The sequence below is a fragment of the Nocardia sp. NPDC056064 genome (assembly GCF_042266925.1).
Lineage (GTDB): Bacteria > Actinomycetota > Actinomycetes > Mycobacteriales > Mycobacteriaceae > Nocardia.
Genome location: NZ_JBHJWO010000001.1, coordinates 668035 through 725705, shown reverse-complemented (window position 1 = coordinate 725705; position 57671 = coordinate 668035). Strand labels below are relative to the sequence as shown.

Annotated in this window: 45 protein-coding genes and 1 riboswitch (2 of these 46 only partly in view); of the genes, 21 read left to right on the top strand and 24 right to left on the bottom strand. The window is 68.9% G+C overall.

Annotation, left to right across the window (positions count from 1 at the left end):
• Together ACFC06_RS03270 and ACFC06_RS03265 are read left to right on the top strand one after the other, a co-directional pair.
• Positions 1–248 carry the 3' portion of a family 1 glycosylhydrolase gene (locus tag ACFC06_RS03270; protein ID WP_375927362.1) on the top strand. It extends 1075 nt beyond the left edge of the window, so only the last 248 of its 1323 coding nucleotides appear in the window; its start codon lies beyond the left edge, outside the window; the stop codon is at positions 246–248.
• Positions 249–295: 47 nt separating this feature from the next.
• Positions 296–1018: a TetR/AcrR family transcriptional regulator gene (locus ACFC06_RS03265; RefSeq protein ID WP_375927360.1), complete on the top strand. Its 723-nt coding sequence runs from the start codon at positions 296–298 to the stop codon at positions 1016–1018.
• A gap of 7 nt (positions 1019–1025) precedes the next feature.
• On the opposite strand, the gene ACFC06_RS03260 is transcribed toward ACFC06_RS03265, so the two are convergent.
• The 4 genes from ACFC06_RS03260 to ACFC06_RS03245 all read right to left on the bottom strand — a co-directional run bounded on the left by ACFC06_RS03260 (position 1026) and on the right by ACFC06_RS03245 (position 4331).
• Complete coding sequence (locus ACFC06_RS03260; RefSeq protein WP_375927358.1) at positions 1026–2024, bottom strand: diiron oxygenase; 999 nt, start codon at positions 2022–2024, stop codon at positions 1026–1028.
• Between the two features lie 129 nt (positions 2025–2153).
• On the bottom strand, positions 2154–2747 hold the full coding sequence (locus ACFC06_RS03255) for a hypothetical protein (protein ID WP_375927356.1): 594 nt from the start codon (positions 2745–2747) through the stop codon (positions 2154–2156).
• 113 nt (positions 2748–2860) lie between these two features.
• Entirely contained in the window at positions 2861–3598 is a 738-nt protein-coding gene (locus tag ACFC06_RS03250; RefSeq protein WP_375927354.1) for a TetR/AcrR family transcriptional regulator, read from the bottom strand.
• Between the two features lie 10 nt (positions 3599–3608).
• On the bottom strand, positions 3609–4331 hold the full coding sequence (locus ACFC06_RS03245; protein ID WP_375927352.1) for a MerR family transcriptional regulator: 723 nt from the start codon (positions 4329–4331) through the stop codon (positions 3609–3611).
• 98 nt (positions 4332–4429) lie between these two features.
• On the opposite strand from ACFC06_RS03245, the gene ACFC06_RS03240 reads away from it, so the two are divergent.
• Both ACFC06_RS03240 and ACFC06_RS03235 read left to right on the top strand, forming a co-directional pair.
• The gene (locus ACFC06_RS03240; protein ID WP_375927350.1) at positions 4430–6157 is read left to right on the top strand and encodes a GMC oxidoreductase; all 1728 of its coding nucleotides are present in this window, start codon (positions 4430–4432) and stop codon (positions 6155–6157) included.
• Positions 6158–6302: 145 nt separating this feature from the next.
• Positions 6303–7067, top strand: a complete 765-nt coding sequence (locus ACFC06_RS03235) for a hypothetical protein (RefSeq protein ID WP_375927348.1) — start codon at positions 6303–6305, stop codon at positions 7065–7067.
• A gap of 85 nt (positions 7068–7152) precedes the next feature.
• Here the strand turns inward: ACFC06_RS03235 and ACFC06_RS03230 are convergent, their stop codons facing one another.
• A complete protein-coding gene (locus ACFC06_RS03230) occupies positions 7153–9234 on the bottom strand; it encodes an MMPL family transporter (RefSeq protein ID WP_375935170.1) in 2082 nt (693 codons plus the stop codon).
• 92 nt (positions 9235–9326) lie between these two features.
• Here ACFC06_RS03230 and ACFC06_RS03225 point away from each other — a divergent pair, with 92 nt between their 5' ends.
• On the top strand, positions 9327–9833 hold the full coding sequence (locus tag ACFC06_RS03225; protein WP_375927346.1) for a MarR family winged helix-turn-helix transcriptional regulator: 507 nt from the start codon (positions 9327–9329) through the stop codon (positions 9831–9833).
• A 7-nt stretch (positions 9834–9840) separates the two neighbouring features.
• Here ACFC06_RS03225 and ACFC06_RS03220 read toward each other — a convergent pair whose 3' ends face one another.
• Positions 9841–11226 (bottom strand): hypothetical protein, encoded by a 1386-nt coding sequence (locus ACFC06_RS03220; RefSeq protein ID WP_375927344.1) that lies wholly within the window; start codon positions 11224–11226, stop codon positions 9841–9843.
• Between the two features lie 105 nt (positions 11227–11331).
• A complete protein-coding gene (locus tag ACFC06_RS03215) occupies positions 11332–12252 on the bottom strand; it encodes an IclR family transcriptional regulator (RefSeq protein WP_375927342.1) in 921 nt (306 codons plus the stop codon).
• A gap of 86 nt (positions 12253–12338) precedes the next feature.
• Between ACFC06_RS03215 and cysD the strand changes: the two genes are divergently transcribed.
• From cysD to ACFC06_RS03190, 5 genes are read left to right on the top strand one after another with little or no spacing between them, the layout of a single operon-like run.
• Positions 12339–13244 carry a sulfate adenylyltransferase subunit CysD gene (gene cysD / locus ACFC06_RS03210; protein ID WP_375927340.1) on the top strand — a complete coding sequence of 302 codons (906 nt, stop codon included), beginning with the start codon at positions 12339–12341 and terminating at the stop codon, positions 13242–13244.
• Entirely contained in the window at positions 13244–15097 is a 1854-nt protein-coding gene (cysC, locus tag ACFC06_RS03205) for an adenylyl-sulfate kinase (protein ID WP_375927338.1), read from the top strand. Before cysD ends, cysC begins: the two co-directional genes overlap by 1 nt.
• Positions 15094–16311 carry a hypothetical protein gene (locus ACFC06_RS03200; protein ID WP_375927336.1) on the top strand — a complete coding sequence of 406 codons (1218 nt, stop codon included), beginning with the start codon at positions 15094–15096 and terminating at the stop codon, positions 16309–16311. Before cysC ends, ACFC06_RS03200 begins: the two co-directional genes overlap by 4 nt.
• Positions 16308–17093 (top strand): SDR family oxidoreductase, encoded by a 786-nt coding sequence (locus tag ACFC06_RS03195; RefSeq protein WP_375927334.1) that lies wholly within the window; start codon positions 16308–16310, stop codon positions 17091–17093. Before ACFC06_RS03200 ends, ACFC06_RS03195 begins: the two co-directional genes overlap by 4 nt.
• A gap of 11 nt (positions 17094–17104) precedes the next feature.
• On the top strand, positions 17105–18238 hold the full coding sequence (locus ACFC06_RS03190) for a sulfotransferase (RefSeq protein WP_375927332.1): 1134 nt from the start codon (positions 17105–17107) through the stop codon (positions 18236–18238).
• Between the two features lies 1 nt (position 18239).
• On the opposite strand, the gene ACFC06_RS03185 is transcribed toward ACFC06_RS03190, so the two are convergent.
• The gene (locus ACFC06_RS03185) at positions 18240–19136 is read right to left on the bottom strand and encodes an alpha/beta fold hydrolase (protein WP_375927330.1); all 897 of its coding nucleotides are present in this window, start codon (positions 19134–19136) and stop codon (positions 18240–18242) included.
• An 82-nt stretch (positions 19137–19218) separates the two neighbouring features.
• Here ACFC06_RS03185 and ACFC06_RS03180 point away from each other — a divergent pair, with 82 nt between their 5' ends.
• Positions 19219–19848 (top strand): winged helix-turn-helix transcriptional regulator, encoded by a 630-nt coding sequence (locus ACFC06_RS03180; protein ID WP_375935167.1) that lies wholly within the window; start codon positions 19219–19221, stop codon positions 19846–19848.
• Positions 19849–19859: 11 nt separating this feature from the next.
• Here the strand turns inward: ACFC06_RS03180 and ACFC06_RS03175 are convergent, their stop codons facing one another.
• The 8 genes from ACFC06_RS03175 to ACFC06_RS03140 all read right to left on the bottom strand — a co-directional run bounded on the left by ACFC06_RS03175 (position 19860) and on the right by ACFC06_RS03140 (position 28430).
• A complete protein-coding gene (locus ACFC06_RS03175; RefSeq protein WP_375927329.1) occupies positions 19860–20441 on the bottom strand; it encodes a hypothetical protein in 582 nt (193 codons plus the stop codon).
• A gap of 54 nt (positions 20442–20495) precedes the next feature.
• Complete coding sequence (locus ACFC06_RS03170) at positions 20496–22280, bottom strand: TerD family protein (RefSeq protein ID WP_375927327.1); 1785 nt, start codon at positions 22278–22280, stop codon at positions 20496–20498.
• A 71-nt stretch (positions 22281–22351) separates the two neighbouring features.
• A complete protein-coding gene (locus ACFC06_RS03165; RefSeq protein ID WP_375927325.1) occupies positions 22352–22972 on the bottom strand; it encodes a (2Fe-2S) ferredoxin domain-containing protein in 621 nt (206 codons plus the stop codon).
• A complete protein-coding gene (locus ACFC06_RS03160; RefSeq protein WP_375927324.1) occupies positions 22969–23757 on the bottom strand; it encodes an ABC transporter ATP-binding protein in 789 nt (262 codons plus the stop codon). Before ACFC06_RS03160 ends, ACFC06_RS03165 begins: the two co-directional genes overlap by 4 nt.
• Positions 23754–24821 carry a FecCD family ABC transporter permease gene (locus ACFC06_RS03155; protein WP_375927322.1) on the bottom strand — a complete coding sequence of 356 codons (1068 nt, stop codon included), beginning with the start codon at positions 24819–24821 and terminating at the stop codon, positions 23754–23756. The genes ACFC06_RS03160 and ACFC06_RS03155 overlap by 4 nt, the downstream gene beginning before the upstream one ends.
• Positions 24818–25816, bottom strand: coding sequence for a FecCD family ABC transporter permease (locus ACFC06_RS03150; RefSeq protein ID WP_375927320.1), 999 nt, complete (start codon positions 25814–25816; stop codon positions 24818–24820). The genes ACFC06_RS03155 and ACFC06_RS03150 overlap by 4 nt, the downstream gene beginning before the upstream one ends.
• A complete protein-coding gene (locus ACFC06_RS03145) occupies positions 25813–26850 on the bottom strand; it encodes an ABC transporter substrate-binding protein (RefSeq protein ID WP_375927318.1) in 1038 nt (345 codons plus the stop codon). Before ACFC06_RS03145 ends, ACFC06_RS03150 begins: the two co-directional genes overlap by 4 nt.
• Before the next feature lie 28 nt (positions 26851–26878).
• Positions 26879–27089, bottom strand: a riboswitch (cobalamin riboswitch).
• A 27-nt stretch (positions 27090–27116) separates the two neighbouring features.
• On the bottom strand, positions 27117–28430 hold the full coding sequence (locus ACFC06_RS03140) for a TerD family protein (protein WP_375927317.1): 1314 nt from the start codon (positions 28428–28430) through the stop codon (positions 27117–27119).
• Positions 28431–28657: 227 nt separating this feature from the next.
• Between ACFC06_RS03140 and ACFC06_RS03135 the strand changes: the two genes are divergently transcribed.
• Entirely contained in the window at positions 28658–29533 is an 876-nt protein-coding gene (locus ACFC06_RS03135) for a glucosyl-3-phosphoglycerate synthase (protein WP_375927315.1), read from the top strand.
• Positions 29534–29593: 60 nt separating this feature from the next.
• Here the strand turns inward: ACFC06_RS03135 and ACFC06_RS03130 are convergent, their stop codons facing one another.
• The 5 genes from ACFC06_RS03130 to ACFC06_RS03110 all read right to left on the bottom strand — a co-directional run bounded on the left by ACFC06_RS03130 (position 29594) and on the right by ACFC06_RS03110 (position 36261).
• The gene (locus ACFC06_RS03130; protein WP_375927313.1) at positions 29594–31447 is read right to left on the bottom strand and encodes an ATP-binding cassette domain-containing protein; all 1854 of its coding nucleotides are present in this window, start codon (positions 31445–31447) and stop codon (positions 29594–29596) included.
• Positions 31448–31458: 11 nt separating this feature from the next.
• On the bottom strand, positions 31459–32652 hold the full coding sequence (locus tag ACFC06_RS03125; RefSeq protein WP_375927311.1) for a type III polyketide synthase: 1194 nt from the start codon (positions 32650–32652) through the stop codon (positions 31459–31461).
• Between the two features lie 45 nt (positions 32653–32697).
• Complete coding sequence (locus tag ACFC06_RS03120) at positions 32698–34164, bottom strand: cytochrome b5 domain-containing protein (RefSeq protein ID WP_375927309.1); 1467 nt, start codon at positions 34162–34164, stop codon at positions 32698–32700.
• A 250-nt stretch (positions 34165–34414) separates the two neighbouring features.
• Complete coding sequence (locus tag ACFC06_RS03115) at positions 34415–35215, bottom strand: LppX_LprAFG lipoprotein (protein WP_375927307.1); 801 nt, start codon at positions 35213–35215, stop codon at positions 34415–34417.
• A gap of 170 nt (positions 35216–35385) precedes the next feature.
• The gene (locus ACFC06_RS03110; RefSeq protein WP_375927305.1) at positions 35386–36261 is read right to left on the bottom strand and encodes a helix-turn-helix transcriptional regulator; all 876 of its coding nucleotides are present in this window, start codon (positions 36259–36261) and stop codon (positions 35386–35388) included.
• Between the two features lie 136 nt (positions 36262–36397).
• On the opposite strand from ACFC06_RS03110, the gene ACFC06_RS03105 reads away from it, so the two are divergent.
• The 4 genes from ACFC06_RS03105 (at position 36398) to ACFC06_RS03090 (ending at position 47002) form a co-directional block, all read left to right on the top strand.
• A complete protein-coding gene (locus tag ACFC06_RS03105; protein WP_375927303.1) occupies positions 36398–40867 on the top strand; it encodes a hypothetical protein in 4470 nt (1489 codons plus the stop codon).
• A gap of 39 nt (positions 40868–40906) precedes the next feature.
• Positions 40907–41122 (top strand): hypothetical protein, encoded by a 216-nt coding sequence (locus tag ACFC06_RS03100; protein ID WP_375927301.1) that lies wholly within the window; start codon positions 40907–40909, stop codon positions 41120–41122.
• Between the two features lie 253 nt (positions 41123–41375).
• Positions 41376–41750 (top strand): hypothetical protein, encoded by a 375-nt coding sequence (locus ACFC06_RS03095; protein ID WP_375927299.1) that lies wholly within the window; start codon positions 41376–41378, stop codon positions 41748–41750.
• 686 nt (positions 41751–42436) lie between these two features.
• Positions 42437–47002: a hypothetical protein gene (locus ACFC06_RS03090; RefSeq protein WP_375927297.1), complete on the top strand. Its 4566-nt coding sequence runs from the start codon at positions 42437–42439 to the stop codon at positions 47000–47002.
• Positions 47003–47377: 375 nt separating this feature from the next.
• On the opposite strand, the gene ACFC06_RS03085 is transcribed toward ACFC06_RS03090, so the two are convergent.
• Together ACFC06_RS03085 and ACFC06_RS03080 are read right to left on the bottom strand one after the other, a co-directional pair.
• Positions 47378–48694 carry a ferric reductase-like transmembrane domain-containing protein gene (locus tag ACFC06_RS03085; RefSeq protein ID WP_375927295.1) on the bottom strand — a complete coding sequence of 439 codons (1317 nt, stop codon included), beginning with the start codon at positions 48692–48694 and terminating at the stop codon, positions 47378–47380.
• Positions 48695–49015: 321 nt separating this feature from the next.
• The gene (locus tag ACFC06_RS03080; RefSeq protein ID WP_375927293.1) at positions 49016–49846 is read right to left on the bottom strand and encodes an SAM-dependent methyltransferase; all 831 of its coding nucleotides are present in this window, start codon (positions 49844–49846) and stop codon (positions 49016–49018) included.
• A gap of 165 nt (positions 49847–50011) precedes the next feature.
• On the opposite strand from ACFC06_RS03080, the gene ACFC06_RS03075 reads away from it, so the two are divergent.
• Genes ACFC06_RS03075 through ACFC06_RS03065 form a run of 3 tightly spaced genes read left to right on the top strand, consistent with a single transcriptional unit; the run spans position 50012 to position 54226 of the window.
• Positions 50012–51430 (top strand): MFS transporter, encoded by a 1419-nt coding sequence (locus tag ACFC06_RS03075; RefSeq protein ID WP_375927291.1) that lies wholly within the window; start codon positions 50012–50014, stop codon positions 51428–51430.
• Between the two features lie 58 nt (positions 51431–51488).
• Complete coding sequence (locus ACFC06_RS03070; RefSeq protein ID WP_375927289.1) at positions 51489–53036, top strand: serine/threonine-protein kinase; 1548 nt, start codon at positions 51489–51491, stop codon at positions 53034–53036.
• Entirely contained in the window at positions 53012–54226 is a 1215-nt protein-coding gene (locus ACFC06_RS03065; RefSeq protein ID WP_375927287.1) for a hypothetical protein, read from the top strand. Before ACFC06_RS03070 ends, ACFC06_RS03065 begins: the two co-directional genes overlap by 25 nt.
• A gap of 1 nt (position 54227) precedes the next feature.
• On the opposite strand, the gene ACFC06_RS03060 is transcribed toward ACFC06_RS03065, so the two are convergent.
• Positions 54228–54719, bottom strand: coding sequence for a glutathione peroxidase (locus ACFC06_RS03060; protein WP_375927285.1), 492 nt, complete (start codon positions 54717–54719; stop codon positions 54228–54230).
• A 131-nt stretch (positions 54720–54850) separates the two neighbouring features.
• Between ACFC06_RS03060 and ACFC06_RS03055 the strand changes: the two genes are divergently transcribed.
• Both ACFC06_RS03055 and ACFC06_RS03050 read left to right on the top strand, forming a co-directional pair.
• Entirely contained in the window at positions 54851–56341 is a 1491-nt protein-coding gene (locus ACFC06_RS03055) for an FAD-dependent oxidoreductase (RefSeq protein ID WP_375927283.1), read from the top strand.
• Positions 56342–56465: 124 nt separating this feature from the next.
• Positions 56466–57671: the 5' portion of a GMC family oxidoreductase gene (locus tag ACFC06_RS03050; RefSeq protein ID WP_375927281.1), read on the top strand. It continues 384 nt past the right edge of the window; 1206 of the gene's 1590 nt are visible here — the first part of the coding sequence; the start codon lies at positions 56466–56468; the stop codon falls past the right edge of the window.

The following is a 57671-nucleotide window of genomic DNA, read 5'->3' as shown; positions in this document are numbered from 1 at the left end:
ACAACTACTGGAGTCTCACCGACAACTACGAATGGGGTTCCTACACACCGCGTTTCGGCCTGTACACGGTCGACGTGCTGACCGACCCGACCCTGACCCGCAGGCCCACCGACGCGGTCGCGGCCTACCGGGAGATCACCGCGGCCGACGGCGTCGCCCCCGGCTACCGGCCCACCCGACCGGTGGCGGCGTGCTCGCTGGTGGACGCGCCGTACAGCTGCACCGACCCGGTGACCGTCCCCGGCTGACGCCGATCGCGAATTCGGCGGCGCGCGTGTCCTCTACACTCGGGCGGATGTCGAGCGCAACGTCACGCCCGTCCAGTGCCGTGAGTGGCAGGCAAGCCCGGTGGCAACCGCACAACGACAGCCGCCGCGAGCGCATCGTGCTGTCGGCCATCGAGTTGCTCGAGCAGACTCCGGCGGGCGGTGAGGTGTCGATCGTGCAGATCGCCGAGAACGCCGGGCTGGCCAAGTCGGTGGTCTACCGCCAGTTCGCCGGGCGCGACGAACTGGACCGGCGCATCCGCAGCGAGATCGCCGAACGCTTCGCCGCCGACATCGAGGACGCCCTCGACATCGGCGACGGTTCGATCCATCAGATCCTGGTGCGCACCGTCGGCGGCGTGGTCACCTGGATCCAGGATCACCCCCGCCTGCACGAGTTCCTGCGCACCGGGCCCTCGGAGACCGAGCCCGACGTCGACGCGATGACCGCCCTCATCGCGTCCATCGCGGCCTCGACCCGGGCCCTGGTCACCGGTCTGGCCGGGGTGGTGGGTGTGGCCGACGACGGCTCGGCCGACACGATGACCTTCGCCATCGTGTCGATGACCGAGGCCACCGTCACCCGCTGGGCGGTCGACCCCGATCCGGCACTGACCCGCGAACAGCTCATCGACGAGGTCGCCGACTACGCGTGGCACGTCGTCGACGGCGTTGCCCGGCGTCACGGGCTCACCCTCGACGCCGAGCAACCGCTCACCACGGTCCTCAATCAGCTGATGTCGGGCACCTGACCCGCGCTCAGGCCGCGCGGCGTCCGTGCCGTTCGGGCTCACTGCGGTAGCGCGAAGCCGGACCGCCGACCCCGAGCGCGTTCCACAGCCGCTTGGCAACCGGATTCATCAGGCCCAGGTCGTCGGCGAGCTTGCGCATGTCACCGAAGTAGCCCGACAGGATCCGCCGCGAGTGCTCGGACTTCCAGAACGCCTGCTCGATCACCTCGCGCGGAATATCGAACTCGCGCGCGAACGAGCGCGGCGGCGCCATGATCTCCCCGGCCAGCCAGCGCATGGCGATCGGGAACGCCACCGAACAGGCACCCCGGTTGAACTTGCCCATGCGGGCCACGTGCACCGCGAGGAACTCTCCGGCGAAGGAGATGTGCCTGGCCTCCTCGGCGATGTGGATCTGCATGGTGCGCAACACCATCGGGGGCATCCGCTCGCCCTCGCGGATCACCGCCTTCTGGTAGTGATCGATGGGTTCCTCACCACCGAGGATGCCGATGAACAGGATGGCGTAGGCATAGCCGCCCGCCACGCCGATCAGCGGGGACAGCGCCCGGAACAGCGGCCGCATGCCGGGCACGTCCACGCCGATGCGGTTCACCAGCTCCTGGAACATCTGGATGTGGTTGCACTCTTCGGTCATCTCGTGCATGCAGTAGCGGAATTCCGGCGAGCCGTTGGGCAGCTTCATCGCGTACTGCATCATGCCGCGGATGAGGATGCTCTCGAAGGCGGCGCCGACCTTGATCGCGTTGGCGGTGCGCCACTTGCCGATCGCGATCTGCCGCTCGAGCGGCTGATCGCGGTACCACTGGGTGGCGCCCAGCGGGTCGACGTCGGGGGACAGTGCCCACCGCGGGTCGTCCGGGTCGATGGCGAGCTCGGGCGAGTCCCAATCGATGTCGAGGTAGGGATCGAAATGCCGGTCCACCGACCCCTGGGACAGGGTCGCCAGCGCATCTCGGTACTCCTCGGTGATGAGTCCGCCGCGGCTCGATTCGGTCAGCGTCATCGGTGCCTCCTCGGTTCGCGTCCGGCGGGCGCGCTGTTAGCGCCGTCACACCGGTACCACCGAGAATAACTGAGACTTTGGGTCCCAGACAACCCCTGGCGCCCGGCGAGTCCACATCGAGACGAGCGGCTACTCGACGAGCAGAACCACCAGCTGACGGGCCATTTCGACATCACCGGGCCCACCGAGCCAGATCAGGGGGCGCCGCGGATCGAGCCGGTCCAGCGCGTCGGTCAGGGACCCGAAGACGCGGTCGGCCCGCACCACGCACACCTGCGGCACCGCTTCCGAGACGGCGGGCGCGCCGTCGACCTCCAGTGCCAGCGAGCCGCTGGAGGCGTCCCCCGCGACCGCGTCGCGCACCACCGCGTCACCGGTGCTCGCCGAGGCCGCGCCGCCGTGCACCACCTGGTGCCCCGGCGCGCTCGCCCAGTGGTCCAGCCAGGCCGGACCGGGTTCCACGGCGGCCAGCACCGAGGTGACGCTCATCCCGTAGAGCACATCGGCCACCGCGGCGGGCAGGCCGGCCAGGTCGACGGTGCGGACCAGCGATCCGTACTCGCGCAGGCGGTCGGCGAAGCGGGCCAGCACCGCGGCGCGTTCGGCCGGGTCGACCGCGGGGGCGGCGCCGGAGGAGCGCCGCATGGGCACCCGGCGCGCGTCGTCGGGTAGGTCGAGCAGCCCGTCGCGGACGCGGCGCAAGATCTCCTCGCGAGAATTCACTCGGGCACTCCCGTTCGTTGGCGACCGCTGTCGCCGGTCCTACATTCCTCTCCCCACATACCGCGGGAACTACCTCTCCCGCTACCGTACCGATCGGTCCGCTCGATCCGGAATCACGTCGCCGGTACCGGCCGGGCGGCCGCGTCGGCGCGGAATCCGAGCAGGTGGCACAGCTGATCGACCTGCTGCTCGAACACCTCGGCGCGGTCGGCGAAGGTGTCGGCGCCGTACATGTCGAACACGTCGAAATTCACGGCGCCGAACAGCGTCGTCCAGGCGGTGAGCGCGGCGGTCATCAGCCCGTCGGGCACGGTCAGACCGAACTGCGCGCGGATGGTGGCGAAATCGGCGGCCGTGCGCGGTGACAGCGCCGGTGCGGGCGCGGGCGGAGTGAGCAGGCCCGCGCGGTGGGCGTCGTCGATGATGGTCAGCAGCGCGCCGATCACCCGGATGCCGGGGGCGACGGTGTCCTCCGACGGCGCGGCGTAACCGGGAACCGGGGAGCCGTAGAGCAGGCCGTACCACGCCGGTTCGGCCAGTGCCCAGGCCCGCACCGCGCGCGCGGCGATGCGGAAGCGGTCGGCCGGGTCGGCGGGAGCCTCGGCCACAGCGGCGTCGACGGCGTCGCCGAGGGCGTTGTATCCGTCGACGACGAGCAGGGTCAGCAGGTCGTCGCGGCTGCGCACGTACCGGTAGATCGCCGAGGAGACCATGCCCAGGTCCCGGGCCACCGCGCGCAGCGACAGCGCCGCGGCGCCCTCGGAGGCCAGGTGCTCGCGGCCGACCCGCTTGATGTCGGCGATCGTCTGGGCGCGAGCGCGGGCGCGGGGGCCGGGACTGTCGGAACTCATCCCCCGATCATCACCCACCGGCGGCACCGGACAGATCGCGGCGCCCGATCGTGTCGTCCTCGCCCGCGGCCCGCTGGATCTCGGCGGCGAAGGTGGCGCCCGCGACGCCCCAGGCCATGGCGAGCAACCGGTCGCGGAAGCGGTCCAGGTCGACCGCGACTCCCTCGCCGCCGTAGCCACCCGCGCCCGCCGCGTCGCGCACGGTGCGCACCACGTCGTCGGCCAGGGTCGCGAGCCTGCCGTGGATCAGGGTGCGCAGCACGCCGCTGAGCGCGATGTCGATGCCGACGTCGTAGAGCACCAGCGCGGCCTCGAGCATGGTGCGGTCGTGCACGAGCCAGCGGTCACCGCGGCGTTCGAGATAGCCGGCGGCGACGAGTTCGGTGAGCACGTCACCGTCGCGGTCGACCAGCAGCGCCACCAGTTCGAGGTCGTCGATGGAGGCCGCGTGCGCCTCGGCGGGACCGACCCGGGGATCGAACAGCGAGCGCCAGTCGCCGGTGGCGCCGGCCTGGGGTTCGGCGTCGAACACCTCGCGGATCGCCTCCAGGCGCAGCCCGCGCGCCTGCATGGCGACGATGTCGCGCAGGCGGTCCAGATGTTCGGCGGTGTACACCACTTCCTTGCCCGCACGGCCGGGTTTGGGCAGCAGACCCAGGGAGTGGTAGTAGCGGATCGTGCGCGCCGCGACGCCGCTGATCTCGGCGAGTTGGGCGCGGGTGTATCGGGGCACGCGACCAGCATAGAGCGCAGGGTTACCTACGTTGACAGTCCACACTGTCGCCGTTAGCGTTACCGGCGTCACTGTTGACACGACCGAGGAGCTCCTCTATGTCCGAGCGGACCACCGATTTCGACGTCTTGATCGTCGGTTCAGGATTCGGTGGCAGTGTCACCGCGCTGCGACTGGTCGAAAAGGGCTACCGGGTCGGCATTCTCGAGGCGGGCCGCCGCTTCGAAGACGACGAACTGCCCAAGACCAGCTGGGATCTGCGCAAGTTCATCTGGGCGCCCAAGCTGGGCTGTTTCGGCATCCAGCGCATCCATCCGCTGCGCGATGTGCTCATCCTCGGCGGTGCCGGGGTCGGCGGTGGTTCGCTGAACTACGCCAACACCCTCTACGTGCCGCCGGAGCCGTTCTTCCGCGACGCCCAGTGGCGCGACATCACCGACTGGCGCGAAGAGCTCACCCCGTACTACGAGCGCGCGAAGAAGATGCTCGGAGTCGTGCAGAACCCGCACATGACACCCGCCGACGAGATCTTCAAGTCCGTCGCCGAGGACATGGGCGTCGGCGACACCTTCGTGCAGACCCCGGTCGGTGTGTTCTTCGGCGAGCCCGGCAAGACCGTGTCCGACCCGTACTTCGGCGGCGTCGGCCCGCAGCGCACCGGCTGCGTCGAGTGCGGTGACTGCATGGTCGGCTGCAAGTTCGGCGCCAAGAACACCCTGGTGAAGAACTACCTGTACCTGGCCGAACAGGCCGGGGCACAGGTGATCCCGATGACCACGGTGACCGCGCTGCGCCCGCTGCCCGACGGCTCGTGGGATGTCGCGACAGAGCGCACCGGCGCCTGGGTCCGCAAGGACCCCAAGACCTACACGGCCAAGCAGGTCGTGCTGGCCGCGGGCACGCTCGGTACGCAGAAGCTGCTGCACGCCATGCGTGACGAGGGTGCGCTGCCGAACATCTCCGACAAGCTGGGTCTGCTGACCCGCACCAACTCCGAGTCCATCGTCGGCGCGGCGACCAAGACCCTCGCGCCCGGCCAGGACTTCACCAAGGGCGTGGCGATCACCTCCTCGATCCACCCCACCCCCGACACCCACGTCGAGCCGGTGCGCTACGGCAAGGGCTCCAACGCGATGGGCCTGATGCAGACGCTCATGGTCGACGGCGGCGGCAAGATCCCGCGCTGGCTGCGCTTCCTGGGCATCGTGCTGCTGCACCCGCTGCTGATGCTGCGTTTCCTGAGCGTGAAGAACTGGAGCGAGCGCACCATCATCTCGCTGGTGATGCAGCACCTGGACAACTCGATCACCACCTACACCAAGCGCGGGCTGTTCGGGCGGCGCAAGCTGACCTCCAAACAGGGCCACGGCGAACCGAATCCGACCTGGATCCCGGCGGGCAACGATGTCACCCGCCGGGTGGCGGAGAAGATCGGCGGTGTCGCGGGCGGCACCTGGGGTGAGGTGTTCAATGTTCCGCTCACCGCGCACTTCCTGGGCGGTGCGGCCATCGGCGCCGATCGTGAACACGGCGTGATCGACGCCTACCACCGCGTGTTCGGGTACCCGACGCTGAGCGTGGTCGACGGTGCGGCCGTGTCGGCGAACCTGGGCGTCAACCCGTCGCTGACCATCACCGCGCAGGCCGAGCGCGCCGCCGCGTACTGGCCCAACAAGGGCGAGGTGGACACCCGTCCCGAGCAGAGCGCCGGGTACACCCGGATCGCACCGGTCGCCCCGGTGCAGCCGGTGGTGCCCGAGGGCGCGCCCGCGGCGCTGGTGCTGCCGATCGTGGAGATCCGCAGCACGGAGAAGTCGGCGGGCTGACCCCACCGAAGGCCCCAGATCGGGATCCAGTGCCTCAGCAAACCCTCGTCGCGAGAGGTGGCTACCTCCAGTTCATCAGAGGTGCTTCTTTGCAGAAGGCAACGAGTCGAGCCAGGGCCTGGGATATCGACGGGCGATAGCCACGATGACGCGTAATTCCGACCGAAACGACCTTCCCGACGGGCCGCCGATCCGGCGGGTCTTCCGGGAGGTCATCGGCGATCGCCTGACAGACCCGCGCCCACCGCAGGCGGCGATGTTGTTCCAGTCCTCGGTCGATCCGTTCTGGACCGACGATCGGTTCTTCCTCGCAGACTTCTACAGCGAGATCCTCCATCAGGACACCTGCTTGCCCTATACCGCCGACGGCGTCCCGCTACTGGCGGCGTTGGCCATAGACGACCGCGTGCCACCACAGCAGCGTTTCCGGGTGATCAGCCTGCTGTTCGACATCGCCACCGTCACGGACCGCCACGTGGCTGAATACTGGCCCGGCACAACACCCTACGCGGATCCTGGGAACGAGAACCAAGCCCGCGAAGCGGTCCGATCCTGCACCCCGGACCTGCTCGCCCGATGGGCATCCGAACGCCCGGCCGTCCGCTTGGCACTCGCAGCCCTCGCCGTGGTGTTCCCCACCGCCCGAACGCTGCCCGCCTTGACCCCGCGCCTCGAGTGTTTTGTCGGGCAACACCCACAGGGCACCGACATCGGCGACTACGTGCGCTTCGTTCTGGTACTGGCCGCCGGGGACAGTGCCCGAACCCTCACTGCCGTCGAATCGCTCACCACCGCCGCCTGGGCGGGCACCCCTCGCGCAGCGCCGACATCAGCCCGATCTGCCCACCTACTCGGCCAGATGCTCAACCGGGTCGGAATGGAACTCAGGCCGTTTTCACAAACGTCCTGAACTGCCGCATACCGTGCTACAGCCGTCGGCCAGATTCGGCCGTAGGGTGCCCGGGCCCGACCCTGTTCACGATCCGGCCCGGATGTCAGACGCTCGTGTCCGTCGCAGGCCCTCCCGGTTTCGTAGGCCACCACACCTTGTCGCCCAGCAACGCGAACAGGGCCGGAACCACCAGCGTGCGGACCACGAAGGTGTCGAGCAGGATGCCGAGGCCGACCACGATGCCCAGTTGCGTCAGCGTGATCAGCGGCAGCACGCCGAGCACACAGAACACCGCGGCCAGAACCACGCCCGCGCTGGTGATCACCGCGCCGGTCGAGGCGACCGCGCGCACCATGCCCCGGGTGGTGCCGTGGGTGGCCGCCTCCTCACGCGCCCTGGTCACCAGGAAGATCGTGTAGTCCACGCCGAGGGCGACCAGGAACAGGAACCCGAACAGCGGCACATTCGTGTCCAGCGCCGGGAAACCGAAGACCGCGCTGCTCATCCAGCTGCCCGCCCCGAGCGCGGCGAGGGCACTGAGCACGGTCACGCCGACCAGCAGCAGCGCGGCCGGGACAGCCCGCAACAGCACGAGCAGCACCAGCAGCACGACCGCCAGGATCAGCGGGATGACCAGCGCCTGGTCGCGCTGTGCGGCGTCACGGATATCGAGGGCCTCGGCGTCGGACCCACCGACCAGCGCCGCCGCCCCCGGGACCGGCGCCAGTGCGCTGCGGATCGCCTCGACGGTCGAGAACGCCTCCGCCGAACCGGGTTCTGCCTCCAGCACCACCGACCAGCGGGTGGTGCCGCTGCCGGAGACGCCGTTCACCGTCGCCCGCGAGACGCCGGGCACCTCGTCGAGCTGGTGCTGGACCGCGTCGGTGGTCGCGGTGCTCGCGATCACCACGGCCGGATCGGCGGTGCCGGAGGGGAAGTGCTCGGCCATGGTGCGCAACCCGTCGACGGATTCGGCCTCGACCCGGAACTGCTCGGTGCGCGAGAGACCGATATCGGTGGTGGCCAGCCCGGTCGCGAAGATCAACAGCACTGCCCCGGCGGCACCGGCGACCACGGCCGGACGGCGCACCACGCGCGTGGCCACGGCCGCCCACACGCCGTGCTCGGCGGGATCCTCGCCGTCGGCGGCGGGGACGAACGGCCAGAAGACCCGGCGCCCACACAGCGCGAGGGCGGGTGGCAGGGCGGTGAGGACGAAGATCAGGGCCACGACGAGTCCGGCCGCGGCGAAGGCACCGAGGCTGCGGGTATTGGGCAGCAGCGCGAGCAGCAGCGTCAGCAGGGCGAGGACGACGGTGATATTGCTGGCCACGATGGCGGGCGCGGCGTGGCGGACCGCGGCGCGCAGGGCCAGGCGGTGGTCGGTGTGGCGGTGCAGCTCGTCGCGATAGCGCGAGACCAGCAGCAGCGCGTAGTTGGTTCCGGCGCCGAACACCAGGACGCTGGTGATGCCCGCGGTCGAGCCGTCGAAGGTCAGGCCGGTCAGCCCGGCCAGGGCGGTGCCGACGCTGGTCGCCACGCGATCGGCCAGCCCGACCACCGTCAGCGGGACCAGCCACAGCACCGGGGACCGGTAGGTGAGGATCAGCAGCGCCATCACCACCAGCGCGGTCACGATCAGCAGCAGGGTGTTGGCGCCGGAGAACGAGTCGGCGATATCGGCGCCGAAGGCCGGTCCGCCGGTCACCTGCACGCGCAGGTCGGCGGGCAGATCGGTGGTGACGGCGGTGCGCAGCGCGTCGATGCGGTCGGTGAGAGCGAATCCGTTGAGCTCGGCGGAGATCGGGATCGGAGCCAGCGCGGCGCGGCCGTCGGGGGCGGGCACGACACGCGGTCCGTCGCTCGCGGGAACACCCGCGCGGTCGAGGGCAGCATCGAGGGCCACGAGATCGGGCGCGGTCAGGGCGGCGTCGTCGGTGCGGGTCGCGACCAGGATCGCGGCCGACTCCCCCGCGTTCGGGAACTGGTCCTTCGCCGCAGCCGCCCTGGCCGATTCCGCCGACGACGGCAGCGAAACCGGCGCCTGCCCCGCACTGTCGTTGCCGCCCGCCAGCGCCATGACGGCCAGCGCCGCCAGCACCACGGCCAGCAGCACCGCCCACGATCGCCGACCGGTGACCAGCCGGGCGAACCGGTCCCAGCCCTGTTCCTCGTTCACTCGCATCACGCGCTGAACTATTTCAGATACTTAACTACACGGCAATGTCCGGACGGTCACCGGTTAAGCTCACAGCTGGAAGCGAGAGGAGGCAGCGGGTGGACGCCGCGAACACCGAGCCGGACGGCCGGACGGAACTGGAAATCGGGATCGCCCGCGATCTACGCGCACTGACCGCGATCTCCGAACAGATCGGGCACGTCTTCGCCCGCTCGAATACCCTGCGCCCCAACGATTTCCGTGCGCTGATGCACATCGCGACCGCCGAGGCGGAGGGAGCGCCGCTCACGGCGGGACAGCTCAGCAAGCTCATGGGCGTGTCCGCGCCCGCGGTCACCTACCTGGTCGAGCGCATGATCGAGTCCGGGCACCTGGCCCGCGTCCCCGACACCACCGACCGGCGCCGGGTCCACCTCGGCTACACCGAGCACGGCATGGCGGTGGCCGCCGGGTTCTTCGGTCCGCTCAGCGCGCGCACCCGCGCCGCCCTGGCCGACCTACCCGACGCCGACCTGGCCGCCGCCCATCGGGTGTTCGCCGGAATCACCACGGCGCTGCGCGAGTTCTACGCCGAGCTACCGGAATCGGGCAGCTCGGCGGAGTAGTTCCCGGCTACACCAGGCGCAGGCTGTCGATCATCGCCCTGGCCTGTTCTCGCGGCAGTTCGCCGGTGGTGCCGCGGTCGATGAGGATGGCCAGCGCCAGTGTGGCGCCCGCGGCGTTCTTGAAGGCGAAGGAGTAGACGGAGTAGGCGTTGGCGGTGCAGCCCGGTGCCGAGGGGGCCCACGGGCCGCCGCCCTCCACGAACTGCCCCACGACGCCGCTGGCGGTGGTCAGCGCGGTGGGCACGGTGCGGCCGTGGTGGGTCGAGCTCGAGTACCCGCCTTCGGCGGCGATGGTCGCGGCCTCGGTCGCGGCCGTCGCCAGGTCGGTCTCGTCGACGGTGGTGACACCGGCCAGTCCCCGGTATGCCGAGCCGGGGCAGTAGTTCTCGCCGTCGTAGCTGCGGCCGCGCCCGGAGATGCTGCCGGTGATGCTGTAGAAGTCCATGGTGTCCGCGGCCGAGGAGATCGACCAGCTCGCGGGCACGTCGTAGGCGACGCGGTAGGTGGGGATGAGGACGCCCTGTGACCCCGGTGAGACCGGCGCGGTGGTGGTGCCCGACAGCGGCGCGGTGGTGGGCACCGTGGTGGGCGCGGCGACGGTGGTCTTGTCGGGTTCCTTGCTGCCGACGACGACCGCGACGGTGACCACCACGACCAGCGCCACCACCACACCGACGACCGCGACGATCACCCCCGTGTTGCTCTTGCGGGGTGGCTGCTGCGCATAGCCGTAGGGCTGCTGCCCGTAGGGCGCGCCGAACTGCTGCGGGTACTGCCCTCCCTGCTGCGGATACCCACCCTGGTACCCCGGATTGCCGTATGCCGCAGGCGCATTCGGGTCGGCGTACCCCGGTGTGGGCTGCGCGAACTGCCCCGAACCTCCCGGAGCCATGGGCTGCGGCACTTGCCCCGCACCGTAGAGGACCGTCGAATTCGCCCCTGGCTGCTCGGGCGGCGGGAAGCCCGGTTGGGCGAACTGTCCCGAACCCGCAGGCGGCGGGGCCATCGGCTGCGGAGCTTGCCCTGCGCCGTAGAGCACGGTCGAATTGGCGCCGGGCTGGTCACCAGCTGGTGGCGGGAACCCGGGCTGGGCGAACTGCCCGGACCCGGCGGGCGGCGGAGCCGTCGGCTGCGGTGCCTGCCCGGCACCGTAGAGCACCGTCGAATTCGCACCGGGCTGCTCGCCCGTCGGCGGCGGGAAACCGGGTTGGGCGAACTGCCCGGACCCGGGCGGAGTCGTGGGCTGTGGAGCCTGGCCTGCGTCGTACAGGACAGTCGAATTCGCGCCGGAGGGCGGGGTGCCGGGCGGGCCGGGAGGGGTGCCCGGTTGCTGGTCCGGTGGCGGCTCCGAGAATCCGGGCGCTTCCCACCACCGATCGACATTGTCTGCCACGAGCTGTCCCTCCTCATCACCTGCCCGACAACGCGTCCGGTCAGGGTCCCCTTCCAGCCTAACGGCGCGACCCCCGAGCAGGTGCCCCCAGCGTCCGCTTCGCTGTCACCTCGCCTCGACGGCGAGCGAGGTGCTCGCGCGAATCCGTTCCGCCGCAGCGACGGTCGCCGCGCCGAGACCGGCCAGCTCGGCGCTCGACAGCCGGGTGTCCGGGCAGGCGACCACCGAGGCGACGACGGCGCCGCGCTCGTCGCGGATCGGTGCGGCGAGGGTGACCACCGCGTTCTCGGCGCCGAGTTCGGCGGGCAGGTAGTCGATGGTGATCAGTTCGGTGATGACCGAACCGAGCTGGGCGCGCAGCGCGGCGGTGATCGGTGAATCACGCAGTCCCGCCAGGGCTTCCAGCATCGGGGTGGAGTCGTCGACGAGCCGTTCGACCGAGTAGCCGCGACTGCGGATCTCGGTGAGGACCTGGGTCAGGCGCGCACGGTGGGCCGGGTCGGCGAGCGCCAGCCAGGCCCGCTGCTCGGGTTCCGGTGCCCAGGCGACGAATTCGCGGCACACCGGTGGCGCGAGCGGCAGGCGGCGCCCCGGCCTGATCCAGCCCGCCGAGGGATCACCCACCACCTCGGTGACCACGATGCTCGCGCCGTCGCGCTCGGCGAGGAACACCGGCACCCCGGCCTGCCCGGCCAGCGCGCGCAGGTGCGGGGCGGCGGTGTGCCGCAGCGGGAATGCCGCCTCGGCCCGCCGGGCGACGGTGAGCAGCCGCAGGCCGATGCCGTAGCAGCCGTCGTCGTCGCGCACGGTCCAGCCGTCGGCGCAGAGCTGGGTGAGTACGGCGTGCGCGGTGGCCCGCGACAGTCCGGCCTCGCGCACGATCCGCGCCAGCGACAGCCGCTCGGTGGCATGGCGCGAGAGCAGCTCGATGACCTTCACGACGCGCTGGGTCGGCGGCGAGACGGCACCCGGATCCGCCGTCACCTCTTGACCGGCGCCCTCGGCCCGGCTTATCGTCGGTGTCACAATATCGAACAATAGCGTCGAATATTCGACATCGCAACCCGGGGTTGGATCAGCTCACGGATTGCGCGAACGAAGTGGGTGAACGAGTGCAGACGGGGTACGAGCTGTCGCATCTGGCGGCCCTGGAGGCCGAATCGGTGCACATCTTCCGGGAGGTGGCGGCCACCTTCGACCGGCCGGGGCTGCTGTTCTCCGGCGGCAAGGACTCGGCGGTGCTGCTGCATCTGGCCCGGCGCGCCTTCTGGCCCGCGCCGCTGCCGTTTCCGCTGCTGCACGTGGACACCGGTCACAACTTCGACGAGGTGATCGCGTTCCGTGATCGCACCGCCGAACGCACCGGCGCGCGCCTGCTGGTGGCGAAGGTCCAGGACGACATCGACGCGGGCCGCGTGGTGGAACGCCCCGGCGGCACCCGCAATCCGCTCCAGACCACCACCCTGTTGCGCGCCATCGGCGAGCATCGCTTCGACGCGGTGTTCGGCGGCGCGCGCCGTGACGAGGAGAAGGCCCGCGCCAAGGAGCGGGTGTTCAGCTTCCGCAACCGGTTCGGGGAATGGGATCCGCGAGCCCAGCGTCCGGAGGTCTGGAACCTCTACAACGGCAGGCATCAGCCCGGCGAACACATCCGGGTGTTCCCGCTGTCGAACTGGACCGAGCTCGACATCTGGGAATACATCGATCGTGAAGCCGTCGAGCTGCCCGCGCTGTACTACGCCCACCGGCGGACCGTCATCGAACGCGACGGCATGCTGCTCTCGGCGGGCCGGTTCGTCACCCCGCGCCCCGGCGAGCGCACCGTCGAAGCCACGGTGCGGTTCCGCACCGTCGGCGACGCGACCTGCACCGGATGCGTCGAGAGCGAGGCCGACACCGCCGCGAAGGTGATCGCCGAGACCGCAGCCACCCGGCTGACCGAGCGCGGCGCCACCCGCGCCGACGACCGGATCTCCGAGACCGGCATGGAAGACCGCAAGCGAGAGGGCTACTTCTGATGAGCCGCAACCTGTTGCGCCTGGCGACCGCGGGCAGCGTGGACGACGGCAAGTCCACCCTCATCGGCAGGCTGCTCTACGACTCCAAGTCGCTGTTCGACGACCAGCTCGCCGCCATCGAACGGCTGAGCACCGAACGCGGGGGCGACACGGCCGATCTGGCACTGGTCACCGACGGGCTGCGGGCCGAACGCGAGCAGGGCATCACCATCGATGTCGCCTACCGCTATGTCACCACCCCGCGGCGCAAGTTCGTCATCGCCGATACTCCCGGCCACGTGCAGTACACCCGCAATATGGTGACCGGTGCGTCCACCGCCGATCTCGCGCTGATCCTGGTCGACGCGCGCACCGGGGTGTCGGAGCAGACCCGCAGGCACGCCTTCCTGGCCACCCTGCTCGGCGTGCCGCATCTGGTGGTGTGCGTGAACAAGATGGATCTGGTGGGCTGGTCGCAGGAGCGGTTCGAGGAGATCCGGGCCGAATTCGCGACCTTCGCCGCCAAGCTCACCGTCGGTGATCTGAGCTTCGTGCCGGTCTCGGCGCTGCTCGGTGACAATGTCGTCGAGGGCTCCGAGCACATGCCCTGGTATCCGGGCCCGCCGCTGTTGCGCCACCTCGAGGACGTGCACATCGCCTCGGACCGCAATCTCATCGACGCGCGGCTGCCGATCCAGTACGTCATCCGGGCGCAGCATGGCCTCGATCACCGCAGCTACGCGGGCACTGTCGCGGGCGGCATCTTCAAGCCCGGCGACGAGGTGGTGGTGCTGCCCGCCGGGCACACCTCGCGGGTGCGCGAGATCTGGGGCCCCGGCGGCAGCAAGGTCGACGAGGCGTTCACCGGCATGGCGATCTCGCTGACCCTCGACGACGAGATCGATATCGGCCGTGGCGATCTGCTGGCCCGGCCGGGCAACCGCCCGCAGCAGGGCGCCGATCTGGACGCGATGGTGTGCTGGTTCTCCGAGACCACCCAGCTGCGCGAGGGTGCCCGCTATCTGGTGCGTACGGCGGCGCAGATCTCGCCCGCCGAGGTCACCGCCATCGACTACCAGCTCGACGTGAACACCCTGCACCGGCGCGAGGACGTGGAGGCGTTGTCGCTCAACGACATCGCCCGGGTGCGACTGCGCAGCCGTGCGCCGCTGCTGTTCGACCCGTACCGGGAGAACCGGCGCACCGGCAGCTTCATCCTCGTCGACCCGGTGACCGATCAGACCGTCGCCGCGGGCATGGTCACCGGCCGCGACACCGGCACGCACCCGTCCTCGGCGACGGTGGTCTGGCATCGTTCGGCGGTCGGGCGCGCGGACCGCGCGCACGCGGGCGCCACGATCTGGCTGACCGGGCTGTCGGGGTCGGGCAAGTCGACGATCGCGGTCGAGGTGGAACGTCTGCTGGTCGCGGCGGGGCGGGCCGCCTATCTGCTCGACGGCGACAATCTGCGGCACGGGCTCAATGCCGGTCTCGGGTTCTCCGCGGCCGACCGGGACGAGAACGTGCGCCGGGTCGCCGAGGTCGCGGCCCTGTTCGCCGATTCCGGTGCGGTGGCGATCGTGTCGGTGATCAGCCCGTTCGCCGCCCAGCGGGCCGCGGCGCGCACCACCCACACCGGGCGGGGTCTGCCGTTCCACGAGGTCTTCGTCGACACGTCCCTGGCCGAATGCGAGCGACGCGACCCCAAGGGCCTCTACGCCAAGGCCCGCGCGGGCGAACTGCCCGGCTTCACCGGCATCGGCTCGCCCTATGAGCGGCCCGGGAACGCCGATCTCGTCATCACCCCCGATCTGGGCTCCCCCGCCGAGATCGCCGCCCATATCCTCCGAGAGCTAGGAATCACAGTCCGTTGACCCACTCCAGCACCGCCACCGAAGCCGGGAGCACCGCGCCACCGGAATCGCTCACCGCGCCGTTCACGGCCGCGGTGGCCCAGGCCGAACAGCTCATCGCCGGCGCCGAATTCGTCCGCGGCGAGGCCGATCTCGCCGAGGGCTACGACTATCTGGCCGCGAGCGTCGCCGCCTGCCTGCGGCTGTCCGGCGCGCACGGCACCAGCCACCCGTATTTCGTGTCCTCGACCGGCCCCTACGCCAAGATGGGCCTGGACAATCCGGACACCCTCTACTACCACGCGAATATCGAACCGGGCGCCGAGTACGTGGTGAGCGGCGTGCGCGGCAGCACCGTCGACCTCAGTTTCCAGGTGCTCAAAGGCGATTACACCGCGACCGAGGTTCCCGGCGGCGAGGACGCCTTCGACGACCGGCGCATCCCGATCGCCGAGGACGGCAGCTTCTCGATCCGCTTCGGCCCGGCCGAAGCCGATGCCGAGCCCGGCTATTTCGCGCTCGGTGAGGGCGCGTCGATGCTGGCCGTGCGCGAGGTCTACGGCGACTGGACCGAACGCAAGGGCTCGATCCGGATCGAACGCGTCGACACCCTCGGCACGGCGCCGGTCGAGCCCGACCTGGCCCGGATGCGCAAACGCTACGGCGCCGCGGCCAAGATGCTGCTCACCCGCGTGCACACCTGGTTCAACTTCCCGAAGTGGTTCTATCTGGACCTGCCGGTGAACACGCTCACCGCACCCCGGCTCACCCCGGGTGGATTGAGCACCCAGTACTCGTCGGTGGGACATTTCGATCTGGCCGACGATCAGGCACTCGTGATCACCGTGCCGAAATCGGATGCGCCGTACCAGGGTTTCCAGCTGGGCAGTCTCTGGTACATCTCGCTCGACTACGTCAACCACCAGACCAGCCTCAACCACACCCAGGCCCAGGTCGATCCGGACGGCCTGATCCGGATGGTGGTGAGCAAGCAGAACCCCGGCCTCGCCAACTGGATCGAGACCACCGGTCGCACCCGCGGCATCCTCCAATTCCGCTGGCAGCGCACCGACCGCCCCATGACCGAGGCCGACGGCCCGACAGCGACGGTCGTGCCGTTCGCCGAGATCGCCGAACACCTCCCCCACTTCGACCACAACCGGATCGACGCCACGGGATGGCGCGACCGGATCGCCGCCCGGCAGCGGGCTTTCGCGGAAAGGATGCTCGGATGAGCGGGGCACTGCTGGACGGAAAGGTCGTCGTCGTCTCCGGTGTCGGCCCGGGCCTGGGCCGGTCGATCTGCCTGGAGGCCGCGACCGCAGGCGCGACGGTCGTGCTGGCGGCGCGGACCGAATCGCGGTTGCTCGAGGTGGCCGCCGAGATCGAGGCCGCCGGGGGCGCGACATTGTGTGTGCCGACCGACATCACCGACGACACCGCCGTGGCGAACCTGGTGAGCCGCACGGTGGAGACGTTCGGCCGGGTGGACGCGCTGGTCAACAACGCGTTCTCGGTGCCGTCGATGAAGCCGCTGGACCGCACCGATTTCGACCACATCCGGTCCAGTCTGGACATGACCGTGCTCGGCGGGCTGCGGATGACCCAGGCGTTCGCCCCGGCGCTGGCCGAGGCCAAAGGTGCTGTGGTGATGATCAATTCGATGGTCGTGCGGCATTCCGAACCGCGCTACGGCAGCTACAAACTGACCAAGGCCGCGCTGCTGGCCATGTCGCAGACCCTGGCCACCGAGCTCGGCGGCAAAGGCGTGCGGGTCAACAGCGTGCTGCCGGGCTACATCTGGACCGATCAGCTGAAGTGGTACTTCACGCAGGTCGCCGAGAAGTACGGCATCACCGTCGAACAGGTCTATGAGCAGACCGCGTCGAAATCGGATCTGAAGCGGCTGCCCGAGCCCGAGGAGATCGCCAGGGCCGTGGTGTTCCTCGCCTCGGACTGGTCCTCGGCGATCACCGGCCAGACCCTCGACGTCAACTGCGGCGAATACCACAATTAGGAGCTTGTCCGATGACCGTGCGCACCGATGTCGGCACCGTGGCCGACCTGCACGCCTCCGCCACCAAACTCACCGGTCTCACCGATTTCGGGACCGACGACTACACCGAGGCACTCCAGGTGCTGCTCGACTCGTATCGCGACGAGGCCGGGCTCACCGAGCTCGGCAGCAAGATGTCGCGGTTCTTCCTGCGCGGCACGCTCGTGGCCCGCGCGTTGAGTGAAGCCGCCTGGGCGGCCAACCCCGGCTACGTCGACACGCCCGTCACGCGGCCGATCTTCGTCACCGGACTGCCGCGCACCGGCACCACCGCCCTGCACCGGCTGCTGGCCGCCGACCCCGCGAACCAGGGCCTCGAGATGTGGCTGACCGATTTCCCGCAGCCGCGCCCGCCGCGCGAGAGCTGGGACGGCAATCCCGCCTACCGGCAGATCGACGCGGGCCTGAAGCAGCATCAGGTGCAGAACCCGGAATTCATGGGCCTGCACTACATGAGCGCCGCCGATGTGGAGGAATGCTGGCAGCTGCTGCGTCAGTCGGGCACCTCGCATTCCTACGAGTGTCTGGCCTACGTCCCGAGTTACGCGCAATGGCTCTCGCGTCAGGATTGGACGCCCGCCTACGCGCGGCACCGCCGCAATCTACAGCTCATCGGGATGAACGACACCCGGCGCTGGGTGCTCAAGAACCCGAGTCACCTGTTCTGCCTGGACGCGCTGCTCGCGGTCTACCCGGACGCGATCGTCATCCAGACCCACCGCGACCCGGCCACCATCATCCCGTCGGTGTGCAGTCTCAACGAGCACGCCACGCGCGGCTGGTCGACCGTGTTCACCGGCGAGACCATCGGCCGCACCCAGCTCGACCTGTGGTCGCGGGGCCTGCGCGAGTTCAGCGCCGCCCGCGCCCGGCACGCCGACGCCACCTTCCTCGATGTCGAATTCGACGACCTGCGCGCCGATCCCGCCGGCGTGGTCGACCGCATCTACACCGAGATCGGTGCCGAGTTCACCCCGGCGGCCCGCGCCGCCATCACCGCCCTGGACGACGAAAGCCGCACCGGCGACCGCAAACCCACCCACCGCTACTCCCTGGCCGACTACGGCCTGACCGAGGCGATGGTGGCCGACGCCTTCGGCCGCTGAGCTACCCCTGCCCGTTCGTCGCCGCGGCCCACTCGCGGACCGCGGCGACGAACTCCTCGGGCGCGTCGGATTCCACGTAGGTCCCCGCGCCTTCCACGATCACGGTCGTGTGGTCGCTGAAGGTGGCTTCCAGACGCTCGCGCTCCTGGGCGCGGAAGGCGATGTCGGCGTCACCCCAGACGATCAGTGTCGGCAGGTCGGCGATGTCGGCGAGCCCGGTCTCGACCTCGGCGAAGAAGTCCCGACTGGCCAGCACGCGGCCGGGCAGTACGGCGGAGGCCTGGCGGCGTTCCGGGGTGTCCAGTGCCTTGCTGTAGTGGGTCATCTCGGCCGCGGTGGGCTTGCGCCTGCGGTGGCCGGTGGGGATGAAGGCATCGACCAGGAGATTGAACCGCCGGACCAGGAATCGGACCGCCGGACCACCGACGATGCGGCCGAACGCCTCGAAGTGCAGGATGCCGTTGACCGGCCAGGCCCAGGTGTTCGCGAGCACCAGCCGATCGAAGACACCCGGGCGCCGCTGCGCCACCGCCAAGCCGATCACCCCGCCCCAGTCCTGGCCGACCAGCGTGACCGCGTCGAGGCCGAGCGCGTCGACGAACCCGGTGACCACGCCGGCGTGCTCTTCCGGCAGGAACCGGTAGCCCGCCTTCGGCCTCGACAGCCCGAAGCCCGGGTAGTCGAGGGCGACGCACCGGAAGTCGGCGCGCAGGTCGCGGATCACGTCGCGCCAGAGGAACGACCAGGTCGGGTTGCCGTGCAGGAACAGCAGCGTGGGGCCCGATCCCTCGTCGAGGTAATGCACGGTGTGCCCGTCGATGTCGAGGAATCGGCTCTCGAACGGGAACAACTCGTCGTCGACCCAGCCGGGCCGCACGCTTTCGGTGGTTCCGGTCATGGCGGCCCCCTTCAGGGCTCGACAACAGGTATACTTGAGAATCTCACGTGCACTGGAGATTTTCAAGCGAATGTAGGAAATGATGCGTAGCTACGGCCAGTACTGCGGGCTCGCCCGATCGCTCGAAGTGGTCGGCGATCGATGGAATCTGCTCATCGTCCGCGAGCTTCTCGTCGGCCCTGCCCGCTACCGGGATCTCATCGCGGGCCTGCCCGGCGTCGCGACGAACCTGCTCGCCGACCGGCTGCGGGATCTCGAATCCGCGGGCGTGGTCGAGCGCAGGCTGACCGGCGCGGGCAGCGTGGTCGAATACGCCCTCACACCGTGGGGTGCCGAGCTGCGCGAGCCGATCGAGGGACTCATTCGCTGGTCCACCCCGCTGATGGCGCGCGGCCCCGCCGACGGTGACGCCTTCCGCCCCGGCTGGCTCGCCCTCGCCCTCCCCGCACTGCTCGACGCGCGGGTCACCGAACCTCCGCCGGTGGCGATCGGCATCGAGGTCGGCGACTCCCCGCTGCGATTGAGCGCGACACCGGCGGGTTTCGCAGTCACCCCGAAGGACGGCCGACCACTCGACGCCACCCTGCGCGCCGAACCGGCCTACATCCTCGGTCTCGCCGCGGGCGCCATCCCCCTCGACGACGCCCGCACCCTCGGCCTGATCGCGATCGAAGGCGACGAGACCGCCGTCCGCGCCGCCTTCGGTCACTGAACCTCGGGACGCTACCCGGCCCAGAAACCGATGAGATCCTTGTCGGCGGCCTTGGATTCGCGGAACCACTCGACGATGTCGTCGGCATAGCCGCCGTGGTCGTCTGGTCCGGCGGCGATGGCCTCCCACTCGGCCAGTTGTTCCGCGCAGCTCTGCTTGCCGATGTGGCCCCAGCCGTTCTCCTCGGTACTGGGAAACGGGCCCTCGCCGTCCATGTCGGCGGCCAGACTCAGGATTACATCGGGCAGGCCGTCGTAGCCGAACCAGAAGCTCACGTCTCCGATGCCCGAACCCAGTTCGGCGCAGATCGACTCGAGCGCGGAGACATAGGCGTGCGCGTGACTCTCGGTATACGGCCCACCGGCGAAGATCGCTCGCAGCGCGTGAGGCGCCTGGGCGTCCTCGCACAGGTAGCACTCCTCGCACTCGGCGCCCTCGCACTCGGGGTCACCGCACGGTTCGCAGCACTCGTCCTCCGCATCGTGCTCGGGCAGATCCGCCAGCAGCCGTCGGAGGAATTCCTCGTCCCCGGAACCGATGACGGCCTCGAGGTCCGCCAGGTCGACGAGATACACCTGCAAGATATGTGACACGTCGCGAATCCTATTCGGCCGCACCGACACTCACACCGAGGGCCGGTCCCGAGGTCAGTCGGCGACCTCCACGCCGTAGCGATCGACGAGAGCGGCCAGATCGGTTTCGTAACCCTGGCCGACCGCCCGCAGGCGCCAGGTGTCGGCCCGCAGGTAGAGCTCGGCGAGTAGCAGGGTGCGTTCCGTGGTCGCCGCGTCGAGGGTGGCGCGCAGCAGGGTGCCCGATTCGGGGCCGGTGGCGATCTCGAGCTCGACGGCACCGACCTCGCCGAAGGTGCGGCCCACGCCGTCGAGCGCGGCGGCGAACACGATGCGCCGGCAGTGTTCGGGCAGGTCGTCGAGGGTGATCGTGATGGCCTGCTCGTTCGGGCCGTCCTCGGACAGTCTGGCGCCGGGCGTTTCGGGCTGGTTGTAGAACACGAAATCGCTGGAATCGGTGACCTTTTCGGTGTCGTCCACCAGGAAGGCGACGAGGTCGACGGCCTGGTCGTCGAGCTGGTTCCAGGTGGCACGCAGTGCCCAGGTGCGGTCGGTGGTGGGCAGGTCGACCACCTGGCCGCGCGACAGTTGCGTCACGTCCGGTTCCGGGTTCGGTTGCTCGCGGGGCGCCGCGGCGCCGGATTCGAGCAGTTGCGGTCCGTGGACGGTGAGTGCGAGCTCGCCCGCCCTGTGCACGCGGCGGTCGGTGTCGCCGCCGTCGAGCACGAGCAGATCGGTCACCGTCGCCGACAGGTTCACCGCGACCGAGCCGCCCAGCGCGACGATCCGTGCCCGCGCGGCGGCGGCCTCGTCGTGGGTGCCGCCGAGGACCAGCACCCGGCGCCCCGACAGCGGACCGGTCGTCGGCCGGGGACGCGGCGCGGTTCGGCCCTCGACGGCCGGACGGGGCTGTCCTGTGGCCGAGCGGGGCTGTCCAGGTTCGATGGCGTCGAGCAAAGCGAGGAAGCGTGCCTCGCCGACGATCGGAGTGGCGAATTCGGCTGCCTTGCGGGCTTTCCCGCTCCCCGAAGACGCGTCGTCGGTGACGAGCACGCTGGTGCGCCGGCTCACCGTCCCGGTCACATCGAGCCCGGCGGCCTCGGCGCGGGCGACCAGTTCCTCCCGGTCGATGCGGGTCTCGCCGGTGAAAGCGACCTTCATCCCCTGCCGCAGCGGCCCTCCGGCGGGCATCGTCCCCGGATAGGCGAAGGCGCACGGCTGTTTCGGGCCGCGCCGCTGTGCGGGCCAGCGGGGTCCGGCGGCGCGGGCCGTGTCGTCGGCGCAGTCGAGCAGCGGTGCGGCGATGCCCAGGTGCGCGGCATCGGCGATCAAGGCACGCAGCACCTGGACGAGCACCCGGGAGTCGTCGAGGGCGTCGTGGGCTTTGCGCTGGGGCACACCGTAATACGACGCGAGCGTGCCCAGCTTGTAGTCCGGGGTCGGTGGCGCCACCCGCCGGGCCAGCGCGAGGGTGCACAGGCGACGGTCCACCGGCAGCCGAGCACCGGTCCTGGCGAACTCCCTGGCGAGGAATCCGTAGTCGAACAACGCGTTGTGCGCCACCAGCACCCGGCCGTCGAGCAACCCGGACAGGCGGTCGCGTACCTGACCGAACTCCGGCGATCCGCGCAGCACCTCGGCGGTCAGGCCGTGGATGTGGACCGGTCCGGGATCACAGCCGGGATCGAGCAGCGTGTGGAACTCCTCGCTCACCCGGCCCGCGCTGTCGAGGGTGAGCGCCGCGACCGAGAGCACCCGGTGCTGGTGCGGCCGCAGGCCCGAGGTCTCGACGTCCACGACAGTGAACGCGCCGAACCCGGCCACCTGCTGTTGCTCGTCGTCCTGTGTCATCACCCGCATGAGCTTCGCATCGTAGACGGCCGCCGAAATGTTGCGGGCCACTTCGTGATTCCCGCCTCCGTACCGGCGCGCTAGTCGTCGGCCTTTCCGTCTGATGCCGGTTCGAGGGCGTTCGTATGCCATTCGCCGTCGGGATAGGTGATGTAGAGCGGGCCCAGGTTGCAGGGGTTGAGACAGCCGGTGGGGGTGACCAGAGCGGTGGGGTGGTCGCGACGCAGGGTGCGGTGCAGTTCGGCGGCGCCGTAGACGGTGCAGCGTGGGCCGCGGCAGACGAGGATGTGGGCGGTGTGCTCGGGGATCTTCGACCAGGCCGGACTGCGGAAGGCGCGCGGGCTGGCGGTGACCGGGTCGCCGTCCTCGCGCATCAGCGCCCGCACCACCTCGGTGAAAGCCGGTGTGCTGTCGGCACCTTCGGTGACCCGGACGTCGAGTTCGCGGGCGCGGGTCTCCATCCAGTTGGCGACCGCGCGGGCGATCCAGGTCTCCAGGTAGCGGTCGCGGGGTACGGCCAGCGGGATCAGGGTGACCGGGATGTCGTCGCGGGCCGCGTCGTCGAGGACGTCGTGGATGGTCGGCTCACCCTGATCGAGCAGGGCGTAGCCGATCCCGCAGGCCTCGGCCAGGGCGGTGACGGCGGGCAGGTCCACACCCGACGGGGTGGGCCGGGCGACCAGGACGTGACGGCGCGTCATCGGGCACCCACCGCGCGCCCGGCCGGAACCACCAGGGGTGTGCCGGTCATCGGGTCGTCGATCACCGCGCACCGCACCCCGAAGACCTCCGCGACGAGGTCCGGGCGGACGATCTCGGCGGGCGTCCCCTGCGCGACCGCCCGGCCGTCCTTCATCGCCACCAGATGATCGGCGTAGCGGGCGGCCAGGTTCAGATCGTGCAGGACGGCGATGATGGTGCGCGGCAACAGGTTGCGCAGCACATCGAGCACATCGAGCTGATGGGCCAGGTCGAGGAAGGTGGTCGGCTCGTCGAGCAGCATCACCTCCGGGTCCTGGGCGATCGCCAGTGCGAGCCAGACGCGTTGCTTCTGCCCGCCGGAGAGCTGGTCGACCGTGCGCTCGACCAGGTCGAGGGTGTCGGTCGCGGTGAGTGCCGCGCGCACCGCGGCCTCGTCCTCGGCCGACCACTGCCGGAACCAGCGCTGATGGGGATGGCGACCCCGCCCGACGAGTTCACCGACGGTGATGCCGTCGGGCGCGACCGGCTGCTGCGGCAGCATGCCGACCCGGCGCGCCACCGTCCGGGCCTGCTGCGGGGCGATATCGGCGCCGTCGAGCAGCACCGCCCCGGCGCTGGGCCGGATCAGCCGGGCGAGGCCGCGCAGCAGCGTCGACTTGCCGCAGCCGTTGCGGCCGACGATGACGGTGAACCGGCCGGGCGGGAAATCGACGGTGGCATCGGAGACGATCGCGGTGGCGCCGTAGGCGAGCGTGAGGGCTTCGGTGGTCAGATGTGCGGTCATCCAGCGTGTCCGATCCGGGTTGCGCGGGCGAGGAGATAGACGAGCACCGGGGTGCCGAGCAGCGCGGTCACCACGCCGACCGGCAGTTCCGCCGGGAACAACCGGCGGGCCGCCAGATCGGCGGCGACCACCAGCAATGCCCCGGCCGCGGCGGCGGGCGCGAGTCCGGCCCCGCGTTCGGCGAGCAGACGCCGCACGATCTGCGGCGCGACCAGCGCCACGAAGGCGATGGGCCCGGCCGCGGCGGTGGCCAGGGTGGCGGCGGCCGCCGCGACGACGATCAGCACCGTGCGGTGCGGGCCGCGCCTGCCCGCCAGCGAATTCGCCAGTTCGTCGCCCAGTTCGAGCAGCGGCAGCGACCGGGCCGACACGATCAACACCGGCACGGTCACGACAAGTGCCGCGGCGGCGAACCAGACGTGCGGCCAGTCCCGATTGGCGAGACTGCCGGTGAGCCACATCGCCGCCGTATGTGCCTGGTAGGCATCGACTCTGGTGAGCACGAAGGCGATGGCCGAGGACAACATGGCGGTCACGCCGATACCGACGAGCACGAGCCGGTAGCCGTCGAGGCCGTCCTTGGTCGCCACTGCCAGGATCGACGCCATCGCCACGAACGCCCCGGCCAGCGCGCCACCGACCAGCCAGAGACCGGTGCCGCCGAGCACGGCGCTCACCACCAGCGCACCGAGCGACGCGCCCGCGTTGATCCCGATGATCTCCGGGCTGACCAGCGGATTCGTCGCGATGCGCTGCAGGATCGCTCCCGCCAGCGCGAAGGCGGCACCCACGCACAGACCGGTGAGCACGCGCGGCAGCCGGTCGGCGACGACCACGTCGTATTCGATGAGCGTGCCGCCACCGCCGAGGACCCGCAGCACATCGGCGGTCGTGAGCGGATAGTGGCCGACGGTCAGCGACCACGCCCCCACCGCCAGTGCCGCCGCGGTGAACAGCACGGTCAGCAGCGCGGACCGGCGCTGGACGCGCAGCACCACGCGCCTGCCCGGCGAGCGCAGCAGCAGGGTGTCGCGGGGCAGGACGCGGGGTTCGGTGGCCGTCACAGCGCCGCCACCTTCCGGTTGCGCACCAGGTACAGGAAGAACGGCGCCCCGGCGAAGGCGGTGACGATGCCGACCTGGATCTCCTGGGGCCGCACCGCCACCCGCCCGAGGATGTCGGCCAGCAACAGCAGGGTGGGCCCGAACAGGGCCGACCAGGCGAGCACCCAGCGATAGTCGGGTCCGCCGACGGCGCGGGCGATGTGCGGGACCACCAGGCCCACGAACGCGATCGGCCCCGCCACGGCCACCGCCGAGCCGGCCAGCAGCACCACCGCGCCCGCCCCGGTGACGCGCACGGCGACCAGCCGCGTGCCGAGCGTGCGGGCCATGTCGTCGCCGATGGCGATGGCGTTCAACGGCCGCGCTACCCCCAGGGCGAGGACCGCGCCCGCCGCGATGAAAGGCACGACCGCCCAGACCGATTCGGCCTCGGCGCGAGCCAGCGACCCGACCACCCAGAACCGGAAGTTGTCGAAGGTGGTCCGGTCCAGCAGCGTGATGGCCGTGGTGATCGAGGCGCACAGCGCGGTGCACGCGGCACCGGCCAGCGCCAGCTTCACCGGCGTCGCCCCACCGAAGCCCAGCGATCCCAGGGTGTAGACGAACGCGGCGGCCACCGCGGCGCCGAGGAAGGCGAACCAGATGAACCCCGAGGTGGTGGCCACGCCCAGCGTGCCCATGGCGAGCACGATGGCCAGCGAGGCACCGGCGTTGACACCGAGCAGTCCGGGGCCCGCGAGTGGGTTGCGGGTCAGGCCCTGCATCACCACGCCGGCCAGCGCGAGCGCCACCCCCGCGAGCAGGCCCGCCACCGTTCTCGGCATCCGGATGTAGCGCACGATGCGGTCGGTGTCGGTGCCACGGAAGTCGGTGAACGCCGCGATCGCGTCGTCGAGGGCGAGCGGGTGCGTGCCGATCAGCACCGAGGCCACGCAGACAGCGGTGAGCGCGGCACCGGCCAGGAGCAGGCCGGTGCCGCGGGCGGTGCGGGTCACCGGCCGAACAGCTCGGGGTGGATCAGTTCGGCGACCAGTTCGGTCGCGTGCGCGATCCGGACACCGGCGGCCCGGTCCGCGAACAGGAACGGGTGCACCGCACCGGCCCGCACGGCGGTCAGGTTCGCGAACGCCGGGTTGCCGACGATCTTGTCGACCTGCGGCTGCGCGTCGGCGCGGGTATAGGTGGCCTTGCAGCACTGGCTGGTCAGGATGATGTCGGGATCGGCGGCGATGAGGGCTTCCGCGCTGATCGGCACATTGCGGCGCTCGGTGAGATCGGCGAAGGCGTTCACCCCGCCCGCCGCCTCGATGATCTGGGTGACGAAGTCGATCCCGCCCGCGACGGTGTAGGACCCGTCGTCCTTGGGCGTGAGGACCGCGACCCGTGGCCGGGCGGCGTCGGCGACCTTGGCGCGCACCGCCGCGATCCGCGCGGTCAGCTGTGTGACCACTTCTTCGGCGCGCTCGTCGACACCCCACAGCGCGCCCAGATCACGCAGGTCGGCGTACACATTGTCGAAACGCACGGTCTTCGGGTCGATCGCCTCGTCGGCCAGTCCGTCCGCGCTCGGGCACAGCGGGCTCAGCACCCAGGTCCGCACACCCAGCTCGTGCAGGCTGCCGCGGGTGCCCACGCTGTTCTGCGCGGAGGCCGCGAAGACGCCGTTGTAGCCCGAGAGCACGAAATCCGGCTTCTTCGCCAGCAGTTCGTCACGGCTGGGCAGCTTCTCGACGTAGTCCGACTTCGCCTGCGCGTCACGGTATTCGGGCAGCACGGCCGCATCGAGGAACGCCGTCTGCACGAGCCGGTCGGTGACGCCGAGGGCGTGCGCGATCTCGATCGAGGGCTGGTAGGCGGCGTAGATGCGCTGCGGTGGGGAGCCGACGGCGACATCGAGGCCGCAGTTGGCACGGGTGACGGCATTCGCGCCGGTGGTGGCCGGTGCGGGTGGGGCACCGCACCCGGCGACGACGATCGCGCAGGCGATCAGCGCGCCGGTACGCAGGCGCGCGACAACAGAGGGGGTCAAGATGACGGCCTTCCAGGTCCTCGTGGAATGGGTACTGCGTGGCCGTGGCCGGTCTCCTGGCTGACGGGATGGCGCGCGACGGATCAGCCTTCCCAGGGCATGCCCCAGTGGCCCCGGACGGCATCGGCCGCCCGGATCGATCAGTCGCTCCCGATCACAGTGGCGAGGGCCGCATCGGTTTCGCACCGATTTCCCGAACACCACGGCTCGGGGACTGTACCAAGATCGGAAACCGGATGGTCGGGTCGGCTGGTCGAATTGTCCGATCAGCGAGGATCGGGGCAGGTTCCCGCGTACCGGGTAAGGCCGAGACCGTTCTTGCCCTTGCTGCGCCCGACCGGCCCGTTCTTGGCCGAACGGACCCAGGCGCCGGTGGTGTCGAGCACGGGCATGCGTTCGCTGAAGGCGCGGCTGTAGCGGGTGGTGCCGTCGACGGTGAGGATGCCCTCGCGCACGTCGATGTGGGCGACGGTGGCCCAGAAGGAGTTCTTGCCGTTGCCGATCAGCACGGTGATCTGGTCGGCGTCGGCGCCCGGCAGCCCGTCGGGCCCGGGGCGGCCGTAACGCACGCGCACCCGGGGACGGCCGAAGGTGTCGATGGCGCCGGCGCCGTTGTCGACGGACTGGTAGACGTTGAGCAGCAGGTCACCGTTCTCGGTCGGGCGCACGACCACCTGTTCGGTGGCGGGCCGGTTGTTCGCGCCGGGGCCGCGGGAATCGCCCTGGTGGTGCAGGAACGGCCACACGGCCAGGTCGCCCTGATGACCTTTCTCGCCGCTGATCACCACGTAGTCACCGGTGATCTCGTTGCGGCAGAAGAAGTACACGTCCAGATCGCCGGTGCCGTAGCGGGTGACCTGCCCGTCGGGCGCGTAATGCGCACCGCGGCCGTCCCATTCGAGACCGACGGTGAGGACGTACCCGGGGTCACCCTTGCGCAGGTCGATGCTGGCGCGGCGGTCGGGTGAGTCCTTGGTGAGGACCACGTCGACCTTGCGCAGATCCACCTGCGGTGCCGCCGGCGCAGGCGCGGGCGCCGCGACGGGCCGCACAGGTGCCGGGTCCTCGGCGGGCTCCTCGTCGACGACGATCCCGTGCTCGGTCGCGAAGGCCGCGAGCCCCGCGCTGTAGCCCTGCCCGATCGCGTCGAGCCGCCACCCCTCGCCCCGCCGGTACAGCGCCACCGCCTGCAATACCGTCTCGCTCGTCAGATCCGGCGGCGTGAAGGTCATGGACTCGCCCGCGCCCGCGACGGTGACCCGCAGACCGCGCACCTCACCGAACCGGATGCCCTGCGCCTCGGTACTGCCCGCGATCACGACCCGGTGGATGTCGGCCGGGAGCGCCGCCAGATCCACCGACACCACCGCGTCGGACTCCATCCGCACCCCCGGCGCGACGGGATTGTTGAAGAACACGAAATCGGCGTCGGAGCGGACCACACCGTCGGCGGTCACCAGCACCGCCGACACGTCCACCGCCCCGGCGGGCTCGGCGAGGTCGAGCCGGATCGTGTACCGCCGCTCCCCCAGATCCGTCTTGGACCCCTTGGTCACCTCGACCACCGTCGCCGCGCTCATGCCCTACCTCCGTCGACCCCACCGGCCGGTGATCCGCACCAGGCTTTTCCGTTCGTCAGGGTACTCGTGTCCCCGGATTCCGATCGGTCTCCGGAGACGAACCCGCCCGCCCGCGACTGTGCGTTCACCTGTCGACACCACCACGGCGACCGGGATCGGTTGGCTCCGGTCACAGGATCCGCGGTGATCGGTGGCGGGGCCGGGCGGGGTGTCGTTCACTGGTCGGCATGAACGTCCGTGAACTGATCGACCGTAAGTCCGGTCGCCGGATCTCGGTGGTGGTGCCCGCGCTCGACGACGAGGACACAGTCGCCGGAGTGGTCGCCTCGGTCCGGCCGCTGCTCGGTGGACTGGTCGACGAACTGATCGTGCTCGACGCGGGTTCCGCCGACCGCACCATCGCGCGAGCCAGGGCGGCCGGTGCCGCTGTCTACACCCGCGAGGAGGCGCTGCCCGACATCGTCCCGCGCCCGGGCAAAGGCGAGGTGCTGTGGCGCTCGCTGGCCGTGTGCACCGGCGACATCGTCGTCTACCTCGACGCCGATCTGGTCGAGCCGGACCCGATGTTCGTGCCCACGCTGGTAGCTCCGCTGCTGACCGATCCGGGGCTTGCCCTGGTGAAGGGCTTCTACCGGCGCCCACTGGCGGGCGGCGCGGAGTCCGACGGCGGCGGGCGAGTCACCCAGCTCGTCGCGCGTCCCCTGCTCACCGCCCTGGCGCCCGCGCTGGCCGAGATCGTGCAGCCCCTCGGCGGTGAATACGCCGCCACCCGGAGCTTTCTCGGCGAGATCTCCTTCGCCAGCGGCTTCGGCGCCGAGATCGGCATCCTGCTCGACTGCTGGCAGCGCCGCGGGCTGTCCGCGATCACCCAGGTCGACCTGGGTGTCCGCGTGCACCGGCACCGCTCCACGCACGAACTGGCGGTGATGAGCAGGCAGGTGGTGGCGACCCTGCTGGACCGGCTCGGCATCCGCGACTCCGGCATCGGGCTGGTGCAGTTCCTGCCCAGCGACGACGGCTGGCGCCGCACCCCCTCGGAGGTCAGCCTGACCGACCGCCCACCGATGACCCAGCTGATCGCCACCCACCGCGACATCGCCTGACACACAACGAGCGCCGGTGCGGTCCCCACGGGAACCGCACCGGCGCTCGGCGCGTGCGAGCTAGGCGGCGACCAGACCGAAGTCCAGCTTCACCAGCTGATCGGCGCAGTCGAAATAGCGGTCGTCGTGGGTGATCACGATGACCGTCTTGCCGCGCCGCTTCAGCTCCGTGAGGATCTCGCGATAGAACACCTCACGGAAGCGCGGCTCCTGATCGGCGGCCCACTCGTCGAAGACGTAGATCTGGCGGTCTTCGAGCAGCGCGGTGAGAAGGGCGAGCCGTTTGCGCTGGCCCTGCGACAGATCCACCGTCGACAGGCGCCCGTCGCGCACGGTCACCTTGTGCGCGATCTGCAGTTCGTCGAGGTAGCGCTGGACCTCCTCGTCGATCCCGGGCCGGTCGAAGCCCAGATAGTCCTCGAACAGGTGGAAATCGGTGAACACCGCCGACGAGTTCTGCCGGTACCACTCGATGTTGTCGTGGTCGATCCTCTCCCCGTTGAGCGACAACGACCCCGTGCGTGGCACATACAGACCGGTGATCAACTTGGCCAGCGTCGACTTGCCGCTGCCGTTGCCACCGACGATGAACGTGATCTGCCCCGGCTCGAAGACCAGGTCGATCGGCCCCAGCCGGAACCCGCTGTCCTCGGCCGCGTCGAGCCCGGGCGGCGGACCCAGCGGCACCGGCCGCACATCCGTGGCACCGTGATCGACCCAGTTCTTGCCGTTGACATCCGGTCCCGCCGAAGGCCGCGCCCCCGGATGCGCCGGATGATGACCCGGCCCGGGATGTCCCTTCGCACCGCGCGGCGGCGGTCCGGGACGCGGCGGCGGACCACCGAGCCCGGGCGGACCGGGCGGCGCGCCCGGTGGCGGCGGAATCGGCGAGGGCGCCTCCGAGCGATACACGTAGCTCACGCCCGAGAGTTCCAGCTTGGCCTCCCCCGCCGCCGGACGCTCGGTGAAGGGCAGCAGATCCTCGTTGTGCAGCGTCTCCATCGACAGGTTCATGTCGCGGATCTTGGCCAGCGCCACATCACCGCGCAGCAGATCCGGGATGCGGTGCATGAAGTTCTGCATCGGCATCGCCAGGAACGTGGTGACCAGCACGTACCCGATCATGGTGTCGCGCGGCAGGTTCAGCGCCGCCGCGATGACGAACAGGATCAGCGCCATCGTCGCCAGCTGCAGCGCCTGGCCGAAGCCCTGCGCGTAGGAGAACTTCGAGCCCGCGTCGGTGTTCTGATCCCGCAGCGTGCCCGCCGAACCGAGCAGGTGCCGGTCCATGAAGTCACGACGACGGCCCCGGTGCAGCTTGAGTTCCTTGATCCCCAGGGTGACCGACTGGAACGAGCGCAGCAGCGCGTCCTCGTTCTCGCGTGCCTCCCGGTAGATCCGGCGCACCCGCTTGAGCACCATCTCCACACACGAGATGCCGATCAGCGTGCCCGCCACCGTCACCGCGAAGATCGGGCCCGACACGATGGCGAGGAACACGAAGCAGCCGACGATGGTCGCCACGTCGACGCAGATCGACGGGATGGCGGTGACCGCCTGCGACAGCGCCCGCACATCCTCGGTGAGGGTGGCGATGAGCCGGTGCATGCCGAGCCGTTCCAGGTGTTCCAGCGGCGCGGCGACGATCCCCGCGCTCAGGTCACTGCGCAGCCGGTAGATCGCCTCCTGGGACAACCGGATCAGCAGCACCTGCGAGAGCACCCCGCTGACCAGGATCACCAGCCCGGTCCCCGCGAAACGCAGCAGCAGGTTGTCCGGCTGCGGTTTCGGCGAGACGACAGCGTTGATCAGCGTCACCAGGTAGGTGTTGGCCACACCGGCGACGAGACCCGCGACCACCACGGCCGCGATCCTGGCCGGCGAGAGCGCGGCGAGAAAACGGAGCAGTTGCATGACTTACGCTCTCAGCTGCGGATGACATCGAAGACGATGCCCTCGAGGGTGACACCGGGTGCGAACGAGAACGCCACCCCGGTCGAGATCGGTGCCGTGGTCTGCGCGTCGCGGATCATCCGCTCCAGCACGAAGATCAGCGACACGCTCAGCATGTTGCCGTGCTCGGCGAGCACCGCCCAGCTCGGCGCCGCGGTCTCGGTGGGAAGGCCCAGCGAGCGCGCCGACTCCTCGATGATGCGTGGCCCACCGGGGTGGATCGCCCACAGATCGATGTCGGCCTTGCCGAGTCCGTTGCGCGCCAGCACTTCCGACACCACCGGGTCGACGCCGCGGTAGATGTAGTCGGGCAGGCTGGTCGCCAGTTCGCAGGTGATGCCCGCGTCCTTCACGCCCAGCACGATGCCGTCCTCGGCGTCGTCGAACAGGTGGCTGAAGCTGTCGCGGATCACCACGCTGCCCGGCGCCAGCGGCTGGTGCACCTGGTTGGCGCCGATCACCACCGCGCCGCAGCCGTCACCGAAGAGGCTGTGGGTGATCACATCGTTGACGTCGTCGTCGAACACGGCGTTGACCGAGCTGAGCTCGATGCACAGCACCATCGACTTCTTGTCCGGATGCGCCCGCACGTAGTCCACGGCAGCCCGGATGCCGTTCATGGCCGCCGCGCAGCCCATGAAGTTGATGATCATCCGGTTCACCGTCGGCGACAGGCCGAGCTGCTTGACCACCGCCACGTCGACGCCGGGGGCGATGAAGCCGGTGCTGGTGACGAAGATCAGCTGACCGATGTCCTCGGCCGGGTTCGCCAGCCCGGCCACCGCGCGCCGGGCCACGTCGACCGCCAGCGGCGCCGCGTGCTCGAAGAACAGGTTCATCCGGTCCCGGATGGTGCCCGGGCGCCTGCTGAAGTCGAGGAACTCGGGGTCGAGCGGGTCGATCGCCAGGTGGCGGGTATCGATACGGGTCTTCTGGTAGATGCGCGGAATGCGCTGCTGCTGAGCCGGATCGCTGAACAGTTCGGCGACACGGCCCGCGTTCACGCTCTGGTCGACCACCAGCGCGGGCGAGCCGGTGGCGACGGCCTCGATCACGCCGACGGTGGTCGGCGGCGTGGGCGGTAGCAGTTCGTGCCCGCGCTCGACGTCGGCCGTGCGCAGCAGGCCGAGGGGTCGCCGCTTACCTTCATCAATGGAAACAGACACGGGCACAAATCCTTTCGAATACAGACAGGAACCGGCAGGGAAGGGTCAGACGGTTCCGATGCCGGTGAAGCCCTGCACCGTGTAGGTGACGCAGGTCTTCAGCGCTGTGGGTGCGCAATGCTCGCGCACGATTCCCCACCGGTTGTCCTCGGCTTCGCGCGAGGGCGCGAGCAGATAGGTCCGGCACAGCTTGGGGAAACGATCTCCGAAGAAACTCTTGGCGGGCAGCCATTCCACGCCGAACTTCGCCGCCTCCTCACGCACCACGTCCTCGGTGGCGATGTTGGCGAAGCCGCTGCGCTGGAACGGCAGCACGTGGTGCACGCGGTGCGAGCTGAGCCCGGCCGAGAGGAAGCAGTCGACGTACTTGTTGCCGACCACGGTCAGGTCGTAGGCCTGCTCGAGCTGGTTGACCGCCCAGTCGTCGGTCTCGGTGTGCAGTTCCTCGGTAGGCACCTCGAAGTCGTGGCTGGCCACCACCATGAAGGTGGAGATCCACAGCGTGATCACGAACTGCAGCGCCCAGGCCCAGAAGTCACCGGCGAGGGTGAACACGACCACCTCGGCCACCAGCAGGAACCGCACGCCGAACGAGCCGATGAAGTGTGGCAGCGCCCCACCCCAGGTGCCGTACATGTCCTTGATGCCGACCTTGCGGGTGAGCCGGCAGACATCGAGCAGACGGATGATCATGCCGGTCAGCAGGTGACCGAATTTGTGCACGGTGTGGATCGGCACCCGGTACAGGCGCGGCACCTGCATCATCATCGTGAAGACGTTCTTCTTGATGTCGACTTCACTCTGGGTGTGCGGGTGGTGCAGCAGCGCGTGGCCGTCGGCGGTGACGAACGACAGCGCCACATAGTTCATGTCGAAGGCGTTGACCGCGTACTTGTTCCAGCCCTTCTGCGCGCGATGGATCGCGTAGTGGCCGAACCCGGCCAGCGAGCTGCGCAGCAGCACCATCGCGATCACGAAGACCGGCAACGGCATCCAGCTGGTGTCCCACAGGCGCAGGCCCTGCACCGCGAAGTAGGCGAAGATCAGGAAAGCCACCACGATGTCGAACGTGCGATCCATGCGCTTCAGGCGCGCGGCCAGCTCGGGTTCCTTGATCCTGGCCTTGACCTTGTGCAGCAGGTCGTTCTTGTCGTCGAACTGGTACTTCGGGGTGTCGTCCCAGCTGTTGAAGCCCTCCTTGAACAGGAAGTCGGGCGCGTTGTTCTTGGGATGGATGTCTTCGGGGGTGGCAGCGCGATCGAGACTGTAACGCTCGATCATGCGCGCGATTTTTTCCGGATCGCGGTGGTAGGAACCGATGATCGAGGTGATGTCGCGGTTCTTCGTGCGGCCGATGAAGAATTCACCGCCGGGATGCTTGGAGATCCAGTCACTCAGGTCGTAGGCTCTGCCGTTATACACCCACACGTTGTTGACGGGAGGCCGACCCCCGGGGCCGGGTGGTGGCGGGAGCTCGCGCTCCTCTTCATCAGGTCGATCATCGATCGTCATTTGTTCTTCCTCCGTGTCGATCGGCGTTCGATGCGTGCTGCCTGCCGACCAGCGTCCCGACACGTATAGTCCTTGTGGCGCCTTGCATCTCGCTGAACATTCTCTTATCGGATGCGCCTGCGTGCGTTGATGATTCGCGGACCCAGGGCGACACCCACACGACACACCGGTCCGGGGCCGCGGACGGCACTGCGTGCCAGGCTCCGCGATCCCCGGACCGGTGTGGGTGGTGGTCCGGTAACCGGTTCGATCAGCCCGCGGGCTTGACGATATTGACCGGCTTGGCCCAATTGGACAGGCCGACGGTGACCTCGCCGGAGTCCTTCTTCACCACGGCCTTCACCAGGTTCGGGCCGTCGCCGGTGGAGGCGGCATCGGAGGGCTTGGTGGAATCCGAGGCGGGCGGCGCGGTGTCCTGGATCCACAGGGTGATCGGCATGGTGCCGGCGTTCTGGCCGATGCGGGGCACGATCGGGTCGATGACGGCGGCGTCGATGGTGCCGGTGATCTTCACCGTGTTGATGCCGTCGATGACCTCACGGCTCTCGGCCTTCGGGTTCTGCACATTGGCGATCACATTCGCGATGCCCTTGTCCTTGTCCAGGATGACGCCCGGATCATAGACCTTCTCCGCCGGGCCCGCGGGCACGTAACGGCCGCCGGTCTCGGTGTAGAGCACCTTGTCGACCACCAGGAACTTCGCCTCGGTGAACGGGTCCTCGGGCTTGATCTTGACCTTGGCCTCGCCCATCGCGGCGCCGGAGCCCTGGGTCTCGTTGGTGACATCGGCCGACACGGTCTCCACCGGCAGATCCGGCAGGTTGGTGACATCGATGTTCAGGTGCACGGTGCGCAGGGTCTGAGTGGTCTTGGCCGACTCCTTCACCAGCTGCGCGCCGTCGGGCAGCGCACCGGTGGGCGGAGCGGTGGTGGTGGTCTCGTCACTGGAGCAGCCGGACACGAGGGCCGCGCACAGGGCCGCCGCCGCGACGACCGACGTGATGGCGGAGCGCCGCGAGAAGCGCCGCCGCGTGCTGGGATTCGGTGTCATGTCGATCAAGTTTCATCCCCTGGAGATGGTCGTGTATCGCTGTGGTGAGGCAGCCGAAGCTGCCGTCGCCTGCGACATACTAAACAGACCATCGGACATCTCGCGCTCCCCCGACGGCGATAGTACCCGAGGATTTTCGATTCGCGACTCATGCGCGGGGACTATGGAATTCACCCCGCGGCACGCCCGCCACGATGCCGGCGCGCGACGTGCTCGTCCCACGGCGCCCGACGTCGCTCGTCGGTCATGGCCAACAGCCCGGTCAGTTTCGCGCCCTGCGCCTCGTCCACCGGCGTGAAGACCTGCACCCACGCACCCTCGAGCGGCGGCAACGACAGGTTGGTCAGATTCAGCGTCAACGTACCGACGGCCAGATGCCGCACTTCTTTGACCAGCCCGACCGGCACCGCCACATCGTTGCTCGTCCACAGCGCGGCGAAGGCCGCGCTCTCGGTACACAACTCGTCCACCAGCCCCCGCCACGTGGGGTCATCGAGATGCCTGACATGGGCACCCCGCAGGTAAGCGACCATCCTGCGGAGATCCGTGGCGTTGTAGACATACGGATTACAGCAATCCGGCGTCAGGAACACCGTCCGCAGCACATTGTCGGTGAGCCCAGGAAACAACGTCCGATGAGCGGCATTACGTTCCAGCACATCGAATTTCGAACTGATCAACGCCGCGGGCAACGGATCCAGCTGCTCGAGGATGACCGACACTCCCGGCGGAACCACCACCTCACCCACCGCCGCGACAGGCACCGCCGGCACCCCCGCCAACCGATACAGATGCCCCTGCTCCGCCGGACTCAGCCGCAACGTGCGCGCCACCGCGTTCAACACCTGAACACTGGCATTGATCGGGCGGCCCTGCTCCAGCCAGGTGTACCAGGTGACACCGACCCCGGACAGCTGCGCAACCTCTTCCCGGCGCAGCCCCGGCGTGCGCCGGCGACGTCCCGGTGGCAAGCCGACGTCATCGGGACGAATCTTGGCGCGGCGCGACTTCAGGAACTCGGCGAGCTGCACCCTCTTGGCCTCCATCCGGCCATTCTCGCCATCACCGGTCCCTGTATCCAGGTGCCATAGATACCCGGATAGTGGGACCGGCCCGCACCGCGCCCTCTCCCTCGTTCTGCGCGCAGCCGGAATGTCGTACCGGTTTGCGACAATCCACCGCATGTTGATCTCGCCGCCCTCCGATCCACTGGACTCGACGCTGTATTCGGACTGGGTACGCCACTTCGATCACGGCGCGGTCGGGGGTGCCGAGGAACTGGTCACCGTGCTTCGCGAGAAGGCCTGGAGGACACAGAAGCCTGGAGCTTTCATCGATGAGGTGGCGCGGCGGGCGGATGCGCTGCCTGAGCGGCACCGGCCCTGGCTGCTGGACATGGTCGGTCACTGGCTGTCCGGGTATGCCGCGTCGATGTCGAGTTCGCGCCACCGGAGCGCGGCGATCAGTGCCTATGGCCGGGCTCGGGCGGTCGAGCGAGAGCACTCCCTGCCAGTGCATGTGGACTTCCATCGGCAGAACGCACTGCTGTTCGCTCGCTACGGCGCGCTGCCTGCCAAAGAGGTCGCGGCGCATCAGCGTTGGTTGGCCGGTGTGGGATCACCACAGGAGGCTCACCGGGAATTCGTGCGACTGCTCGTGGCGCTGGCGCAGGGTGGCGCGCCGCTCGGGGCGGATCTGCCTCGCCGCGTTCGCGCCTCGGCCAAGGCCGCGGGTCTGGGCCTCGACGAGGACTCGCGGATCCTGCTGGATGTCCTCGGCGCCTGCACCTCCCGGAAGGTGCCGGACGGCCTGCTCGATGGCGCGGCCAAGGTGTTCGTCCAGGTGCCGCCTGACGATGTCACGCCGTTGTTGCGCCTCTTCCCCGCGACAGTCACGAACGGCTCCGCGCTGTTGCGGCTACTCGACGCGATCGGCGCGATCGAGGGATTCGCCGATGGAACCCTCACGCCTCCGGGTGGACTGGCGGCCTGGATCGGTGAATTCTTCGCCATGTACTGCTATGTCGAAGTGCCCTACGGCGGCGTGACCGCACAGCGGATGCCGGCGGAACTGTTCGACATGATCGAGCGCATCGGTCCTCGGCTGAAGGAATCCGGACGCGCCGTCTCCCTGGCGCGCGGCCGGTTCCACCACTGGCACATCGATACCGATCTCGCCGACGCGCTGCTGGCGGTCGGAGCAGCGGTCGATGCCCCCGACAACGGTCGAATGCACTTCTGGGGTGCGGATTCCCGGCGCGACCTGATCGCCTTGGCCGCTGATCCGAAGCTGGGGCCCCGGCTGGAAGGTGTCGTGCACGCCGATCGGCAGACCACCGGCTCCGCGCTCGTCCGGCTGCCGGACAATCCCGGCATCGAGCGTGCGGTATTCGCCCGCATCGCCAGTGTCATCGACCGGGTCGCGAGCGGCGGGCTCCTCGATGCCGAACTGGCCATCGCCGAACTCGACGAGTTGCTCGATCTGCCGACCATGCAAGCGCTGGACGGGATCGAGGAAGCGCTGGCCGTTCTCGACGGCGTCGGCCCCCTGGTCCGGACGCTTCGGGCTGGTATCCCGGGTGAATTCCACTGGCCTGCTTGGGAGGCGGCGATCCGTCATCTGGGCAGCGCGCAGGGAGTTACCGCCACGTGGCCGATGCTGACCCTCTACAACCGCACCCGCGCCGTGGTGATCGACCCGCACGCGATGGTGGCCGAGACCGAGTTCACGATCCCCGCCGGAAAGCACCTGGGCGCGGTGTTCTTCGTGGGCGGGGATTTCCTGGTCGGGTACGGCGACACCACGACGTCCTACGCCAAGCATGCCTTCTGGACGAGTGCACCCGACGAACACTTCTCGGTCACCGACTGGCTCGGTCTGCGGGCCTGCCGCAACATCTACGACGGTGGGCTCGGATACCAGTTCGCCACCGCGGACGGCCGCCACGATGGCAGGCGAGTACTGCGGCCGGGCGAGCGTCACGGCATCGCGGACCTGCATTGTCAGGTGAGCGACGGCGAGCGGGTATGGCGTCTCGCGGAGCCGCATTCGAGTTCGGATTCCTGGGCCGAAGTGGATCCGCGCGACGGGGCGCTCACAGAGACCTCATCGCTTCCCGAGTTCCTCGCCGACGGCGAAGTTCCCCAAGGGAAGGAGATCGTGCGCTCGCTGCTGTCGTACGTGCGGCTGCCCGACGGAGTCCGCACGTCACCGCTCGGCGACGTCGAGGGTGTCAGCGGTTACCGCGTCCTGCGTGACCGACATGATTGGACAGGCTATGTGGTGGAGTCCGTCGACGGTCGTAGGGCCACCTTCGCGGGTGGCCGCGGTGCCGATTCCCCGTGGGGGCTGGTCCGTTTCCCCGAGTGCGGAGCGGAACTGCTGATGACCTACGGCGGTTCCGCCACGATCCGCGCCTATGAGGACAGCAGTCCGCTCTGGGAGGTCCAGACCGCGCCGCGCACGGCTTCGGCCTTCCCGCCCCCGGCGTTCTGGCACTTTCTCACCCCGCGCGATCGGGCGGGTTCGCTGGCCCTGCGGGGTCTCGACACCGCAGGTGCCCGCGAGCTTCTAGCCACCGGTGCGCTGCCGTCCGGCCTCACCGATCCCGGCCTCGCGAAAAGTGTCCGCGCACTGGCGGATCAGGCAGGCCGACTCGTCGCTGCCCGTGAGCGAATCTCCGCGCGAGTGGCGATGATTCGATCCGGCGCACTGGTCACCGTGCCGGCCGCAGTGCCGGACTCCGACCTTCTTCCCGCGTTGTTCGGCTTGCTCGACCACCATTGGAACGCGCACTCCACCGTTGTCGCCGCCACCCTCACGGCTCTCGCCGCGGACGGCCGTTTCCTCGCCGGCGACATCGACGACACGGTGCGCCGGATGAGCCCGCCCGCGGCGCCCGTCGATTGGACGCCGCTGCTCGGCCACATCGATGCGGTGGCCTGGCGGGCCATCAACGGCCGCACGCCCGAAACCGATCGCGCCGCCCTGATCGCGCTGCTGACCACCTGGGCCGCACAGCCGTTCGCGGTTCCCAGCACGTGGCGGGTCGGTCGGTGTCAGCCGGATTCCGCAACCGGCCTCGAGCGCACCCTCGCCCATGAGGGCGCATTCCTTCAACCCGTGGCCGTCGCGTCACCGGCGGATGCGATCGAAGTCGACACCCTCACCATCGCCCGCGACGACGCCGCCCGCATCGGGAAACTCCTGGATCAGCTTGCGCACCATGGGCCGCGAACACCGGGAACACAGGCCGTGCGGCGGTTCGCCGAACTCACCGGAGTCCGCGAGCCGATCGCCCGGCTCGCCCTGGACGGACTGCCGCGCCGCTGCGGGCTCGGCGGCGGTCTTGTTCGCCTGGCCGACGCCCACAGGAAGATGCTCCGAACCAATCCATACGGAGCGAACGCCGTGGTCGCGGACCAGTACGAGGCATACACGCGCCGTCTCGGCTGGACCGGCCGTCAACGGCTCGTGGCCGCGGGCATGCCGGAGGACGTCACCGAGCTGTGGACCGAGGGCGGGGATCTCGCGGCCGCCGAGCGGATGGCGGCGGTGTGGAACGACCTGCTGGGCAGGCGAACCCATGTCTCCGAGGCGCTGATCGTCGAGCTCGAGGCCGCCACCGGCCTGCCGAGCCCGTTGGCGACGGCCCTGTCCCATCCGGACAAGACGACCGTCGCCACCGAGAACCTGCGATGTGGGCTGCGGGTCAATGGCTACGACGAGCTCGATCTGCACCACGGAAATTCCAGCGTCTCTTCGATTCGACGGTGGAATCCCTACCGCGAGCCGGCGACGGCGCTGGTGTGGGCGCTCACCGAGCGTCCGGTCGGCGATCCGGACAGCCGCGGGGTCGTCGACCTGCACGATCGACTCCACGCGCGGCTGCGAGCTCCGCGGCTGTTGGTCGTCCTCGAACAGATGCGGCAATTGTCCCCGACGCTGTTCGGACCGAACACCTACCCGATCGCGGCTCAGGAGCGGGTCGTCTACGACAACGGACTGATCGTCGTCGATGGGGAGCAGTGGCACCGCGGCACCTTCCTGCGACCGTCCGCCCTCACCGACCCCGACGTGCTGAGCCGAACCCTGCGCATCTGCACGGACCACCGTGCGACAGGCCTGGCGCATGCGATCCGGTGCGAGCAAACCCTGGTGACCGGCCTGCCCCGCTTCATCGAACGCGCCACCACGACGCCCGTCGCTCCGGGCCGCTACGAGGCGGACCCGCGACAGAGTGCCCCCGACCTGGTCGAACGGGTCTCGACGTGTCTCGGTGTGAGCCCGGACGCGGCGGCCCTGTATCTGCAGCTACTGACGCTCGCCCGCCCCACCGACCGCGCCGTGCGTCGCTTCAACGACTGGACTCCGGCCCGGCACAAGAAGATTCAAGCCGAGCTCGTCGCCCAGCGATCCGTCGTCGAAGACAAGCGTGCCCGGGCCGGACGCACGGCGTTCATCCCCGGGCCGTGGACCTCGACGGTGCAGGCACCGCACCTGCCGCTCGAGACCGCGAAGCTCCAGCGACACCTGGTGCGCGTCGACGACAAGACCATCGTCGGCCCGTACACGGCGATTCTTCCTCCTCGCCCGCTCCACGAGATGTTCGCCGACGCCTGGGACTCCCGAGATGCCAGGTCACAGCCGTAAGATCACCCTGGGCAACACATTTCCCGGCCGAGCGGCTTGATGATCAGCATCGGCTGCACGGCTGATCGACTGCTCGCAGTGGAACTCTGGCGACCCGAAACCGGCACGGATACCGTGCACGTCCGCGGGATTGATGTGGTCGGTCTGCCGGCGCGGGAGGTTGTCGACCGTCTGCGTCAGCACACCTCGATCGAACCAGCGGAGGACGATCCCGCTTCGTTCATTGCCCCAGATCTGGCGTCGTCGACCGCGTAATCGCCTCCGGGGCCACCGAAAAGGCGTTGATCGGTTTCGGGTTCTCTCTCACGCTCATTCGTGGTCATCTGAGAAGCGGGTAGCCCGAAAGCGCGCTTCGCACGCGTTCAAGCCGCCCAGGCCTGCCGCCTCGCGCAGGATCTCCCAGTACCGGAGCGGACGGAAGTGACGCTCGTCGAAAGCCGAAGTCCGGCGCTGGTGGGAATCCGACTGGGACCTCGATACCGGGCACGTATCCACGTAGAGTACGGCGATGCGGTGGATTCTTTCGGTCCTGATCCTTTGTGCGACTTGCTTTTCGGCAACGTCGGTGGCTGCGGCGGACCCGTTCGACGGGCCACCTGTGGAGACCGTGCGGCTGGTCCATGACTTCGGCCGCTGCGACACGGACCTGCTCGTCTTCTCGAGTGATGTGCCGGTGCAACTCGATCTCACGGTGCGCAACCAATTCGATCCGGAGGCGCGGATGCGGATCCCACTCTTCCTCTGGTCCCATGACCTGCCGATGACGATCGATCCGGTGACCCATTCGGTGAAGTTCATGGCGCGGGCGGGCGAATACACGTTCGATATCGTGACCGGGCCTGACGACCACGCACTGTGCGAGGGCATGCTCATCGCCTTGTGAGCTCACCGGCTGCGGCAACGCAGTCACCCAGTGCGGATGGAGTGCTCCGCGAAGGCCGAGGGTGGGCGGACGGTACGGTTGCGGTCCGTACATCCACCGCCGGCACACCAGCCAACCGATACAAATGCCCCTGCTCCGCCGGACTCAGCCGCAACGTGCGCGACACCGCCTTCAACACCTGAACACTGGCATTGATCGGCCTCCCGACTAAAGCCAGGTGTACCTGGTGACACCGACCCCGGCCAGATGGGAACCCTACCTACTCCACGTCGCCTGAGAGTGCAAAGAACGCCTGAGAATGCCACGGCCCAGCCCATCATCGACCCGGGCTGTCGGGCTGTCGGGCTGCTGCAGGATCGGGTGGCAGCGGTTGGCACGGTTGCACAGTATTGCCAACCCCCGACGATCACAGCCAGGCGAAACCGAACGGTAGGCAGCAGATGCGGACGTTCGCGACCGCGTGCCCAGCGGCATGAGCGGATGTTCGGTGGCCTGTCGAGCCTGGATAGCGTCGGCCGTCGGATCCTTCTGGCCGCGCCCTTACTGCATGGATGTGACGGGTCGTCAGCGGTAGTGGGTGGCTGGTGGTTGGTTCAGGTCAGTGTCGGCGAGGAGTTGGCGGGCAGAGAGCGGCCGGTGGCGGGGACGGGTGTCCGGCGAATATTGGGGCTGACAGCTGAAATGCCATGGGCAACTGTCATGATGGGGAGATCGAGAAATCCGTACAGTCGAGCAGCGCGGCAACTGCCATGCCACAGAATCTGGCGCGGCCCCGAATGGCCGGCGCCAGTGGTGGCGTCGCGGACAAGCTGGGCAATAAATACGAGTTGGCCTGGGCCATCCGTCACGCTCTGTTCTGCATCCAGGACGAGCGCCGCAGTCTCACGCTCGAAGAGATCGACCCTGAACTAGCTGACGGCTCGGAGTTCACCTACGTCAACGAGCACGGCGACATCGCGGTGACCCAGGTGAAGCGCCAGAACAACATCATCGATCACTGGACGATCGCAGCTCTCAGAGGTCGCGGAGTCTTGGCGGCAGCTGCTCGCCACGTTGCCGCGGGGCGCAAGTTCCACTTCAGTTCGATGACTCCGAGCGGTGCACTTCGGGTCATGGCCGACTTGTCACGGCAATCGGCGGACGCACAGCAGTTCGTTGCGCGTCAGCTCACGCGCGAGTTGAGACCAACCTTCGATGAGCTGACCGCAACGAAAGTCTTCGGAAGCTCTGAGGCGGCCTGGCAGACCCTGCGCGGTATGTGGATTGAGATTGAAGTCGAAGAGCAGCTGGTCATGACCAACGCTATGCTCGCCGAAGTGTCCTTGGAGGGCGCGACCGGCGACCTCATGGCGGTTGCCATAGGTGCGGTTTTGCTCGACAACCTGCGCACGCGGATGACGCAACGGGAGCTGCTTGACGCTCTTGCTCGCGACGGCATCACAAGGCACGGCTTCCGGGCCACGCGAACGTCCCATGAGCAGGTGGTGGCAGCGACCCAGAGCTGGCGCGGCACGATCGAGCGCGAACTGCTCTCGCCATCGATTGAGAGGCAAGAAGCCGAAACTCTCGTCGACCTCATGACTACGACCCGGCTTGCACTTGTCGTCGGGGCTGGAGGTGGTGGAAAGAGTACTGTGCTTTACCAGGCTGCGCGCGAGTTCGAGGCGCAGGACGCCGAGGTGTTGGCGTTCCGGCTCGACCGCCGTGGCGCCTTCGGTTCGACCGTCGAACTGGGTATTCAGCTGGGCTTCTCGACCTCGCCGGTTGCGGCGTTGCGACAGGCGGCGGACGGCCGCGACGCATTCCTGATTATCGACCAACTCGACGCCGTGTCGCTAGTGTCCGGGCGCCTCTCGGAGCGCTACGACGTCATTGCCGATCTCATTCAAGAAGCAACGGCGGTTGACGGGGTGCGCGTCATCTTGGCCTGCCGACTATTCGACGTCGAGAACGACCACCGCATCCGCAAACTCGATGCGCGGAACGATGTCGAGCGTCTGACTGTTGAACTGCTACCTGACGAGGCCGCGGCGGGCGCCGTCTCAGCCATGGGTCTCGATCCTGGTCTGCTTACTGCTACGCAACGTGCACTCCTCAGGTCACCGCTTAACCTCGTCTTGCTGGAGACGATCGCCGACCAGCCAGGTGCCCTGAACTTCACCTCCCGAGGATCGTTGTTCGAAGCCTTCTGGCTGCGCAAAGAGCAGACCTCCGAGGAGCGACGGCCCGGAACATTGTTCAACGACGTGCTGGCCCGGATCGCCCACGCCGCGAGCGACAACCAGACGTTGTCTGTCCCTGTCGAGATCCTCGACCCTGGCGACTTCATCAAACACGCTCGGGTCCTCGCTTCCGAACAGGTCATTGCGATCGAAGACGACCGGGTCTCCTTCTTTCACGAGACGTTCTTCGACTTCACATTCGCCCGTCAGTGGCTGTCACGACACCAGTCGATGGTCGAATTCCTTTGCGCCCAGGAGCAAGAACTGTTCCGACGCGCGCAGGTGCGGCAGATCCTCGAGCTTCTCCGTGAGCGAGATCCCGATCGGTTCCGGACGGAGGTCGAGGCGGCCCTGAGTAGCGCAGATGTTCGCTTCCACATCAAGGAGACGGTGATTGCCGTCTTCGCGAACGTCAGTGCTCCGACCGTCGAGGATGTCGAACTTGTGCTGCGCCTTGCCGACAGGGAGTCCACGCTCACGAAACGGCTTTTGTTGCAGCTCGCACGCCCAACGTGGTTCGGCCCGTTCTGCGCCCAGGGTCACATCGAGAGGTGGCTCGATGGCGACGACGCCGCGCTACGCGATAGGAGCGTCAACTGGATGGGCAACGCTGGCGCCGTGCATTCCGCCGAGGTGGCTGGCCTCTTGATGGCGCGGAAGCAGTCACCCGACTATGTGATGTGGCTCCGTTGGGTGGCACAACGCGCCGACCTGCATCTCCACCGGCGGCTATTCGAGCTGTTGCTGGACGCAATCCGTGCCGGCCATATCGACCCCGCCGATCGCAACCACTGGCTGTCGGTACACAAGCTGGCGGAACACCAGCCACTCTGGGCAATCGAGATGCTCAAGGCCTGCTTCGTGGAGAGTCCGTCTGCTCTGACGCTCGGTAGTGACGACAAAGTAACGCTCCTCGGCATTCATGAGTACGGTGCCACTCAGATGATCGAGACAGCATGCGAAGCGGAACCTCAAGCGTTCGCCGAGGCGTTCGTGCCGCACCTGCTGGCAATCATGGAGGTCACGCATTATGACCGCTTCGAGCAGGATCTTCTTCGTGACCGGCATTTCAGTCTGAGGCTTCGAGTGGAGCCAGGGTACGGCGACGTCGATGACGCGTTGTACAACGGCGCAGCGGCCGCGCTCGGGAAGTGCGCGCAGACGTCACCGGAAGCCATCGAGTCGATGCTGCGGCTCCTAGCCGCCAACGAACATGACGCGGCACAGTCGTTGTTGTACCGCGCACTGATCGCTGGGGCCGTGACCTTTGCCCCGTGGGCAGCCGAGCTGATTCTCCAAGGCGGCAACCGCCTGAAAGCGGGCTACCTGTCCGATTCGCACTGGCTCTCGCGCGAGGTCGTTGAGGCCATAGCGCCGATTGTCAGCGACGAGGTCCACTTGCAGCTCGAAGTGCAACTCCGAGACCTTCCCGCGACATACCAATCTTCCGACCTCCATCACAGGCTTCGGTGGTTCGGATACACCGCCTTCAAGTTCCTATCAGCGCTCGACCCCGGGCGGTTGACCCCGCTGGGACTTCGACGGCTACAGGAGTACCAGCGCAAGTTCGACTGCGATTTGCCCGAGCTACCAACCGGCATAGTTGCTTATAGGGTCGGGTCGCCGATCGGTGATTCAGCCACAGGCATGATGAGCAACGCGCAGTGGCTGCAGGCCATGGCAAAGCACGACAACGACGACCGCGACTTCGGCAGCCAGGTAGGCGGTGCTCGCGAGTTGGCGCAGCAGCTGAAGTCGCACACGGCTGAGGATCCTCTTCGATTCGCTGGCCTGGCCATGCTATTGACGCCCGAGACCAACGAGGCCTATCCCAGCGCGATCCTGTCGGGCTTCGGAGAAGCATCGATTCCAGAGGAAGCGCACCACGCTGTCTTCGACGCGATCCGTCACGTCATGAGCCTCGGGCTCGGCGACTGCGACCGCTGGCTTGGCTGGGCGGTCCGTCGCGTCTATGACGAGGCGCCATTGGACATCGTTGAGATGGTCCTCGAACGGGCGCTGCATGCTCCTGACCCTGTCGACAACTCGCCAGTCTTCGTACGCCGAGACGACCACCAGCCCGGACGGGACTTGTTCACGAACGGATACAACACCTCGCGAGGAAGCTTGGCTAAGTCGCTCGGCGACCTCCTGGTCCACGACCTCGATGGCACGCGCACGGAACTCGTGGCCCCGCACCTCGTCGAGCTGGCGAGCGATCCAGTACTGGGTGTCCGCGCCTGTGTCGCGCACACCATCGCTGCCTGCCTACGGCATGCACGGCCAACCGCCTACGCAGCGTACGAACGCCTCATCGACGCCGATGATCTCCTACTTGCCTCGGACATGTTGGACGACCTGATGATCTATATCGGCAACGCCGATCCAGAAGTGATCGATCCGGTTATCAATCGCATGCTCAGTTCAACAGATGCCGAAGTTCGGAGAGCAGGGGGCTGCATGGCAGCATTCGCTGCGCTGCAATGGGGACGTCGAGCGCTAATGGAGCGAGTTCTGGCCAGCGATGTGGAAGTTCGACGCGGCCTGGCTGAGGTCTGCGCAGCAAGGATTGGACGATCCGCCGATTCAGAACTCGTGCTTTCCACTCTGCGCCGCCTGATGCACGATGAGGACGATGATGTTCGGAAAACGGTCGGCACCCTGGCCGGTCACCTGCGTGGAGACGACCTGCGCCCTTACGCCGAGTTCCTGGCTGACTTGATCGGGTCACCAAGCTACGTACACGCGTCCCCGCAACTGCTCATCACGCTGCAGGAAGCGCCGGACAAGGTCGACGATCTCATCGACCTCGCTGCACACCACTTTCTGAACATCCATGGTGAAGATGTGGCCGACATCAGGACCGGTGCTGCCGGGGATGCTCATTACATTTCGGATCTGGTGGTCCGTGGGTTAGCGCAGACTCGCGAACCACAGCGCATCACGAAGCTACTGGATATCCTCGATCGCCTGCTCGAACTCGGTGCCTACGGAGTCGATCAAGCGATTGATGGAGCCGTGCGTAACTAGCTAGGAACTGGTGTTTGACAAGGCGTCCTTCCGACGCGAATTTCTCGGATTCAAGGTCGACGATCCATTCGATGAGATGTGGGGGGCCATGAGGGCTGGTGACCTGTCCGCCTACATCGACTGTAAACCCATCCCAACCAGCTTCGCCACATCCTGCGAGCAATGCGGACGTTCCCGGGCAAGTTCCGCTGGCCTTGGTATCCCCCGTTCGTCGCCGGTCTCCAGGAACTGCTCCCGCGATTTCCTCCCGCCGGAGTCCGTGTGTGCATTGTTCAGCGCAGGACGAGTCCGAACCAGGCACAGGCGAGCAGCAGGATGGCCGCGATGATCCATACGGCACGGGTTGTGTAGGTGTGGCGCATGGCGGCTCCGATGTCAGACGAAGGTGAACCGTTCGGTGTGCACGCGGTCGGCGGGCACGTTCAGGTGGGCGAGGGCGGCTTCGACGGCGGTGACCATCGGGGCGGGCCCACAGATGAAGTACTGCTGATGCCGACTGCGGGGTGGTAGGTGTCGTCGCAGCAGCGCCTGGTCGATGAATCCGGATTCGCCTTCCCAGGCCGCCGGCGGGTGTTCCGGGACGGTCACCACAGTCAGGTTCAGTTCTCCGGACAGTGCCGCGAGCTCGGTGTCGAAGGTCATCTCGGCGAGGGAGCGCACCGCGTAGAACAGTGTCACGGGCCGGGGATCGGCGCGGTCGGCCATGGTGCGCAGAATCGACCGCATCGGGGTGATCCCGACGCCGCCGGCGATGAGGACGAAGCCGGGACCCTCGTTGCGGTCGGGCGTGAAGACGCCGTGGGGGCCGTCGAGATAGGCACGGGTGCCCGGAGCCACGACGGGGATCGTGAAGGTGAAGTCACCCAGCGACTTGATGGTCATCTCGATCCGTCCCCGGTCTTCGGCGCTGGAGGAGAACGAGAACGGATGCGCGGTGATCGCGAACGGCGAACGGTCCACCACCAGCCAGCCGAATTGACCGGGCTCGAATCGGATGCCGGGGTGCCCTACCGGAGTCAGCGTCAACGTCTGCGCGTTTCCGCGTTCGCCGGTATTGGCGGCGACCTGCCACGGGCGCCGCATCCGGCGCAGTGGGGCGACGACTCGCACCCACACCAGCAGTCCCACCAGCGCGACCGTCATCGCGGTCCACAGCGCGACTTTCCATGGCGCGTCGAGGTAGTAGCCGACGAGCACCATGTGTGCGAGCGCGAAGGCCACGACCAGCACGGAGAGCGCGCCGTGCAGGATCTGCCAGATCTCGTAGCAGATCTTCCACCGGCGGCGCCAGATCGACGTGGCCACGATCCCCAGCAGCAGCACGGTCGCCGTGATCGCGCAGCGGGCCCGCCACGGGGCGTGCCGCAGGTCGAGCAGGCCGACGATGTCGGTGCCCGCGATCTGCAGGAGCACCGGGTGGGTGAGGATGAAGGCCAGTGCCACATAGGAGATCTGGCGGTGGAACTGGACGAGTGCGTCCTCCCCGAACGGTGCGGCGACGGCCTGGAAACGGGCGACGAGCGCGAACTGCATGCCCAGCATCGACATGCCGACGAACCCCAGTGCCACCGAGAATTCGGTGAGGAACCCACGACCACCGGCGACGGGCCCCACCACCGCGAAGACCAGCGGAACGAGCGCGGCGGCCAGATACAGTCCGATCCATGCGACTCCGCGAAGAAACAACCCCATAACGGACTTCCTCGCTTCCGGCGGACGAAGTCGATCGAAACTTCATCAGAACACATCCGCCATTCACCACCGCGGTGAATTCGCAGCGAGTCGGGAATTCGACGATCACGGGCCGCACCGCTCTCGCCGGGACCGAAGAGCACCTGTGCTGATCTTGTGCGCCGAGGCGATTCGGGCGGCAAGCGAGGGTGGGCTGGACGGTGCGGTCTGCGGTCCGCACCGTCCAGCCCGCTGTCAAAGGTACCAATTATGTTGGGCTACACCGCATTCCGAGATCGCGGATCGGGTGCGATGTCCGTCACGCTGTGGCCGTCGAGCGGGTCAGGGTTTGCGGCCGATGCCGCCGAGGATGCAGTGGCGGACGTCGGAGAGGGGGGTGAGGTGGGGGCCGTCGGGCCACCAGTCGTCGCAGCGGACGAGGCCGGGGGCGACCATCTCGAGGGTGCCGAACATGGCCTGGATCTCGGCGCGGGTGCGGAAGCGGCCGCTGCCCATGGGGCTGTGGATGAACTTCTCTTCCATGCGCTGGGCGAGTTCGGTGTATTCGGGGGTTTCCGGGTCGTGGAAGTGGGCGATGGCGACGAAGGAGCCCGAGGGCAGTGCGTCGATGTAGGTCTGCATGATGGCAGCGGCGTCGTCGCCGAGGTAGTGGTGCAGGGTGCCGATGTGGAAGACGGCCAGGGGGCGCTGGAAGTCGAGTTCGTTGCGGACCGTCGGGTTGGTGAGCACCTCGAGCGGGCGGAAGATGTCGGCTTCGGCGATGCGGGTGCGGGTGTTGCTGGCCAGCAGGGCCTGGGCGTGCACGAGCACCGACGGGTCGTTGTCGACGTAGACGACGCGGGATTGCGGGTTCACCCGCTGGACCACCTGGTGGGTGTTCTCGGCGGTGGGCAGGCCGGAGCCCAGGTCGAGGTACTGGTCGATGCCTGCCCGGGCCAGGAAGCGGCAGGCGCGGATCAGGAAATCGCGGTTGGCCCAGGCCAGGTCGTTGACCTGCGGGGCGACGGTGCGGACCTGCGCGAGTACTTCGCGGTCGACCTCGTAGTTGTCCTTGCCGTTGAGCGCGGCATCGTAGACCCGCGCGATACTCGCGCGCGTGGTGTCCACCCCGACCGGAACAGCGCTGGGGTAGGCAGCGGAAGAATGCGACATCATGTGCCTCCAGGCATCGGTGGTGACTGTAGGAGATTTCAGCCTAGTGCATCGTTCCCTTTGCTACAGAAGCAATTCCGGTACCTGCAGCCTCAGCCGGGTGGTGTGCACACCGGGACAACCGGACTCCTGGCCGGTGCGCGGGGCGCTGCGCACGATCGGGGAATGAGTCGGACAGTCGCGCCCACAGCGCATCCCCCGACGGCCGGACGGCGTTCGATCGCCGTGCTCGTCGTCCTCCTGGTCGGGCAGTTCATGGCGGTGCTCGACGCCTCGATCGTCAATGTCGCGGTCCCCGCCATCCGCGTGGATCTGCGCACGCACGGCGCCGGACTGCAGCTGATCGTGGCCGGGTATGTGATCGCGTACGCGGTGCTGCTGGTGGGCGGCGCGCGGCTGGGTGAGCGGTATACGCAGCGGCGGATGCTTCTCGTCGGCCTCGCGGTGTTCACGGTGGCGTCGCTGGCGTGCGGGCTGGCGTGGAACGAGTTGTCGCTCATCGTGTTCCGGTTCGCGCAGGGGGTCGGGGCGGCGGCGATGGTGCCGCAGGTGATGACGATGATCCAGCGGACGTTCACCGGGCAGGCCAGGGCGCGGGCGCTCGGCCTCTACGCGATGATCGTCTCCAGTGGCGTGGTGGTGGGACAGGTGCTCGGCGGAGTGATCGTGGACGCGGATGTGGCGGGGAGCGGCTGGCGCGGGGTGTTCCTGGTGAATGTGCCACTCGGGCTCGTGCTGTGGGCGGTGGCGGTGCGAGTGCTGCCGGTGACCGTGGGACGGGTCGACCGCCGGATCGATGTGGCCGGGCTGGTGACGCTCACCCTCACCGTGCTGTTGCTGGTGGTGCCGCTGATGGTGGGCTACGAGCTGGGGTTCCCGCGGTGGACGGTGCTGTGTCTGGCCGCGGGCGTGGTCGCCGCGGTGGTGTTCGGCGCGGTCGAGCGTTCTGTTGCCCGGCGGGGGCGCGACCCGCTGTTCGCGCCGGCGGCCGTGCGCGCGGCGGGACTGCTGCCCGCCGCGGTGACACTGCTGCTGATCATGGCGATCTTCAGCGGGTGGCTGTTCGCGTGCGCGCTGTATCTGCAGGGCGATCTCGGGTTCGGTGCGGTGCGGGCCGGGATGCAGTTCCTGCCGATGGGGCTGGCGTTCGCGGTGGCCGGACTGTGCTGGCAGCGGGTTCCGGCGCGCTGGCACGCGCGGATGATTCCGGGCGCGCTGGTGCTCGACGCCGCCGCGCTCGCCTGGCTCGCGGTCCTGCTGGGCGGAGGTGCGGGCACCGGGCCCGCGGTGTGGCTCGCCTTCGGGCTGTTCGGGGCCGGGAACGGGCTGGCTTTCAGTCCGCTCATGACGCGGGCGCTGGCGGCGGTGCCGGTCACGCTGGCCGCGGACGCGAGCGGCATCCTGGTCACCGCTGTCCAGCTGGGGATCGTGGCCGGGATCGCGAGTCTGGGTTCGGTGTTCCTCGCGACGGCGGAGGCGGTGACGGCTGCGGAGGCGGTGTGGCTGGTGCATGTGGCCGGTGCCGGGATGTCGCTCGTCGCGGCCGCGACAGCCGCGTCGGCGGTGCGCGGAAACGGGCGGTGAGCTGCGCGATGACAGCGTGACGACCGCGTCGGCATCGGCCCTGGGCTACCGTGACTGCATGCACGAGCTCCCGGCCGGTGCCGTTTTCGCCGGTTTTCGCATCGAGCGGGTGCTCGGTTCCGGCGGCATGGGCAGTGTGTACGCGGCCCGGCACCCGCGGCTGCCGCGTCTGGTCGCGCTGAAACTGCTGCACTCCTCCTTCGCCGCCGATCCGCTGTTCCGGGGACGGTTCGAGCGCGAGGCCGAGCTGGCGGGGCGGCTGGACCATCCGAATATCGTCGCGATCCACGACCGGGGCAGCGCGGACGGTCAGCTGTGGATCGCCATGCAATACGTGGCGGGCACGGACGCCGATACCGCGGTGCGGGCGGGACCGTTGCCGGTCGAGCGGGCGCTGCACATCGCGCGGTGCACCGCCGACGCGCTCGATCACGCGCACGCGGCCGGGCTGCTGCACCGGGATGTGAAACCGGCCAATATCCTGCTGCGCGAGCAGTCCCCGGGTGTCAGCGCGCAGCAGGTGCTGCTGACCGACTTCGGGATCGCGAAGGCCGTCGACGAAGGCACCGCCCTCACGCAGACCGGATCCCTGGTCGCGACGCTGCGCTATGCCGCGCCCGAACAGCTCGACGGACGACCGCTGGGGCCATGCTCGGATCAGTACTCGCTGGCCTGCACGCTGTTCCATCTGCTGACCGGGCAGCCGCCGTACACCGCGACCAGCGCGGGCGCGCTCATCGGCGCGCACCTCATGCACCCGGTCCCCCGCATCACCGCCTCGCGCCCCGACCTGCCCCCGGCGATGGACGCGGTGTTCGCACGGGCGCTGGCCAAGGACCCGGCGCACCGGTTCGCGAGCTGCGCGGAGCTGGTCGCTGTCGCGTCGACCGCGCTCAGCACGGGTGTCGGGCCCACGGTGCCGGTGACCTACCCGAGCGGAACCGGCAGCACCGCGACGCAATTCGGCGGTCCAGGATCTGCGCCCGGACATCTGGACGCCGGGCCGATCCGCGACCGCAACTCGCCCGGAGCCGGGAGCTCCCGTCGCCGCCGGATCGGCTGGGCCGCGGCGGCGGCCGGACTGGCCGCCGTCCTGGCCGTGGCGACGACGATCGCGCTCACCCGTGACAACCCGGGGACCGGCACACTCCCGCCGACCACCACCCCGGCCACGACGACCACCGTCGACCCGTGGGCCGCGGCCCGGCCGACCATCGCCCTGTTCCCCGACCTGCTGCCCGCGGGCCCGGACAGCGAGGGCTATCGCGGACTCCGGTGCAGTTTCGCCACCAAGAACCCGGATGCCGTGTGGGACACCGGGTTCAACTGCACCGACCGGGAGAAACTCGAGTTGCAGGTGCTCGCCCACCCCGACATCGAGACGGTCACGAAATTCGTCGCCACACTGCCCGCCGGGACGACCCGGCAGCTGCGTTCGCGCTACGGCAAGCCGCTCTCCGTGCGCAGTTTCAACAGCTCGACGGGGCCGTGGCTGCTGGTGCAGTTCGACACCGCACCGCATTCCACCGTGCTGCTCCAGGTGTACTGGAAGGGCCACACCCATCAGGAGATGATCGACGAATGGCTCACCAGCGCACCCCTGTGATCACCGCCCTCGGCGCGGTCGCGGTCCTGCTCGCCGGATGTTCGGCGGTGACGGGCACCGCGACGCCGGGCGAGATCGATGTCCGCACGCTCGATGTGGGCCGGTACACGACCACCCCCGCCGATATCGACAGCGGCCGCAAGCCGACCGACGGCGCGATCCTCGAGGGGCTGCGGATGGGCGGGGCGATCGTGTTCCCCCACGATGTCGACGCCGAGCTCACCCACAACTGGGGCACCGATGTGCTCGACACCCCGCGCCGCACCGCCGACGCCTCGGCCATCTCGAATGTGAATCTGCCCGTGCTGGAACGGCATCGGATGATCACCGGCTTCGACATCGCCGAGGGCAACCGCGCCTTCGACGCGAAGACCCCGGCCATCGAGACCGACGCGCGCGTCACCCGGGTGGTGCTGCTGCGTTTTCCGGGCGCCGCCGCGGCCGAGGCCGCCGCCCGAGATCTGGAGGCCACCGACTTCGCGGTGAGCCCGGACAATCAGCCGGTGCCCATCCCCGGTTATGCCGCCGCGCACGCGCATTGGCGGCCCGGGGTGAAGACGATCGGCGCGACCTTCGCCCACGGTGAGATCGTGGTGAGCCTGTTCCTGCAGCACCCGAGCCCGGACATCGACGCCATGGCGCGCCGGGTCGCGGCGATTCTCGACGCCCAGGTGCCGCTGCTCGAGCAGTTCACGCCGACCGCGCCGGACCGGATCGGCGAACTCCCCCGCGATCCGGACGGGCTGCTGCGCCGCACCCTGATCCCGGGCCCGGCCAATCAGCAGATCGCCATCTCCTCGCGCGAGTTCGCCGCCTGGCCGGGGCGGGCGGGCCTGCACTACCGGCCCAGCGAGCCCGCCGAACTGGCGGCCGCGTGGGATCGCGGCGGGGTGGACAGCGTGGCCAATTCGTATACGACCACGCTGTTCCGGTTCCGTGACGACGCCGCCGCCACGGACTTCGGCGACACCTGGCAGCGCACGCTCAGCTCGGCGGCGCACCCGGTCAGCGCGCCCGAGCAGGTCCCCGGGGCGCACTGCGCGGAACGCCGCAGCGCTCCCGGCACCGCGGCGCTGACCCGCTGCTACGTGAGTTACCGCCGCTACGGCGCGTTCGTCAGCGGGCCCGAACCGGCCGGGGTGCGCCAGCAGGCCGCGGCACAGTACGCACTGCTGGCGAACTCGGCCTGACTCAGAGCTGGGCTTCGATAGCCTGCACGACCTCGGCGGCGTCCGGGGTGACGGTGGGGCGGAACCGGCCCGCGACCGTGCCGTCACGGCCGATGAGGAACTTCTCGAAGTTCCACTGCACGTCACCGGCGGAGCCGTCGGCGGCGGGGGTCTCGACCAGCTCGGTGTAGAGCGGGTGGCGGTCGTCGCCGTTGACGTCGACCTTGGCCAGCAGCGGGAAGTCCACGCCGTAGGTGACCGAGCAGAACTCCTGGATCTCCTCGGCGGAGCCGGGCTCCTGGCCCATGAACTGGTTGCACGGCACGCCGACGACGGTGAAGCCGCGCTCACCGTAGGTCTTCTGCAGCTCGACCAGGCCGGTGTACTGCGGGGTCAGGCCGCACTTGGAGGCCACGTTGACCAGCAGCACCGCCCGGTCACCCGCCACCGCGCCCAGGGTGGTGTCCTCGCCGGAGAGGGTCTGCACGGCGATGTCTCGAATATTCGCGCTCACCGGCGCCACCGTACCGGAGCCGACGCGCCCGGGCCCAGGTCCCGACCGGACAGATTTCTGAAACACGTTCTTGTTTTGTCGGCGGCTACGCGGCACCATTTCGGTACACACCCGAACACCGGAGGCCGCTCGTGACCGAAAACCCACCCCGGATCGACACCGTCCGCCCGCTGCGCGCGAACACCGTGACGCACTGGGATTTCGAGGCCGACGTCGTGGTCGCCGGCTACGGGATCGCCGGTGTGTGCGCGGCGATCGAGGCCGCGCGGGCGGGAGCGCGGGTGCTGATCCTGGAACGCACCGGCGGCTGGGGTGGCGCGGCGGCGCTGGCGGGCGGATTCGTCTACCTGGGCGGCGGGACTCCCCTGCAGAAGGCGCTGGGTTTCGAGGACACCCCCGAGAACATGGCGGCCTTCCTCACCGCGGCACTGGGCCCGTGCGCCGATACCGACAAGATCGAGGACTACTGCGCGGGCAGCGTCGAGCACTACAACTGGCTGGTCGACTGCGGGGTGCCGTTCAAGGAGTCGTTCTGGGGTGAACCGGGCTGGGAGCCGCCGCACGACGAGGGGCTGATGTATTCCGGTGGCGAGAACGCGGCACCGTTCCTCGACATCGCGACACCGGCGCCCCGCGGGCACGTCCCCGAACTGGCGGGCAAGAAGATCGGTGAGCGCAGCGGCGGCTACATGCTGATGAAGCCCCTCGCGGACACCGTGGCCGACCTCGGCATCCCGGTCGAGTACGACACCCGCATCCGCAGGCTGATCGTCGATGACGACGATCGCGTGGTCGGCGTGCTGGCCACCCACTTCGGCAAGCCTGTCGCGGTGCGCGCGCAGCGCGGCGTGGTGCTGGCCACCGGCAGCTTCGCCTACGACACCGAGATGATCGACCGCTACACCCCGAAGCTGAGCGGGCGGCCCGGCGCGGCCATCGAGGAGCACGACGGCATCGGCATCCGGCTGGCCCAGGCACTGGGTGCCGAACTGGCACACATGGACGCCAGCGAGGTCGCCATCTTCGGCGATCCGCAGATGATGGCGCGCGGCATCATGGTCAACGGGCGCGGGCAGCGCTATATCGCCGAGGACACCTACCCCGGCCGCATCGGCCAGGCGACACTGCTGCAGCAGGAGAACCAGGCGTTTCTCGTCATCGACGAACAGTCGCTGGAAGAGGCGCTCGCCACCGAGAGCGCCACACCGTTCTTCCGGTTCCCGCCCAAGTGGGTCGCCGAGACGGTGGCCGAGCTCGAGGCCGAGATGGGCCTGCCCGAGCAGGCGTTGCAGACCACCGTGGCCACCTACAACCGGCACGCCGAGCAGGGCAGCGACCCGCTGCTGGGCAAGAAACCCGAATGGGTGCGGCCGATCTCGGGCTCGCTGGCCGGTTTCGATCTGCGCGGGTTCACCGCCGGATTCACCCTCGGCGGGCTGCGCACCGACCTGGATTCGCGGGTGCTGCACGTCAGCGGGGAGCCGATCGCGGGGCTCTACGCGGCGGGACGATGCACGTCGGGGCTGTGCGCGGGCGGGTACGTCAGCGGGGCGTCGCTGGGCGACGGCAGCTTCTACGGCAGGCGCGCGGGCCGGGCGGCCGCGGCGACGGCCACCGACTGAGACACGGACCACCCGCCGGGCGCCGACTGTCAGTACGCTGCTTCCAGCGCCGCCCGGCGACGAGTCCGGCTGTGGCGCATCCGAGTTGACTACGACAGATGCAGTGCAGGATCGGAGTTGGACAGTGCAAGCAGGTGGGACGTCCGCGGATTACGTGATCGTCGGCTCCGGATCAGCGGGCGCGGTGCTCGCGAACAGGCTCAGCGCCGACTCGGGCACCACGGTAGTGCTGTTGGAGGCCGGACCGGCCGACGACGACAAGTTCGCCCACATTCCGGCGGCGTTCTCGAAACTGTTCCGCACCGAGCGTGACTGGGACTACCTGACCGAACCGCAGGCGGGCCTGGGCGACCGGCAGATCTACTGGCCGCGCGGCAAGACCTTCGGTGGGTCGTCGTCGATGAACGCGATGATGTGGGTGCGCGGGTTCCGGGCCGACTACGACGAGTGGGGGCTGCTCGCCGGCGAGCAGTGGAACTGGGGCGCCGCGGTCGAGCAGTTCCGCAAGATCGAGCGGGTGCAGGACGCGCAGTTCCCCGACGAGGGAACCAAGGGCCCGCTGCACGTGCAGCGTCAGCGCAGCCCGCGCGCCTCCACCCACGCCTTCCTCGAGGCCGCGCGCCAGGCCGGTCACGAGCTCGAGTCGCCGAACCGGCCCGCGCCCGAGGGCTTCACCCAGACCATGGTGACCCAGCGCGACGGCAGGCGCTGGAGTACCGCCGACGCCTACCTGCACCCGGCGATGAAGCGCGCGAACCTCACCGTGCACGCCGAGGCGCTGGCCACCAAGGTGCTCTTCGAGGGCACCAGGGCCACCGGCGTGCAGTACCTGCAGGGCGGGCAGACCCACACCGTCACCGCCACGCGCGAGGTCATCCTGTGCGGTGGCGCGGTGAACAGCCCGCAGCTGCTGCAGCTCTCGGGCATCGGCGACCGCGACGAGCTCGCCGAACACGGCATCGAGTCGGTGGCGCACTCCCCCGAGGTCGGCGCGAACCTGCAGGATCACCTGATCGCCGCGCTGGGCTACGGCGTGGAATCCGATTCGCTGTTCGCGGCGGAGAAGCCCCTCGAGCTGATCAACTACCTGGTCCGCCACCGCGGCATGCTGACCTCCAATGTCGGCGAGGCCTACGGTTTCGTGCGCAGCGAGCCCGAGCTCGAGCACCCCGACCTGGAGCTGATCTACGCGCCCGCGCCGTTCTATCACGAGGGCCTGGTCGAGGCGACCGAGCACGGCGTGGTGCTGGGCGCGATCCTGCTGCGCCCGCGCAGCCGCGGCAAGATCGGGCTGGCCTCGGCCGACCCGACCGCCAAGCCGGTGATCGAT

Coding starts and splice junctions, on each gene's coding strand:
- ACFC06_RS03265 (WP_375927360.1), top strand. CDS start 296: ATGTCGAGCGCAACGTCACGCCCGTCCAGTGCCGTGAGTGGCAGGCAA.
- ACFC06_RS03260 (WP_375927358.1), bottom strand. CDS start 2,024: ATGACGCTGACCGAATCGAGCCGCGGCGGACTCATCACCGAGGAGTAC.
- ACFC06_RS03250 (WP_375927354.1), bottom strand. CDS start 3,598: ATGAGTTCCGACAGTCCCGGCCCCCGCGCCCGCGCTCGCGCCCAGACG.
- ACFC06_RS03240 (WP_375927350.1), top strand. CDS start 4,430: ATGTCCGAGCGGACCACCGATTTCGACGTCTTGATCGTCGGTTCAGGA.
- ACFC06_RS03235 (WP_375927348.1), top strand. CDS start 6,303: ATGACGCGTAATTCCGACCGAAACGACCTTCCCGACGGGCCGCCGATC.
- ACFC06_RS03230 (WP_375935170.1), bottom strand. CDS start 9,234: ATGCGAGTGAACGAGGAACAGGGCTGGGACCGGTTCGCCCGGCTGGTC.
- cysC (WP_375927338.1), top strand. CDS start 13,244: ATGAGCCGCAACCTGTTGCGCCTGGCGACCGCGGGCAGCGTGGACGAC.
- ACFC06_RS03195 (WP_375927334.1), top strand. CDS start 16,308: ATGAGCGGGGCACTGCTGGACGGAAAGGTCGTCGTCGTCTCCGGTGTC.
- ACFC06_RS03190 (WP_375927332.1), top strand. CDS start 17,105: ATGACCGTGCGCACCGATGTCGGCACCGTGGCCGACCTGCACGCCTCC.
- ACFC06_RS03185 (WP_375927330.1), bottom strand. CDS start 19,136: ATGACCGGAACCACCGAAAGCGTGCGGCCCGGCTGGGTCGACGACGAG.
- ACFC06_RS03180 (WP_375935167.1), top strand. CDS start 19,219: ATGCGTAGCTACGGCCAGTACTGCGGGCTCGCCCGATCGCTCGAAGTG.
- ACFC06_RS03170 (WP_375927327.1), bottom strand. CDS start 22,280: ATGCGGGTGATGACACAGGACGACGAGCAACAGCAGGTGGCCGGGTTC.
- ACFC06_RS03165 (WP_375927325.1), bottom strand. CDS start 22,972: ATGACGCGCCGTCACGTCCTGGTCGCCCGGCCCACCCCGTCGGGTGTG.
- ACFC06_RS03160 (WP_375927324.1), bottom strand. CDS start 23,757: ATGACCGCACATCTGACCACCGAAGCCCTCACGCTCGCCTACGGCGCC.
- ACFC06_RS03140 (WP_375927317.1), bottom strand. CDS start 28,430: ATGAGCGCGGCGACGGTGGTCGAGGTGACCAAGGGGTCCAAGACGGAT.
- ACFC06_RS03135 (WP_375927315.1), top strand. CDS start 28,658: ATGAACGTCCGTGAACTGATCGACCGTAAGTCCGGTCGCCGGATCTCG.
- ACFC06_RS03130 (WP_375927313.1), bottom strand. CDS start 31,447: ATGCAACTGCTCCGTTTTCTCGCCGCGCTCTCGCCGGCCAGGATCGCG.
- ACFC06_RS03120 (WP_375927309.1), bottom strand. CDS start 34,164: ATGACGATCGATGATCGACCTGATGAAGAGGAGCGCGAGCTCCCGCCA.
- ACFC06_RS03115 (WP_375927307.1), bottom strand. CDS start 35,215: ATGACACCGAATCCCAGCACGCGGCGGCGCTTCTCGCGGCGCTCCGCC.
- ACFC06_RS03110 (WP_375927305.1), bottom strand. CDS start 36,261: ATGGAGGCCAAGAGGGTGCAGCTCGCCGAGTTCCTGAAGTCGCGCCGC.
- ACFC06_RS03105 (WP_375927303.1), top strand. CDS start 36,398: ATGTTGATCTCGCCGCCCTCCGATCCACTGGACTCGACGCTGTATTCG.
- ACFC06_RS03100 (WP_375927301.1), top strand. CDS start 40,907: ATGATCAGCATCGGCTGCACGGCTGATCGACTGCTCGCAGTGGAACTC.
- ACFC06_RS03095 (WP_375927299.1), top strand. CDS start 41,376: ATGCGGTGGATTCTTTCGGTCCTGATCCTTTGTGCGACTTGCTTTTCG.
- ACFC06_RS03090 (WP_375927297.1), top strand. CDS start 42,437: ATGGGCAACTGTCATGATGGGGAGATCGAGAAATCCGTACAGTCGAGC.
- ACFC06_RS03085 (WP_375927295.1), bottom strand. CDS start 48,694: ATGGGGTTGTTTCTTCGCGGAGTCGCATGGATCGGACTGTATCTGGCC.
- ACFC06_RS03080 (WP_375927293.1), bottom strand. CDS start 49,846: ATGTCGCATTCTTCCGCTGCCTACCCCAGCGCTGTTCCGGTCGGGGTG.
- ACFC06_RS03075 (WP_375927291.1), top strand. CDS start 50,012: ATGAGTCGGACAGTCGCGCCCACAGCGCATCCCCCGACGGCCGGACGG.
- ACFC06_RS03070 (WP_375927289.1), top strand. CDS start 51,489: ATGCACGAGCTCCCGGCCGGTGCCGTTTTCGCCGGTTTTCGCATCGAG.
- ACFC06_RS03065 (WP_375927287.1), top strand. CDS start 53,012: ATGGCTCACCAGCGCACCCCTGTGATCACCGCCCTCGGCGCGGTCGCG.